Below are 57671 nucleotides of genomic sequence, written 5' to 3'. Positions count from 1 at the left end.
AGCTATGCCGCGGGGCGGTCGCGCGGGCTGCCGTGGTTCCTGATGGCGGCCCGGCTGGTGGCGCAGGCGGGGCATCCGGTGCTGATCCACGGCTGGAATTCTCACCAGGGTGCGGCGGCCTCGGTCCGGGACGCGCTGCCCCGGCTGGGCATCGCAGAGGCGGGCGATATTGCCGGGGCGGCCCGGCTGCTGGTGCGCGACGGGATCGCCTACCTGCCGCTGGATGCCTTCGCGCCGGGTGCCCTGCGGCTTTTGCAACTGCGCGCGGTGCTGGGCCTGCGCTCGCCGGTCAACACTGTGCTTCGAGTGCTGAACCCGGGGGGCGCCAGCGCCAGCGTGCAGGGCGTGTTTCACCCGCCCTACCGCGAATTGCAGGCTGATGCCGCGGCCCTTCTCGGACAACCCGCAATGACCGTGCTCAAGGGCGGCGGTGGCGAATTCGAGCGCCACCCCGGCAAGGAGATCGCGCTTTACGGCCTGCGCGGCGGCGCGCCGTGGCAGGAAAGCCGGCCCGCGCTCTGCGACGAGACCCGGCGCCTCGCGTCGGAGACGCCCGACCCCGAGGAACTGACCCGGCTCTGGTCAGGAGAGGGCGAGGATCCCTTCGCCCGCGACATCGTGCTGGGCACCGCGGCGCTTGCGCTCGAGACGCTGGGCGTGACCGACGCCGCCGCCGTGGCGGAAGCGTTGTGGCATAAGCGTGACGCGCTGGTGTCAATCTAGCAACAGGATCCCGGCAGCCGCCAGACTGGCCCTCCCACGCCGCGTCACCCTTCGGAACGGGTCCTCCGGACGGGGAGAGCACCGCGCCGCCTGGTGCTGCGCCCGCACCGCGACCGTCGGCATCCGCCGCGGCACTTTCCGGCATTTCGCACCCCGGCAAGCGTAGGCCGCCGGTGCACCGTGCCCCCTGTGGTCGCCGCATGGGCAGCCAACCCACTGATCTTCAACCTCAAGCCTAAGGGCGCCGCCTTCCCGGGCAGGCAGTGCCCCGCGCCTGCGGCACCTCCCTGTGCAGAGCGCCCCTCGGTGGCAGGGCCCGTCGCGCGGCGCTTGCCGCAACGCAGAACTACCGCGGTTTTGCAGGCGGACGCGACGGGCGCCCAGGGACCCGTCTTCCACCGGAAATTGCCTTAATAAATCGTCAATGGAACAAATTTTGAACACAAGCCATCGCAACAAAAGACGTATGGACGTTACATAAAACAGGAAACCACATGTCGACCAACATCTCTGCGCTCAAGGAGCTCTCGGGCTTCATTGGCGCCTGCCTCGTCGATTCCGACACTGGCCTGATGCTTGCGGCCGAGACCGGCAACATCAAGTTCGACCTCGAAGCCGCGGGCGCTGCCAACACCGAAGTCGTGCGCGCCAAGAACGCCGCGATGAGGGCGCTGGGACTGGAAGACCAGATCGAGGATATCCTGATCACGCTCGGCAAGCAGATCCACTTGATCCGCCCGCTGGCCGCAAATCCGGCCGTGTTCCTTTACGTCGCGCTCGACCGCAGCGCGTCGAACCTGGGCCTCGCGCGCCTGAAGGCGAAGGGCGTCGAGGGCACGCTCAAGGTCTGACCGACCGCATCGGGCGTGCCGTCCGGATCGTTCCGGGGGGTACGCCAGCCACCTGTCCCGAGACCCTGGATCCGGCGGACCGCCCTCCTCCGCCCCGCCCGCGACCGAAATAGCGAGTAGCCATGTCCGCATCTTCCTCCGCCAGACAGTCGCATCGCGAAGGCTTCGAAGACCTCAACCGGTTCTGGGAAAAGCTCGACCAGATGGAAGAGGCGGTGACCAGCTTCTCCGAAGTGGCGCTGAGCTTCGTCGAGGAGCCGATCGAGCGGGTGTTGGAAAAGATCCGTGCGTTCGAGCCGCAGGTCAGCGTGATCGGCCAGGTCAAGGCAGGCAAGAGCACGCTTCTGAACGCCCTGATCGGCGAGGTGGGCCTGCTGCCGTCGGACGTGAACCCCTGGACCTCGGTGATCACCGCGCTGCACCTCAACAGCCGCGCGCGGCCGCCGCAGACGCGGGCCCTCTTCCGCTTTTTCGACGCCCATGAATGGGACCGGCTCGTCGCCACCGGCGGGCGCCTCGGCGAGATGTCCGAACGCGCGGGCTTTGCCGCGGAGGCAAAGGCCGTCCGCGCCCAGGTCACCGAGATGCGCCAGACGACCGAGGCCCGGCTCGGTGCCGAATTCGACAGGCTGATCGGTTCCAGCCACGCCTTCCCGACGATCCAGAAGGGCGTGATCGACCGCTACATCTGCTACGGCGACCCCGACGACCTGGAGGACGGCGCGACCGAGGGGGTCTATGCCGACCTCACCAAATCGGCCGACCTCTACGTCGATCTGCCTGACCTGCCCAAGGGCCTGTGCCTGCGCGACACGCCGGGCGTCAACGACACCTTCATGATGCGCGAGCAGATCACGCTCAACGCGATCAGCGACAGCCGGGTCTGCGTCGTCGTCCTGTCCGCCCACCAGGCACTGTCGACGATGGACCTGGCGCTTCTGCGGATCATCTGTTCGGTCGAGGCGCGCGAGGTGCTGATCTTCGTCAACCGCATCGACGAATTGCAGGACCCGCCCGCCGAGATCGAGCGCATCACCGCCTCGATCCGCAAGACGCTGTCGCGGATCGGCCTCGACGACTGGATCGAGATCCTGTTCGGCAGCGGCTACTGGGCCAATTGCGCACTTGCGCCCGATAGCTGCGTGATGACCCCCGCCAGCCGGGCGGCGCTGGGACGGATGGCAGAGGCCGGGGCGGGCCAGGCCGCGGTCCGCACGGAAGACTGCCCGGAAGACCGGCCGGACCTCGGAACCGAGGCGGGACTTCGGGCCGCGGCGATGGCCGCCTCTGGCGTGCCGGCGTTGCATCGTGCAATCGCCAAGCGGGTGGTCGAAGGGCCGGGCAGGGCCATCCTGTCGGACATCCGCGCCGAGATCGACGCCATCGTCGAGATGAGCGAAACCGTCGAGACCGTGGCCCAGCAGGGGCCGGGCGGCGCCCGCGAGGGGTTCGGCCTGACCGAGCTGTCGCTCAAGCTCGCTGACCTGCGTGACATGGTGCTTAAGGATTTCGACCTGCGCGCCACCGAGGTCCGGGAAGGCCTGCGCGAACGGCTGGAACGCGGCAAGGAAAGCTTCGTCGCCGCCGCGATCGAGGCGCTTCAATCGCATATCGACCTGTTCGGCGAATTCAGCGCATGGAAACACGATCCGACCTCGCTTCGGATGGCAATGAAGACCGCCTTTTCTTCGGCCACCGCCAAGCTGCGGCGCGAGGGCGAGGTCGCGATGGAGGTCGTGCTCGACGGCATGCAGGCGATCTTGCAGGACGATCTGGGCGTCTGGCGCGAGGGCACGTCCGCCGACTTCCCCGAGCAGCCGGTGCACAAGGCGCCCACGGTCCTTGCGCGAACCCTGTCGCTGGATCTGGAAGGGCCGTGGTGGCGCCGGTTCTGGAAGTTCGGTGGCGGCAGGGCCGCCGAGAAACGCTATCGCGGCCTGATCGAGGCCGAGGTGGCGCCACTGATCGACGACCTGCTGACCGACGTCTTCGATCCGGCGACCCTGCGCACCCGCGAGATCGTAGAGACCTTCGCCATGGATCAGGGCGGTTTCGCCCGCGCGATCCTCGAATGCGCCCTCGACTCGCGCAAGGCGGCCGCCGGGGCTCCATCGGACCGCCCCGATCCCGCAGACAGGAGGCTCTTTGCATGACCCGCCGCCCGCGTTCCGACCGCCTTGGCCCGAGACCCGAGGCAGGCACCGCCCCGCGGGGGCTGCGCAAGCCGCGCCTGCTGATCGCGGGGGAGTTCAGCTCGGGCAAGACCCAGCTTGTGACCGGCCTTCTAGGCGACGCGGTCCTGCCCTCGAACGTCACCTCCACGGCGCTGCCGCCCGTGTGGCTGGTGGGCGGTGCGGGGCCCTGCCTCGCGGTCGGCGCCGATGGCAGCCCGCGCGAGGTTCCCGGCATCGACGCGCTTGACGTCGAGACCACGCGCTACAGCATCCTCGCGCATCGTGCGCCGATCCTCGAGACCGTCGAGATCATCGACACGCCCGGCAATTCCGACCCCAACATTCCGGCCGAGACCTGGCAGCGGATGGTATCCTATGCCGACGCGGTGATCTGGTGCACCAACGCGACCCAGGCGTGGCGCCAGAGCGAAAAGTCGGTCTGGCTGGAGATGCCCGAGGGGCTGCGTCGCTCGGCCACGCTGCTGATCACCCATGCCGACCGCATGCCTGACCAGCGCGCCGCCGACCGTGTGCTGCGTCGCGTGCGCCGCGAGGCGGAACCGTTCTTTTCGCATTTCCTCGTGGCCTCGCTCATCAGCGCGGCCGACGTGGCCCGCATCGGCGCCCACGTGCGCGAGGTCGCCGGCAGCCTGGCCAGGCGCCCGGGCGCCGAGAACAACGTCGTCGCGACCGCCGCAACCAAGGCCGCCACCAGCCTTCCGGCGGGCCCGCAGGAAACCACGGCCCGCCCGAGGCCCCGGCCATTGCGTGCGCAGACCGCGGGCACCAGCACCGGCATCAGCACCGACGGGACTGTGGCGATCGGGCCGGGACGTGCGCGGCACCTGTGGCAGCGCCTCGGCGGCGCCACCGCCTCGGACGATCCCTCCACCATCCTCGACCGGGTCGACCGCCTGCTCGAGATCCTCGACGGGCCCGCCCGCGACATTCCCGCCCGGGAGACGGACGACGCTCCCGGCAACATCTTTGACGACCTTTCCGCCCCCGGGGCGGCCCCTACCGCAGCGGCGCGACCGTCCGCGGGCAGAGCCAGGATACGACCATGAAGATCGCCCCCAACCAGCGACAGGAGCTGGACTTCCTCCGCGACACTCTGGACAGCCTCGACCGCATCTCGGACCGTGCCGGACGCCCGGCCTTCCGCGCCCTGCGCGACCGGCTGGACCAATGGGCCGCGAAGGTCGCCGTGATCGGACAGGTCAAGGCGGGCAAGTCGACCTTCGTCAATGCCCTGCTCTACCAGCACGACTTTCTGCCCTCGGACGTGAACCCCTGGACTTCGGTCGTCACCAACATCCGCATCAACATGCCCGGAGATCCCGCCTCGGGCGCGCGGTTCGCGTTCTTTGACGAAAACGACTGGCAGGAGATCGTCGACGGCGGCTCGAAGATCCGCGAGCTGACGGAACAGCTTCTTCCCGGCTTCGACACCGAGCTGCTGCGCCGGCAATCCGAAGAGATGCGTGGGAGGGCGCAGAAACGCCTGGGAAAGCATTATCACACCCTCCTCGGCAGCCAGCACGAATACGATTTCCTCACCCCCGACCTGCTGAAGCGCTATGTCTGTGCCGGGCCGGGTTCGGACGAGGGGCTGGAGCGCGAGGCGCTGGGGCGCTACGCGGCGCTGACCAAGGTCGCCAATGCCTACATGCGCATGCCCGGCTTTCAGGTGCCGACGATCATCACCGACACCCCCGGCGTGAACGACCCGTTCCTCGTGCGGGACGAATTCACCTGCCGCAGCCTCGACAAGTCGGACACCTTCGTCATGGTCCTGTCGGCGCACCAGCCGCTGACCGATGTCGACATCGCGCTGATCCGGATCCTTGCCCAGCAAGATGACAAGGACGTGGTGATCTTCGTCAACCGCATCGACGAGCTTGACGATTACGCGACCGAGGTGCCGCGCGTGATGGCCGACGTCTCGGCCCGTCTCAGCGCCGCGATCCCCGGCATCGACTTCCGCATCACCGCGGGCAGCGCCTACATGGCCGACCTCGTGCTGCGCGACGACGACGACGCCGGGGCCCTGCGTGCCGCGATCGACACGCCGGAGCTGGCCGCCTATCTCGCCGCGCGCCATGGCCGCGTGCCCGACACGTGCGAGGACAGGCTGATGCTGGCCTCGGGCCTCGACGCGCTGCGCGCCACCCTGTCGGACGTGATCGACGAAGGCACCGGCGGGCGCTACCTCGGCCAGCTGCTCGAGGATATCCGCGCCGAGATCAGCGGCGCGCTTTTCGCCGCCAAGCGCGAGCGCGACTCGCTCCAGCTTCAGGTCGAGAGCGTGACCAGCGATGTCGCCCGCGACGCGGTCGCCGACCTGACGCGCGAAATCGACGGAATAAAACGGATCCACGACGAGCTTCAGACCAACATCGACGCGGCCGAGGCCCAGGTCGAGAAGGTGGTAAGCAAGGCCTGGACCAAGCTGCAGGCGAGGCTGGTGGAGCGTATCGAGGCCTTCGTCGACGACCAGAAGGAAGCCTTCGAGGAACGCCTGTTCAGCGCCACCGTGCGCGGCGACGGGCAGAAGGCACTCGATATCGACATCGGTGTGCTGCAGGCGCAGATCGAGGCCGAGGTGCGGTCGAGCTTTGCCACCTCGCGCGCGGGCACCGACGTGGCGCTCAGCAATTGCCTGCATGCCTGCCGCCAGACGATCCGGGACAAGTTCGACGACCCGGCCGGGAACATCACCCTCGACGAACTGCCCTATGACAGCTTCAGCTCGACTCTGGCCCTGTCGCGCCGCTCGCTGAAGATCGAGCTGATCACCGACCGCAGCTGGGCCTTCTGGCGACGGCCCTCCGTCAGTGTCGAGAAGACGCTGGCCGCCCTGCGCGTGATCGCGGCGGCCGAGATGCGCCCGGCGGTGGAAAAGATCCTGGCCGCGTTCAACGAGGCCCAGGTCGAACGCGCCTCGGCCGGCATCGGCCGGCTGCGGGTGCTTCTGCGGATGATCGAGGTTGGGCTGTCGGAACGCTCGCACCGACTGAAGCAGGACCGGATCGAGATGGAACGCGTCGCCAGCGACACCGAGCTTCAGGCCCGCCTGGTCCGGCGCCTGCAAAGCCAGATGGAGGTGCTGGAACGGAGGGTGCTGAACTTCTCGGCCATCGACAGCGCGCTGTCGCGTTCCGAACTCGCCCACGCCGCCTGAGGAGAGATTCGATGCTCGTCCAGCCCCGCGCCCCCGGCGCGCCGACTCCGCAGCAGGATCGCCCGCCCCTGCGCGTCGCGATCTGCGGCGAGGTGAACGCGGGCAAGTCGACCGTGCTGAATGCACTGCTCAGGCGCCGCCTGCTTCCCGACAACATCGGCGAAAGCGCGCGCCCCCTGATCATCGCGCGCCATCGCGACCGGCCAGGGGCCGAGATCCGCCACCGCGACGGCCGGGTCGAGACGCTGGAGGCCGAGGTCGACCCGCTGACGCTACGCAGCGCGGCGGCGATCGAGCTGTGGTCGGACGCGCCGCAGATCGCCGGGTTCGAATTCATCGAACTGCCGATGACGACCGCCGACGCGGTGACCGAAGACGACATGGCGCTGATGCGCAGCGTCGATGTGATGATCTGGGTCACCATCGCCTCGCAGGCCTGGCGGCTGACCGAGAAGTCGATCATCGGGCGCCTGAACAAGGCCCTTCCCGCGCGCAGCGTGATCGTCGTGTCGCGCGCCGACAAGCTGCGCAGCGACAGGGATCTGCGCAAACTCGAGGAGCGGGTGCGGCGCGAGACGGCGGGGCTGTTCGACGGCTTCGCCTTCCTCAACGGCGCGGCCGGAACGCTGGCAGCCTCGGCCCATTCGGGCCAGGACTGGGCCCTGAGTGGTGCGCCCGCGATCCTCGACCTGCTGCACGGCTTTGTCCCGGCGGGTCCGATGGACGCGCCGTCGCTTCAGGACGCGGCATCGGAGGGGGCCGCCGAGGGGATGGAGCCCGAGAACCTGATCGACCTCGACAGCTTCCGCAGGCTGGCGCCGGTCCAGAGCCGCGTGGCGCAGGCCGGGCCATCGACGCCCGCGCCACCCCCGGCCTCAGCCTCGCCCGCAGCTTCTCCCGCTGCGTCTCCCGATGCCCAGATGGCCGAAGCGCCGGACGCGCCGCCCTCCGGGCCTGCCACGGTCGCGCCGCCCGTTCCCGCCGCCACCGCAAAGCCCCCCGTCCGGGCCACGGAGTCCGCCCCCGCGACGGCCCCCGCGACCGCTCCGCCCTCCGCGGTCGGAGGGACACACAAGCCTGATATCGACCCGGCGCTCATCGACGCGCTGCGCGAGATTGCCGGGCGGCTGCCTGAGGGCGCGGTCGCGGGCCTGATGTTGCCGGGAGAGGGGCAGTGCGAGGTGCTCGGCGGCGACCCGTCCCGCTGCCGCGAGGTGGGCCGCGCCCTCGGCACCGCGCTCGACCGGCTCGGCACGGCCTATGCCGCCCGGGGGTTCGACGCCTGCCCCGAGGCGGTGATCGTCGGTAGCGCCGGTGCGCGCATCGCCTGCGAGGTGTTGCCCGGGCGGGGCGCCGTCTTCATGATGGCGCCGGCAGACCGCCTGAGCGCGGGGATCGCCCGGGCGCTCATGGTGCAGATGCGCAGCGCGGCGGACGGCACGGGCGGCTGACCCCAAACCCCAGGTTCGGCGCCACCCCTCTTCCCATGCCGGCTGCCCAGCGGACCGGGCGACGCACTGTTTCCGTATTTCCGGCGGATTGTTCGCCCCGAACGGGTTGAGCCCCGAGGACGCTGCCCTAGGATGAACTCATGAGCATTGGAAACCGGATGCGCCCCTGGCACGTCCGACGCCTGGGGGGGCATTTCGATGACATGGATCCGGCAGGCCGGCGGCGAGGAATGGGGCCCTTGGGTCATCCACGACGGCAAGGGGTGCCCGCTGCCAAGCGGCACGATCGTCGAAGTGGTGAGCGAAGACGGCTTCGGCTTTGCCCGGCGCGAGATCGCCTGTGTCGCTGGGGGCAGCTACTCGTCGTGGAACTGGCAGCATTATCCCGAGCTCAAGCGCATCATCCGCTACCGTGAGAAGAAGCCGCGCGGCCTCCAGATGCTCGAGGCGCGGATACGCGACCTGGACACCCCAGCGGCCGGTCGGCGCGGCCGAGTTTCCGACCGCATCCCCGGTAACGCCCCCGACCACGTCCGGGGCCGCTGACCGCATGTCAGATGCCGACAGGCGCCGCCCCCGCCGACCCGGCAGGGCAAAGGGCCGCCTGCCCTTTCGCCTTTCGCCACATCTGCGGAACGTGAGCCGCCGCGACCTTTCCCGGCCCGGGCCGTGCGCTACCATCCGTGGGGCGCATGCCGCAGCGCAGCAGGGCCGTTGACTCCGGCGCGCTGGGGCGCGACAAACCGACGCGACAGCCAGCAAAGGGGGGGAACCCATGAAGAAAGTCTATGGCAGCGCCAGCGAGGCGCTCGACGGACTTCTGTTCGACGGAATGCTGATCTCGGCGGGGGGCTTCGGCCTCTGCGGCATCCCTGAACTTCTGATCGCCGCGATCCGCGAGGCCGGCACCAAGAACCTGACCGTCGCCTCGAACAACGCGGGCGTGGACGGGTTTGGCCTCGGCGTCCTCCTCGAAAGCCGGCAGGTCAAGAAGATGATCTCCTCCTACGTCGGCGAGAACGCGGAATTCATGCGCCAGTACCTTTCGGGCGAGCTGGAGCTGGAATTCAACCCGCAGGGCACGCTGGCCGAGCGCATGCGCGCCGGCGGGTCGGGCATCCCCGGTTTCTACACCAAAACCGGCGTCGGCACCCAGATCGCCGAGGGCAAGGAGCACAAGGAGTTCGACGGCGAGACCTACATCCTCGAACGCGGGATCGTCGCCGACCTTGCCATCGTCAAGGCCTGGAAGGCCGACGAGACAGGCAACTGCGTGTTCCGCAAGACCGCGCGCAACTTCAACCCTCCGGCGGCCATGTCGGGCAAGGTCTGCGTCATGGAGGTCGAGGAGATCGTCCCGGCCGGCACGCTCGACCCCGACAACATCCACCTGCCGGGCATCTACGTGCACCGCCTGATCCAGGGCGAGCACGAGAAGCGGATCGAGAAAGTCACCACGCGCGAGAAGGAGAAGGCCTGATGCCCTGGGATCGCAATCAAATGGCCGAACGCGCGGCCCAAGAGCTTGAAGACGGCATGTACGTGAACCTCGGCATCGGGATCCCGACGCTGGTGGCGAACTACGTGGGCGACAAGGACATCACGCTGCAGTCGGAAAACGGCATGCTGGGCATGGGCCCCTTCCCCTACGAGGGCGAGGAAGACCCCGACCTGATCAACGCCGGCAAGCAGACCATCACCGAGCTGCCCAAGACCGCCTATTTCGACAGCTCGATGAGCTTCGGAATGATCCGCGGCGGCAAGATCGCGGCGGCGATCCTGGGCGCGATGGAAGTGGCCGAGAACGGAGATCTGGCGAACTGGATGATTCCCGGCAAGCTCGTGAAGGGCATGGGCGGCGCGATGGATCTGGTCGCGGGCGTCGGCAAGGTGATCGTGGTGATGGACCACCAGAACAAGGCCGGGGAGTCGAAGGTGCTGCAGGCCTGCACCCTGCCGCTCACCGGGACCGGCGTGGTCAATCGCATCATCACCAACCTCGGCGTGCTGGACGTGGTTGAGGGCGGGCTGAAGATCGTCGAATGCGCCGTCGGCGTGACCGAGGACGACCTGCGCGCCGCGACGGAAGCGACGATCGTTGACTGACGCGCCCGAGCCGCGCCCCGAGATCCGGCTCGAGAAGGGCGAGACCAAGGGCCGCTACGTGATGGAGCGCGGCGGGGAGGAGGCGGAACTTACCTTCTCAATCGCCTCGCCACAGCTGGTGATCGCCGATCATACCTCTGTCCCGGATGCCTTTCGCGGCACCGGGGCGGGGCTTGCGCTGGTCGAGCGCCTGGTGGCGGATGCCCGGGCGCAGGGCTTTCGCGTGGTGCCGCTGTGCCCCTTCGTGAACGCCCAGCGGCAGCGCCACCCGGAATGGGAAGACGTGTTCTCCGGCGGGCAAAGGGGCTGACGGCCCCTTCCGCCGGGACCTTCGCCGCCGCGCCCCGGGCCCTCCGGGGTGTGGCGGCATCTACTTCGCGGCCAGCGTTTCCGTTGGGGCGGGCGCAGGGGCGGCAGAAAGCACCTTGAAGACGCAGCCGTCCGAGACGAATTGCGGCGGCGTCACGCACAATCCCCGGGCCACCTTCCATGCCGCCAGCACCTTGGGCACGTAGTCGCGCGTCTCGGCGTAATTCGGCACGCCGCCCGCGTTCTTCACCGCGTTCTCTCCCGCGTTGTAGGCGGCCAGCACCATCAGCGGATCGCCGTGGAAATCGCCCATCAGCCAATCGAGATAGGCGACCGCGCCCTGGATGTTCTGCGCCGGATCTGACGCGTCGACGCCGAAGCGCCCCGCGGTGGCCGGGATCAGCTGCATCAGCCCCTGGGCGCCCTTGGCGCTCAGCGCATCCGCCCTGCCCCCCGATTCCGCTGCCATCACCGCCAGCACCAGCGCGGGCGACACCCGCGTGCCCACCGTCGCCTTGAGGATCGTGGCGCCCCATGTGCGCGCCATCTGCTGCAGGCGCTGAAGCCGGGGGCCGCGCACCTCGGTGCCGCCCGGCCCCATCGTCAGCGCCGCCAGCGCCGCCTGGAACCGCCCCGCGCCATCGGTCAGCGCGGGCGAGATCACCTTCCAGAACCAGTCGTAGGCCGCATCGCGCCTCGGCCCGGGGCGCGCTACGGCCATCTTCGGGTTGGCGCCCACCGGCGGCATCGCGTCGGTGGACCCTGCGGTCTGGGGTGGGTCGGGCGTGGTCACCGGCGTCTTGGCCGGATCGGCGGAGCGGTGGACATCGACTTCGGGCGCATTCTCGATCCAGCGCCGCTGGGCCGCGGGGTCGATCTGCACGTCGATGAACCGCCGGGTGCCGGGCGACGGCGGCTTGACCATGTGAAAGGTAAAGCCACCCTGCCCCGCCGCCGGCGCCTCGGTGCCGGCCTGTGCGGAGATGGGGCCGCAAGGCCCCGCCACGACGCCATAGATCGCGAGGACCGGAATCACGCACCGCTTCATGCGGGTCTGCCCTGCCTTGCTCTGCCTCTTGTTGTTGCGGCGATGATCGCAGGAAATCACGACAAATGCCACCAGTGCGCGGAAACGTGGGGTGAGAATCGCCTCTCAGGGTCTGAATCAGAGTGCCCAGACACCCCAGGTTCCATCAAAAGTTAATTTTCTTTTCATTTGTTATCATAAGCTTACAAGACGACTCTCAAGAAAATTAACCCCGCTCGAAAATGTACGACTCGCGCCAAAATCTGGTCACGATTCGAGGGCCATATGCAGACATACCGAGGCGGGAAGGCCAAGCAGAGGACGGCCACGAAACTTCCGAAACGGTGATCTGTAATCGACATCTCATCGAGGGACTGAACCATGAAACTCTTCAACCTGATCAAGAACTTCCGCAACGACGAAGACGGCGCCGTGACCGTTGACTGGGTCGTGCTGACCGCCGCGATCGTCGGCCTGGGCATCGTCGTGATGAACACCGTGGGCGGTGGCATCAACACCGCGGCCGCCAAGCTGGGCAGCAACCTGAGCACCGCCATGGACAACGCCGGCGACACCAGCACCACGACCTCGTTCACCAGCAAATAAGACTTGCCGATCGTGGCGGCCGCAACCGGCCCCCGTCCAAACGGCTTTGGTGGCCGCGCCTGACCCCGGGCGCGGCCATTCACATAAGCGCCGAACGCTGGTTAACCATTTTGGGGAGGTCCGCGCATGCGTTCCCTTCTTCGATCCCTATGGCAGAACGAAAGCGGCGCGGTCACGATCGACTGGGTCGTCCTGAGCGCGGCGGTCGTGGCGGCGGCCCTGCTCATCGTGTCCGACATAGGCAGCCGGATCAACTCCGCGTCGGGCGAGATCGGGACCCACCTGGAAACCACGGTCAACAACTCGGTCACCGGCACCATCAGCGATTATCAGAACTGACGAAAGTTTCCGGGATCGCGACATTTCCCGCCAAGCGACGAACAATCTCCACGCTTTCGCCGCAATCCCCCACCAGACAAGGGCCAACGTCAGATAGGGCGGGCCCTCCCCCCGCCTCCAGTGAAAAGGAGATAACGCGATGCGCTCCGTATTCGGATTGGTGCTGATCGTCGGCCTCGGCCTTGCCGGGTTCGCGGTCTACATGGCCCAGGGCTACATCAACCGGACCCAGGCCGAGCTGGCGCGCGAGCGGGCCTCGCGCAGGCCGCCGGAGCCGACGGTCACCGTCTTCGTCGCGAAGAAGGCGCTGCCCTACGGCACCAAGGTCACCCAGGACGACGTGGTCGCCATCAACTGGCCCAAACGCGCCCTGCCCCCCACCGCCTTCACCGAGCTGAAGGGCAAGAACGTGAAGCGCGCGCTCTTCGTCGAGGGACAGGCGCAGCCGCGCTATGTCACCCGTCCGATCAGCCAATTCGAGCCGCTGCTCGCGTCCAACATCACCGGACCGGGCCAGGATCCGGGCATCACCTCGCATCTGAGCGCGGGCATGCGCGCCTTCGCGATCAAGGTCGACGTGGCCTCGGGCGTGTCGGGCTTCCTGCGCCCCGAGGACCGCGTCGACGTCTACTGGACCGGCCAGAGCTCTCGCCAGATCGGCGGCTCGGGCGGCGAGGTCACGCGCCTGATCGAGGCCGGGGTCAAGATCATCGCGGTCGACCAGAAGGCTGGCGGCGACATGGGCCCGGGCGCCACCATCGCCCGTACCGTGACGGTCGAGGCGAACCAGGAGCAGGTGGCCGTGCTGGCGCAGGCGCAGGCGACCGGACGGCTTGCGCTGTCGCTGGTCGGCACCCGCGAAGACAGCCAGAACCACACGATCGAGGTCGACCGCCAGGCGCTTCTGGGGATCACCGACAAACCCGCCCCGGTGGTCGCGAAACCGAAGGTCTGCACCATCAAGCAGCGCAGCGGCAGCACCGTGGTCGAGGTTCCGATCCCCTGCACCAACTGACGGCCGACCCGGCGCCGGGCGCACGACTGCCCGTGACGGATCGCCAATCGTGACGACAAAGGGGCACCCGATCTTGGGTGCCCCTTGCAGTTCGGGGCCCAGACCTAGCGCCGTGTTGCGGCTTTTCCACATTCGCTTCGTGCGGCAAAGGTTTGATTCTTGCAAAAAAAGGCACGTTCCCGCATTCTGCGCGAAATATGGGGCGGCAAGACCCCGATTTGGGCGTGGTCGGAGAGGCAGGATCACATGAAGATGAAAACCATCTGGCAGGCCGGTCTTTTCGGGATCGCCCTGACCATCGCGCAGGTGCCGACGGCACAGGCGGAATCGCTGCATGTGATGCGTGGTGCTACGAGCCGGCCCCTGAGCGTACCGATGAACCGCGCGGTCGTGGTGGAAAGCGACCAGCCGTTTTCGGAGCTGTCGATCGCCAACCCCGGCATCGCGGACATCTCGACGCTGAGCGACAAGTCGATCTACATCCTCGGCAAGGCGCCGGGGCGGACGACGCTCACGCTGCTGGGCGCCGACGGCAAGCTTATCACCAACGTCGAGGTGCAGGTCACCCCTGACATCGCCGAGTTCAAGGAACGCCTGCAGCAGATCCTGCCCGGCGAAAAGATCGACGTGCGCACCGCCAACGACGGCATCGTGCTGTCGGGGACCGTGTCATCGACCGCCAAGATGGACCGCGCGCTCGATCTGGCCGAACGCTACGCACCCAAGCGGGTATCGAACCTGATGACCGTGGGCGGCAGCCAGCAGGTCATGCTGAAGGTCCGCTTCGCCGAGATGCAGCGCTCGGTCGCCAAGAACCTGTCGTCGAGCCTTGCCGTCAAGGGGCCGGGCGTCATCGGCGGCACGAACACGATGCTGTCGAACGACAGCCAGACCAGCACGCCGAACTACAGCAGCGTCTTCAACAACAAGTCCGTCACCGCCCCCACCACGGACAACGGCGCCTTCACCCTCGGCTTCACCGCCGGAAGCCTGCAATTCGCGGTGATGCTCGAGGCGCTGGAAAGCAAGGGCATGGTCCGCACCCTGGCCGAACCCAACCTCACCGCCCTTTCGGGGCAGCAGGCAAAGTTCCTCGCGGGTGGCGAATACCCGATCCCCGTGCTCGACAGCAACGGCAACATCTCGGTTCAGTACAAGCCGTTCGGGGTGGAGCTGAACTTCACCCCCACAGTGGTGGACGGCGACATCATCAACCTCAAGATCAACGCCGCCGTCTCGGGCATCGACTCGACCGTCAGCTTCACCAACGGGTCGATCTCGATCTCCGGCTTCAAGCGGCGTGAGACCTCGACCACGGTCGAGATGCGCGACGGGCAGAGCTTTGCCATTGCGGGCCTGTTGCAGGACGACTTCACCGACCTGATCGGCCAGGTGCCGTGGCTGGGCGACATCCCGATCCTGGGCGCGCTGTTCCGGTCCGCGGATTACGAACGCAAGCAGAGCGAGCTGGTGATCATCGTCACCCCGCACCTGGTGACGCCGACCTCGGGCCAGGCGCTGACGCTGCCGACCGACCGGGTCGCCCCGCCGGACGAGAAGAATTTCTTCCTCTACGGCCGCACCGCCAAGTCGGCCAAATCCCTCAAGGGACCGGCCGGAGAGGTCGCGAAACAGGACTTCTCGGGGTCCTATGGCTATGTGATGGAGTGAGGCGATGAGCATCGCACCCCGCCTTCTTCTCTCGGCTCTCGCGCTGTCGGCCCTGGTCGGCTGTCAGAATGCCGAAATGACGCCCCGCAACGACGGGGATTTCGGCCAGTCGACGCTGAACAACACCCAGCTCATGTCGGGCCAGCGCAGCTATGCCGTCGCCCTGGGTGAGCGGTTCGCGCGCGAGGTGCCGAACACGGTGAACTTCGCCTTCAACCGGTCCTATCTCGACGACCGCGCACGGACGATCCTGGCCCGGCAGGCCACCTGGATTCGCCAGTTCCCCGAGGTCCGGTTCCGCGTCTTCGGCTATACCGACAGGGTGGGCACGGAAGGCTACAACAAGGCACTCGGGATGCGCCGGGCGCGGGCGGTGGTGGACTACCTCGTCAGCCAGGGGATCTCGCGCTCGCGGTTGCAGGCGGTCATCTCCTACGGCGAGACACGGCCGCTGGTCGACACCCCGGCGCCCGAGCGGGCAAACCGCCGCGCGGTCACCTCGGTCTCGGGCTTCGTGCAGTCGAACCCGATGGTGTTGAACGGAAAATACGCCGCGGTGATCTTCCGCGAATACGTCAAGAGCGCGACCCCGGCCGACAACCTCACGAGCACCGGCTCCGGCACGTCCAGCGGCAGCTCGGGCGCTTCCAGCGGCGGCTGAGCGCCGCTCACCCTTTCGCGATCCTCCCTGATCCCACAACAATGCCGGCCCCCGGGGCCGGCATTGGCGTGAAAAGACCGAATAATAACGATTTTTTAGCCCCAATGTTGCCAAGATTGTCCACCACTTTCGCAAGCTGAAGGCAGACGAGCGGCAGGAGTCGCGCGGACTGCGGGCAAGGGCTTGCGAGGTCGGGAAACCCCAGAGCGCCAGCCGCCCGCGGGCCGATAACCGAAGGACGTGAGGCAATGACGAAAGTGGCGGCGCTGCAGCCGGATCCGGCCCCGATCGTGGCATGCACGATTTCGCGCGATGTCCAGAATTTCGATCTGCTGATCGAGGACATGGAGGCCGAACTGGGGGAAGGCTGGGGCGATCTGAGCTTCGCCGACGCCGGGCTGTTCCTGACACAACCGGATGCCGCCTCGCTGGAATTCGTGGCGCTGGCCGTCGACGACCAGGACGAGAACGACCTGACCCGCATCTCCGGACTGATCAAGCAGGCCAAGGCGCTCGGCATCAAGGTGATCCTCATCGCCGAGGAGATCAGCCCGATCGCCCTGCATCAGCTACTGCGCCTGGGCGCCGACGACTTCGTCCCCTACCCCCTTCCGGAAGGGGCGCTGCGCGAGGCGATCGAACGGGTGCGCAACCCCAACACGCTGCCCGCGCTTGCCGGTGCGCAGGCCGTCGCGGCGGGGCATGACGGCGCCACCGCGCCTGCCTCGGCCCCCGCCTTCAAGGCCACCGGCGACCGCGACGGCGTGGTCCTGCCGGTGCACGGGCTTGCGGGCGGCGTGGGGGCCACGACCTTCGCCACCAACCTGGCCTGGGAACTTGCCACCATCGACAAGAAGGACGCCCCGCGCGTCTGCCTGATGGATTTCGATTTCCAGTACGGGTCGGTCTCGACCTATCTCGACCTGCCGCGCCGCGACGTCATCTTCGACATCCTGTCGGACACCCCCAACGTCGACAGCGATTCCTTCCTTCAGGCGATGCTGACCTTCAACGACAAGCTGAGCGTGTTCACCGCGCCATCCGAGATGCTGCCGCTGGAGATCGTCAGCGCCGAGGATATCGAACGCCTGCTGCAGATGGCGCGCACGAACTTCGACTTCGTGCTGATCGACATGCCCAAGACCGTGGTGCAATGGACCGAGACGGTCCTGCACCACGCCCATGTCTATTTCGCGCTGATGGAGCTCGACATGCGCTCGGCCCAGAACGCGCTGCGCCTTCTGCGCGCGCTGAAGGCCGAGGAACTGCCGTTCGAGAAGCTGCGCTTCGCGCTCAACCGCGCGCCCAAGTTCACCGACCTGAACGGCAAGAGCCGGGCGAAGCGTCTGGCCGAAAGCCTCGACATCGACATCGAGCTGATGCTGCCCGACGGGGCCAAGCAGGTGACGCAGGCCAACGACCACGGCCTGCCGCTTTCCGACACCGCGGCGAAGAACCCGCTGCGCAAGGAAATCCAGAAGCTGGCCAAGCAGCTGCACGAACACAACAAGGCCGCGGAGGCCGGGCGCTCGTAAGCGCATCACGGATGAGGTAGCCGCACATGGCCATGTTCTCGCGCTTCAAGAAACCCGAAGACGGCGCCGCCCGCCCGTCCGGCATGGCGCCGGTGGGCGACCCCCACAAGGCCCCTGCCCCCCGCACACAGACCAACGCGCCGCCCGCCGTGCCGCGGGCGAAACCCGTTGCCACGCAAAAGCCGGTGGCCCAGGCGGTCGCGCAGGACAAGGACAAGAAGCGCAAAGAACGGCTTGGCGACATCAAGGTCGAGCTGCACAAGCGCCTGCTGGAGAACCTCAACCTCTCGGCGCTGGAATCGGCGCCCGAGGCCAGCCTGCGCGCCGAGATCGCCGCAATCGCCGGCGAGGCGCTGGAAGAGCTGTCGATCGTCCTGAACAAGGAAGACCGCACCACCATCAACCAGGAGCTCTATGACGAGGTGATGGGCCTCGGCCCGCTGGAGCCGCTGCTCAAGGACGACACCGTCAACGACATCCTGGTGAACGGCCCGCGCCAGATCTTCGTCGAGCGCAACGGCAAGCTGGAACTCACCGACATCACCTTCAAGGACGAGCGGCACCTGCTGCGGATCATCGACAAGATCGTGTCCGCCGTGGGCCGCCGGGTCGATGAATCCAACCCCTATGTCGACGCCCGCCTTCAGGACGGGTCGCGCTTCAACGCGATGGTCCCGCCGATCGCGGTCGATGGCTCGCTCGTCTCGATCCGGAAGTTCAAGAAGGACAAGCTGGCGATCGACGATCTGGTGCGGTTCGGCGCCTTCACCGAGGAGATGGCCGCCTATCTTCAGGCCGCGGTGGCCTGCCGGCTGAACGTCATCGTCTCGGGCGGTACCGGCTCGGGGAAAACCACCACCCTGAACGCGCTGTCGTCCTTCATCGACAACTCGGAACGGATCCTGACGATCGAGGACACCGCGGAACTTCAGCTTCAGCAGACCCACGTGGGCCGGATGGAAAGCCGCCCCGCCAACGTCGAGGGCAAGGGCGCGGTGACCCAACGCGACTGTCTGCGCAACGCCCTGCGGATGCGCCCGGACCGGATCATCGTGGGCGAGACCCGCGGCGAGGAAGTCATCGACATGCTGCAGGCCATGAACACCGGCCACGACGGGTCGATGACCACGATCCACGCCAACAGCGCGCGGGACGGTGTTTCGCGTCTGGAGAACATGGTCGCCATGGCCGGGATCGAGATGCCGATCAAGGCGCTGCGCTCGCAGATCGCCTCGGCCGTCAACCTGATCGTGCAGGCAAGCCGCCTTCAGGACGGCTCGCGCCGGATGACCTCGATCACCGAGATCACCGGGATGGAGGGCGACGTGATCTCCATGCAGGAGGTGTTCCGCTACGAACGCCTCGGGCTGGAACCCAACGGCAAGATCATCGGCCGCTTCAACGCGACCGGCGTGCGGTCGCATTATTCCGAACGGTTCCGGCAATGGGGCTACAACCTGCCCGCCGAAATCTACGAACCCATCGTGTGAGGGCCCAGTCATGCAGATCTCTGCCGCGCCGATCATCTACGCGCTGATCTTCTTTGCGGTCCTCTTGCTGGTCGAGGGGCTGTACCTGACGCTGTTCGGCAAATCGATCAGCCTCAACAGCCGCGTCAACCGCCGCCTCGCCCTGATGGAGAAGGGCGGCAGCCGCGAAAAGGTGCTCGAACAGCTCCGCAAGGAGATGGGGCAGCATATGGCGGTCAAGGGCATCCCGCTCTATTCCGTGCTGGCCGAGAAGGCGCAGAAGGCCAATATCGCCTTCTCGCCCCGGCAGCTCGTCATGGTGATGATCGCGCTGTCGGCCTTCGCCTATGTCGGCCTGACCTTCCTCACCGGCGCCTCGACCCCGATCCGCGCCGTTGTGGCGGTCGCGATGGGGTTCGGCGGCGTCTACATGTGGGTCGCACAGAAGGCCAAGAAACGCATCTCCCTGCTCGAGGAGCAGCTGCCCGACGCGGTGGAGCTGATGGTGCGCAGCCTGCGTGTCGGCCACCCGTTCTCGGCTGCCGTCGGCATCGTCGCGCGCGAGATCGCCGACCCGCTGGGCTCGGAGATGGGCATGATCTCGGACGAGGCCGCCTATGGCCGCGACATCTCGGACTCGCTCAAGGAACTGGCCGAACGGGTGGACATGCAGGACCTGCGCTTCCTCGCCGTCGCGGTGACGATCCAGCAGACATCGGGCGGCAACCTGGCCGAGATCCTGGAGGGCCTGGCAAAGGTGATCCGGGCGCGGTTCAAGCTGTTCCGCCGGGTTCGCGCGATCACCGCCGAGGCGAAATGGTCGGGCATGTTCCTGTCGGGCTTCCCGATCGGCGCCATCGTGATGATCAACGTCCTTCAGCCGCACTACTACGACGAAGTGATGAAGACCCCCTATTTCATTCCCGCCTGCCTTGTCGTCGGCGTCTTCCTGGTGCTGAACGTGATCTTCATGCGCATCATGGTCAACATCAAGGTCTGAGGGAGGGCACGACATGGAATTTCTTAGCCAGATCAACGCAATGCTTGTCGACAAGCTGGGCCCCCTCGGGCCGCTGATCGCGATCGGCGGGCTGGGTGTGCTGCTGATCGTGATGGCCTTGCCTACGATGCTGAACAAGCCCGAGGACCCGCTCGACAAGCTCAAGCGCGCGGCCAGCGGGCAGCAATCGCCCGCCGAAAAGACCAAGACCCCGGCCAAGCAGCTGCGCAACAGCGGCGGACCTGCCGACAAGCTTCAGAAATTCGCCAACTTCCTCGAACCGCAGAACGAGGAAGAGATGACCGCGGCGCGGCTGAAGATGCTGCGCGCCGGCTACCGCTCGAAGGCCGCCGTGCGCACCTTTCACGCGGCGCAGTTCGTCTTCGGCATCGGCTTTCTGGTGGTCGGGCTGGTCTACGCGCTGATCCTGTCGCATCAGCAGGACGTGTCGACCCAGACGCTGATCCTCTACACCGTGATCCCCGGTGGTGCCGGCTACATGCTGCCGCAATATTGGGTGACCCGCCGCGCCGCAACGCGCCAGCAGGAAATCATCGACGGCTTTCCCGATGCGCTCGACATGATGCTGGTCTGCGTCGAGGCCGGCCAGTCGCTGGACCAGTCGATCATCCGCGTCGCCAAGGAACTGGGCGCCGGCTACCCGGCGCTGGCCGAGGAATTCGAGATGGTCGCGCACGAGGTCAAGGCCGGCAAGGACCGCGTCAGCGTGCTGCGCGACATGTCCGAACGTGCGGGCGTTCCGGATGTCTCCTCGTTCGTGACGGTGATGATCCAATCGGCCTCGTTCGGGACCTCGATCGCCGAGGCGTTGCGTGTCTTTTCCGCCGAGATGCGTGACAAACGGGTGATGCGCGCGGAAGAGAAGGCAAACAAGTTGCCGACGAAGCTGACGCTGGGCACAATGATGTTCACGGTTCCGCCGCTGATGCTGATCCTCATCGGCCCCTCGATCTACGGGATGGTCAAGGCGCTTGGCGGCGGGCTGGGGAAATTCTGACCGCCGCCTCGCAGGACCTTCATGACCGCCCACCGGCCCGGACGCATATCGCGCCGCCCTTCGCGACGCCCGACCGGGCGGACCTTCGCCCTTCTCCCAGTTCTCGTGCTCATGGCCGCCTGCCAGATGGATGGGGGCGGCCTGCAGCCGCTGAACCAGGGCCCTCCCCCGCCGTCGGTGTCGGACAACGTCCACGAGGCGGTCGACGGGCTGGTCGTCGGTCACCGGCTGATGGCGGCAGGGGAATACGAGCTGGCGCTGCGGGCCTATTACCGCGCCGCCGCCGAACAGGGGATGAATGCCGACGTCCTGTCGGCGATCGGGTCGGCCAACCTCAAGCTGGGGCGTCTGAACCAGGCCGAACTGATCCTGCGCCGGGCGCTGGAGCTTGACCCGACCAACGTGCCCGCGATGAACAACCTCGGCGTCGTTCTGATGGGCCAGGGCAAGTATTCCGAGGCGCGGCTGGTGTTTCGCAACGCCTACGGACTCGACTCCGGACAGTCCGACGAGATCCGCGAAAATCTCAAGCTGGCTATCGCAAAATCCGAAAATTCCGCGTATGATCCTGCCCAACAAAGCAATAACACTTCCCTCGTGAGGCGGGGAAATGGGCGCTATCTGCTCCTCTCAACGCCGAAGTGACCGGGAAGACCGGGTAGTGAGCAGTCAAAAGGACGCAAAATGCGCCACGTGGTTCTTATGGCCCTGTGCCTCGCCGGCGCAGTCCTTGTGTCGGGGTGTGAAAACCAGACGGCCAAGGCCGAAAAGGCCATCGCCGACGTCAAGAAAGTCGACGAACAGAACCTCAACGAGATCATGCTTACCGTGGGCGATCCGAACGAGGCCGTCGCCTATTTCCGCAAGGGCGTGAAGAACAAGCCGGGCGACATGTCCATGCTGCGCGGCCTTGCCAAGTCGCTGGTGCGCGCGAACCAGCCCGACGAGGGCGCGCAGGTCTGGGCCAAGATCGCGAAGATGCCCGACAGCAATCCCGGCGACCGGGTGGCCGAGGCCGACGCCCTGATCCGCGCCAACAAGTGGTCGCAGGCCGAGACCGTGCTGAACGGGATCAACCCGACCTACGAGACCTTCGACCGTTACCGGCTCGAGGCGATGGTGGCCGACAGCAAGAAACAGTGGAAAAAGGCCGATAGCTTCTACGACACCGCGGTCGGCATGACGACGCGGCCGGCGGGCGTTCTGAACAACTGGGGCTTTTCCAAGCTGTCGCGCGGCGATCCGAAAGGTGCGGAAAAGCTGTTCATCAAGGCGCTGAGCTACGATCCGACGATGTTCACCGCAAAGAACAACCTCGTGCTGGCCCGGGCCGCCGAGCGCGAGTACGACCTGCCGATCATGCCAATGACGCAGGAAGAGCGCGCCAAGCTGCTTTACACGATGGCGCTCGGCGCGATCAAGAACGGCGACGTGGCGATCGGCAAGAGCCTGTTGAAGGACGCGATCGACACCAATCCGCGCTACTTCCCCGAGGCGCAGCGCGCGCTTGACGCTCTCAACCAAAACGCGAACGGGAGTTGAGGCCATGCTGCACCTTCCCCATATCGCGGCGCTGTGCCTGCTGATCCCGGCCGTGCCGATCGGCATCTGGGTGGCATGGAACGACATGAAGTTCATGAAGATCCCAAACATCGCCGTCCTGGCGCTGGTGGTGGCCTTCGTAGTGATCGGGCCCTTCGTGCTGCCCCTCGACCAGTACCTGTGGCAGCTTTCACACCTTCCGCTGATCCTGCTCGTGGGCTTCGTGCTGAACGTCGCTGGCCTGATCGGCGCGGGCGACGCCAAGTTCGCGGCGGCGATGGCACCGTTCTTCACCGTGGGCGACCTGCGCCTCGTGATCGCGCTGGCCGCGGCGATCCTGCTTGGCGCTTTCGCCGCGCACCGGCTGCTGGGCCTCGTGCCCTCGTTCCGCCATGCCGCCGGCGACTGGCAAAGCTGGCAGCGGCGCGATTTTCCCATGGGACTCGCGCTTTCCGGGATCCTGATCTTCTATCTCGCCCTTGCCGTGCGTTATGGGGCCTGAAAAGATCGGGGGGCGACCAACCGGACGCCGCGGGGATTTAAGCATTCCTGAACCCGCGCCGAAGATGCTGCCCGCGCCCGGACCTTCGCCGTCAGCCCCGCCCGAGATGCCCGCCACCCGAGGACAAATCCGATGAACGTGCAACCCACCTCGACCGTCATAGCGCCGCCACCGCCGCGCTCCATGGCAGACACCGGGCTGTCTATGGTGATGATGCGCGACATCCTCCTCAAGACGATGTTCCGCATGAACCTCGACGTGGTGAGCGAGATTTCCCGCGTGATCTGCCTGCCGCCGACGGTCACGCAGGAACTGGTCGACCTTGCCCGCGGGCAGAAGCTTCTGGAGGCGACCGGCACGCTGCACGCCACCTCGGGCAACGAGATGGGCTACCAGCTCTCGGACGCGGGCAAGGCGCGGGCGCTCGACGCGCTCAGCCAGTCGGAATATTACGGCGCGATGCCGATCCCGCTCGAGGAATACGGCGAGCAGGTGAAGCGCCAGTCGATCCGCAACATCCGGATCACCCGCGAACAGCTGACCTCTGCCATGGGCCACCTGATCCTGCCGCCCGACCTTCTGGCGAACCTCGGGCCCGCCGTGACCTCGGGCCGGTCGATCCTGATGTACGGGCCGCCGGGTAACGGCAAGTCGTCCATTTCGAACGGGATCCGCGATGCGCTTGGCGACAAGATCTACATCCCCCGGGCGCTGGAATATTCCGGCCAGGTGATCACCGTCTTCGACCCGATCATCCACACCAAGGCCGAGATGGCGGTCGACGACCCCAGCAGCCTGCGCCGCACCTCGAACCGCTTCGACAACCGCTATGTCTACTGCGAACGTCCGACGGTGGTGACGGGGGGCGAGCTGTCGCTCGACATGCTCGACCTCACCTACAACCCCACCGCGCGCACCTACCAGGCGCCGCTGCAACTGAAATCGGCCGGCGGCGTGTTCATCGTCGACGACCTCGGGCGTCAGGCCGAACCGCCGCAGAAGCTGGTGAACCGCTGGATCGTGCCGCTGGAGGAAAGCCGCGACATCCTCGCCCTGCAATCGGGCGAGAAGTTCGAGGTGCCGTTCGACACGCTGGTGATCTTCTCGACCAACTTCCACCCGAACGAGATCTTCGACAAGGCGGCGCTGCGGCGGATCTTCTTCAAGATCAAGATCGACGGCCCGGGGCAGGAGGATTTCCTCAAGATCTTCGCCATGGTCGCCCGCAAGCGCAAGATGCCGCTGGACGAGGCCTCTCTCGTGCATCTGCTGAAGGTGAAGTACCCGACGATCGACAATGTCTACGCGAACTACCAGCCGATCTTCCTGATCGACCAGATGATCGCGATCTGCGAGTTCGAGGGGATCCCGTACCAGATGACGCCCGAGTTGATCGACCGCGCCTGGTCGAACATGTTCGTCCGAGAAGAGGCGATTGAACACTAGGCCAGAAGCCTGGGGCCAGAAGACCGGGGCGGCCCTCTGCCCGCTCCTGCCGCGCCTGCCCACCCCTTTCGGATCAGCGCAGGTACCCGGCCGCGACCGCCGCATCGCGGAAACCGCGGCTGACCGGCACCTCCTGCCCGCCGGGCAACAGCAGGAAATGCTTTCCGTTGCGCTTCAGGCTGCCACCGACCGCCGCCTTCGCCACCCAGTGGGACCGGTGGGTCTGCATCCCCTCGACCTCGGCCACCTCGGCCATCGCGTCCGAGAACCGCATCAGGATGGAGGCGCTGCCGCGGTCGGTCAGGACATCGACGTAGTGATCGCGCACAGACAGATGCCAGACCTCGCCCCGCATCTCCGGCTCCAGCCGGTCGAGGATGCGCGGCCGGGGCGGCTCCGGGTCCGGCGCGGGCGCCGGTGAAGGCGCCGCGCGGGAACCCGTCTCGCCCCCCTGCCCCTGTGCGGGAGAGGCGGCAAAGGGTGCCTCCTCTCCGTCGGCCCACAACCTGCGGATCATGCAGGCCGCGACCGGCACCATCGCGACGATGAGCGCCATATGGCCAAGCGGCATCAGGTCGGCCCCGGCCAAGAGCGTGGCGCCGCGCAGGATCGGCAGGAAGATCCCGGTGAAAACCAGCGTGATCAGGATACCGCGCAGCCATCGCGGCCGCGCCACCTGGGTCCGATCGACGGTCGTGACGGTGGTGATACCGGCTAAGAAGGCAAGCCCGGTGATGCCCGCCCATGCACCGAGACGCTCCAGAAAGTCGAGGTTCTGGTAGGTCCCGAACGGCCCCCCGACAGCCATCACGACGGACGCCAGAAACCACAGGGCAAACAGCCGTGCGGACATGAAGCGGCGAACCAGATCAACTAGCATCGGGCGCGGGATACTCATACGGCAACTATCGCGTGAAAGATGCCGTCTGTTAACTGCTTAGCACCTAAGCTACAAGATCCTGTGATAGCTTGTGCGTGAGGTGCGACACTTATGCAATTTACGGAAATGGACGCCCGCATCCGGGCAAGTTTCCATCGCCAGACCATGATGACCACCCTCGGGGCAGAGCTGGTTTCGGTCGCCCCGGGACGGTGCGAGATCGCGGCGCCGATACTTCCCGGCGTCCGCCAGCAGCACGGCGCGGGTCACGCCGGGCTGAGTTTTGCCCTCGGCGACAGCGCGGCGGGATATGCCGCGCTGACCCTGCTTTCCCCGGGACAGGAGGTGATGACCGCCGAGATCAAGATCAACCTGTTGTCACCCGCGTTGGGCGACCGCCTGATCGCCCGCGGCGAGGCCATCAGAAGCGGGCGACGCCTGAGCGTGGTGCGTGCCGAGGTCTTCGCCGAAACCGGCGGAATCGAAAAGCTGATCGCGCTTCTGCAAGGCACGATGGTACCCGTCGACGCCGACCCCGCGGCGTAGCGACGATGAGGGCCCGCAGGGGGCCACGAAGAGGCCGCCTTGCCCGGTCAGCCCGCCAAGCGGGCGGTCAGGCGGTCAGCCCCTCGGGCTCCTCCAGCCCATGGGTCCGGCAGCAGGCGGTCAGGGTGTTGGCCAGCAGGCAGGCGATGGTCATCGGCCCGACGCCCCCGGGCACCGGGGTGACGGCCCCGGCCACCTCGGCCACGCTGTCGTAATCGACATCGCCCACCAGCCGCGTCTTGCCCTCGCCGCGCTCCGGCGCGTCGATCCGGTTGATGCCGACGTCGATCACCGTCGCGCCCGGCTTGATCCAGTCGCCGGTGATCATCCGCGGCCGCCCCACCGCCGCCACCACGATGTCGGCGCGCTTTACCACTTCGGCGATGTCCTTCGTCCGCGAATGGGCGATCGTCACCGTGCAGCTGTCGCGCAGGAGAAGCTGCGCCATCGGCTTGCCGACAAGGTTCGACCGCCCCACCACGACAGCGTTCAGGCCCGACAGGCTTCCCAGCCGGTCGCGCAGCAGCATGAGGCACCCCAGCGGCGTGCAGGAGACCATCGCCTTCTGCCCGCTGGCCAGCAGACCCGCGTTCACCACGTGCAGCCCGTCCACGTCCTTCGCCGGGTCGATCCGCGCGACGATCTCGGTCTCGCTCAGATGAGCGGGCACCGGGAACTGGCACAGGATCCCGTGCACCGCCGGATCGGCGTTCAGCTTGTCAATCAGGGCGTAAAGCACCTCTGCCGGGGTATCGGCCGGCAGCTTGTGCTCGTAGGAATTCATCCCGACCTCAAGGGTCTGCTCGCCCTTGTTGCGGACATAGACCTGGCTCGCCGGATCCTCGCCCACCAGGATCACCGCAAGACCCGGGGTGATCCCGGCCTCCGCCTTGATCCGGGCCACGTGCGCGGCGATCTGGCCCCGCACCTTGGCTGCAAACGCCTTGCCGTCGATTCTGTCCGCGCTCATTCCCATCTCCCTTGCAGCCCCCGGGGGGGCGCCGTCGCCGAGGCTCAGAAGAGCCCTTCCACATTGCCCCCGGCATCCAGCCGGATGGTTTCCGCCGCCGGATGCCGCGGCAGGCCCGGCATCGTCATGATCTCGCCGCAGATCGCCACGACGAAGCCTGCACCCGCCGACAGCCGCACCTCGCGCACCGGCACCACATGTCCTTCGGGCGCGCCGCGCAGGGCCGGGTCGGTGGAAAAGCTGTATTGCGTCTTGGCCATGCACACCGGCAGGTCGCCATAGCCCGCCTCTTCCCAGGCGGCGAGCTGCGCCCGCACCGCCGGATCGGCCGTGACCTCGCCCGCGTGATAGATCCGCTTCGCGACCGTCTCGATCTTGTCCATCAGACCCATGTCGTCGGGATAGAGCGGCGCGAAATTCGCCTGCCCGCCCTCGGCCAGCGCCACCACCTTGCGCGCCAGTTCCTCGGCCCCGGCCCCGCCATCGGCCCAATGGGTGCACAGGATCGCCTCGGCGCCCTGGTCCGCGACATAGGCGCGGACGGCGTCGACCTCGGCCTCTGTGTCGCCGGCGAAATGGTTGATCGCCACCACCACGGGCACGCCGAACCCCTTCACGTTGGCGATGTGGCGCCCGAGGTTCGGACAGCCCGCCCGGACCGCCGCCACGTTCTCGGCGCCGAGGTCCTCCTTGGCGACGCCGCCGTTCATCTTCATCGCGCGGACGGTCGCCACGACGACCGAGGCCGCGGGCTTCAGCCCCGCCTTGCGGCACTTGATGTCAAAGAACTTCTCGGCCCCCAGATCGGCGCCGAAGCCCGCCTCGGTCACCACGAAATCGGCCAGCTTCAGCGCGGTGCGCGTGGCAATGACCGAATTGCAGCCATGGGCGATGTTGGCGAAGGGCCCGCCATGCACGAAGGCCGGGTTGTTTTCCAGCGTCTGCACCAGGTTCGGCTGCATCGCGTCGCGCAGCAGCACGGTCATCGCCCCGTCCGCCCCAATGTCGGCGCAGGTCACCGGGGTCTTGTCGCGCCGATAGGCCACGACGATACGGCCGAGACGGGCCTGCAGATCGGCCAGGTCGTCAGCGAGGCAGAGGATCGCCATCACCTCGGAGGCCACGGTGATGTCGAACCCGGTCTGGCGCGGAAAGCCGTTCGCCGGCCCGCCGAGCGAGACGACCACGTCGCGCAGCGCCCGGTCGTTCATGTCCATCACGCGCCGCCAGGTGACGCGGCGGGTGTCTATGTCCTGCTCGTTGCCCCAGTGGATGTGGTTGTCGATCATCGCCGACAGCAGGTTGTGGGCCGAGGTGATCGCGTGGAAATCCCCGGTGAAGTGAAGATTCATCTCCTCCATCGGCACGATCTGCGCATATCCGCCGCCCGCCGCGCCGCCCTTCATCCCGAAGTTCGGCCCGAGAGAGGCCTCGCGGATGCAGATCGCCGCGTTCTTGCCGATCCGGTTCAGCGCATCGCCAAGACCCACGGTGGTGGTGGTCTTGCCTTCGCCCGCGGGCGTCGGGTTGATCGCGGTGACGAGGATCAGCTTGCCATCCTCGCGCCCGTCGAGCCCGCGGATGAAGTCCTGCCCCACCTTCGCCTTGTCGTGGCCGTAGGGCAGCAGGTCCGCCGCCGGGATTCCGAGCCGCGCGCCGATGTCCTGGATCGGCAGCTTGGTTGCGGCGCGGGCGATCTCGATGTCGGTCTTTGTCGCCATGGAGTTCCTTCCTTCGCTGGGCCCTTGGTAGCGGGCGGGGCGCCGGGTGTGAATGGGGATTGCGACGGAAAGCGCAACGAAAGCGCCAGTGGAAAGGTCGGCGGCGGGGGCGCTGCCCCCTGCACCCCCCGGGATATTTGCGAGCAGAAAGAGGGGCGGGACAGACGGGGCGGAAAGGGAGAGGCGGCCCCAGGGGCGCGAGGACCGGGTGCGGCGCGGTTTTGCCCAAGGAACAGCCGGAAGGCGGCAACGGCGGGCCGCGTCATGCCTGGCGCGTTGACTTTCGGTCGGGGCGGGGAAATCATTCGCACACAAACAGTCGGCAGCCGGAGGCGGGCATGAGGGCAAGGGGACAGATCGTTGGCGTCGACGTGGGCGGAACCTTCACCGATCTCGTCGCGCTGGATCCCGCAACCGGCCGGGTGCGGCTGGCCAAGGTGCCCTCGACGCTGGACAACCAGGCCTTCGGGGTGATGGCCGCGCTGGCCGAGGCGGAGGTGGACCTTGCTGCTCTCGACCTGATCGTGCACGGCACGACGACGACCACGAACGCGGTTCTGGAACGCAAGCTGTCGCGCACCGGCCTGATCACGACACGCGGGTTTCGCGACGTGCTGGAGCTGGGGCGCAGGACCCGGCCCCAGGCCTATGGCATGAAAGGCAGCTTCACTCCGATGATCCCCCGCGACCTGCGCCTCGAGGTGCCCGAGCGGATGGATGCCTCGGGCAGCGTCGTGATCCCCCTGGACGAGGACGCGCTTCGTTCCGCGGCCGCCCGGCTGATCGACGCGGGCTGCGAGGCGGTCGTCGTGCATTTCCTGCACGCCTATGCCAACCCCGCGCATGAAATGCGGGCCGGCGAGATCCTGGCAGAGGCCTGGCCCAACGATCACGTCACGCTGGGCCACGCCCTTCTGTCAGAAAGCCGCGAGTTCGAGCGCGGGGTGACGGCGGCCGTCAATGCCTCCGTCCAGCCGCTTCTGGAACGCTACATCCGCCGGCTTACGGAGGAGCTGACCAAGGGCGGCTATGGCAGCGAGCTTCTGGTGATGAACGGCAACGGCGGGATGGTCTCGTCGCGGCAGGTCGCGCGCGAGGCGGCGAAGACGGTGATGTCAGGCCCGGCGTCGGGGGTGATGGCCGCGGCCTATACCGGGCGGCGCGCCGGGATCCCGGACCTGATCACCTATGACATGGGCGGCACCTCGACCGATGTTGCGCTGATCCGCGGGGCGGAGCCGTCGGTCTCGAACGAGATCGAGATCGAATACGCCATGCCGATCCATGTGCCGATGGTCGACGTGCGCACTGTGGGCGCGGGCGGCGGGTCGATCGCGCGGGTCAATGCCGCGGGCCTGCTGGAGGTCGGACCGGAAAGCGCGGGCGCCGCGCCAGGGCCGATCTGCTACGGCCGCGGCGGCACCCGGCCGACCATCTCGGATGCCAACCTGCTGCTGGGGCGGCTGAACCCCGCCAAGCTGAAATCCGTCGAAGGCGGCGTGACGCTGGAGCGGGTGGCGCAAATCTTCGACGAAGATCTGGGCGCGCCGCTGGGGCTTTCGGCGGTCGGGGCGGCCGAGGCGGTGATCCGGCTGGCCAACATCAGAATGGCCGGGGCGATCCGCATGGTGTCGGTCTCGCTCGGCGCGGATCCGCGGGATTTCGCGCTGTTCGCCTTCGGTGGCGCGGGGCCGCTTCATGCCGCGGCACTGGCGCGGGAACTGGGCATCCCGCGGGTCCTGGTGCCCGCACGGCCCGGCATCACGAATGCGCTGGGATGCGTCGTGGCCGACCTGCGCCACGACTTCGTCACCACGCTCAACACCCCGCTCGACACGCTCGACATGGACCTTCTCGGCGCCACGCTGACCGCGCAGGCCGAGGAAGGCGCCGCCCTGATCGCCGCCGAGAAGATCGAGGTTCGCGACATCCGCCGGATCTATTCGGTCGACATGCAGTTCATGGGGCAGACGCATCTGCTGCGCGTGCCGCTCGACGGGCCGGAGATCACGCGCGACGCTCTGCGAAAGCGGTTCGAAGAGGTCTACCATGCCCGTTTCCGCGTCGACCTGGCCGAGATCCGGGCCGCCGTGGTGAATGCCAATTGCTCGGTCATTGGCGCGCGGGCCGAGCTCGACCTGTCGACCCTGATCGACCCGGCGGGGCGCAAACCCACGCTGGCCGAGGCGGAAACCGCGCGCCGCCCGGTGCATTTCCAGGGCGCCTGGCACGAGACGCCGGTCTACTGGCGCGATCACCTGCCCCTCGGGTTCACCCTGACCGGCCCCGCGATCATCGAGCAGATGGATACGACCATCCTGATCGAACCCGGCGACCGGGCCGAAGGTGACGAGGAGGGCAACATCCTGATCCATGTGGGGGCCGCGGAATGAGCATCGACCCGATCACCCTGTCGGTCATCCAGGCCGGCCTGCAGCAGGTCTGCGACGAGATGGACCTGAGCTTTTCCCGTGCCGCCTTCTCGCCGGTGATCGCCGAGGCCAATGACCGTTCGGACGGGATCTATGCCGCAGAGGACGGCGCGCTCATCGCCCAGGGCGCCGGGGGGCTGCCGGTCTTCGTGGGCACGATGCAGGCCTCCACCGCCACGCTTATCGCGATGATCGCCGAGGGGCGCGCGGCGGCACCGAAACCGGGCGACATCTACATCGTCAACGATCCCTACCTCGGCGGCACCCATCTGATGGATGTGCGCTTTGCCCGACCCTTCTACCGGGAGGGAAAGATCTTCTGCTGGCTGTCGAACACCGGGCACTGGCCCGATACCGGCGGCGCGGTGCCCGGCGGCTTTTCCGCCTCTGCCACCTCGGTGGAGCAAGAGGGCCTGCGCCTGCCGCCGGTGCGGCTGTTCAAGGAGGGGGGGCTCGACCCCGAGATCTACGCCATCATCTGTTCCAACATCCGGGTGGCCGACCAGCGCATCGGCGACGTCAAGGCGCAGGCCGCGGCGCTGATGGTCGGCGAGGCGCGGCTGACGGAACTGCTGGACCGCTACGGCGACGCCACGGTGACCGAGGCGATCGCGGAACTGCGCACCCGCGCGGCGACCCAGATGCGCGCCTTCGTGGCCGGTGTGCCCGAGGGGCGGCACACTGCCGTGGCGTGGATCGACAGCGACGGCGTGGTGAACGAACCGCTGGAGATCCGCCTTGCCGTCACCCGGCAGGACGAGGATCTGGTGTTCGACTTCACCGGCTCCTCGGCGCCCTGCGCGGGGCCGATGAACTCGGTCCGGGCGACGACGCTGTCCTCGGTCTACCTTGCGATGCGTCACATCTTCCCCGAGGTGCCGATCAGCGCCGGTGCCTTCGAGCCGCTGGTCGTCAAGGGAATCGAGGGCACGTTTCTCGACGCCCACTACCCCCGCCCGGTCTCGGGCTGCGCGGCCGAGGTCAGCCAGCGCATCGCCGAGGCGGTCTTTGCCGCACTGGTCGAGGCCCTGCCGGACCGTGTGACCGCGTCGCCCGCGGGCACGTCGGGGAATTTCGCGCTTGGCGGCCACGACCCGGCCCGGGGGCGCGATTTCGTCATGTACCAGCTGTCGGGCGGCGGCTACGGCGGCAATGCCGATCACGACGGGCTGGCGAACGGCTGTTCGACCATCGGCATCTCGAAGGCGCCACCGGTAGAGATCATGGAGCAGCAGTTTCCCGTTCTTTACCACCATTACGCGCTGCACGAGGGGTCGGGCGGCGCGGGGCGGCACCGGGGGGGCTTCGGCCTCGACTACCTGCTGGAACTGCGGCGCGGCGCGGCCCGGGCGAGTTTCGTGATGGACCACGGGCGGTTCGGGCCACAGGGCGCACTGGGCGGCGGCGACGGGGCGCCGAACGCGGTGACAGTGTGGCGCGGCGAAGAGGCCTATACCCCGGGCCACCTGTCGAAGGAGCAGGACATAGCGCTGGCGCCAGGTGACCGGGTGCACGTGCGCACCCCGGGCGGCGGCGGCTATGGCGACCCGATGACCCGCGACCCGATGGCGGTGGCCGAGGACGTGCGGCTTGGGCGTTACACCACCGAACAGGCGCGCGACCTGTTCGGCGTCGCCCTTGCCGGCACGCCGCCGCTGCCCGATCCGGAGGCCACCGCGCGGTTGCGCGGGGGCTGAGGGAGGCCCTGCCCCCGCCTCCGCCTCCCGGACGCTACATCCTTAGGATGCGTTCGGGTGTGTCGCGGCGCAGCGCCACGTCGATCAGCGCCATCAGGTTGCCCCGCAGCCGGCCACGGCGGTCGACCCAGGGCTCGGGCCGCACCGATTTCACCACGTTCGAGGCCAGGTTGCGGCCCATCTGCGCCAGCGCGCGCTTCGGCGCCATGGTGCCCTTGCGCATCAGGTAGACCGGGTTCGCCATCTGCGAGTAGCCCAGCTTGACGCCCGGGGTGCGGCCTGTCTTGGTGCCCAGGTGCACCCCGCGCATTGCCCCGGAGCGCACGATCCGCCCGTGAGCGGACAGCCGCCGCGACAGGTCCACATCCTCGAGCCAGGCATAGAGCGGCAGCGACTCGTCGAAGCGGATCTCGTGCTCGATCAGCGGCTGGGCACGGACCGCCATGTTGCAGCCGTAGCCGTTGTATGTCTCCTCCATCCGGAGATCCGCCGACGCGGCCCGGCGCGGCACCGCCCGGATCCGGTCCCGCCCCTCTTGGAACTGCATTCCGGGGCCGAGGATGCCGTCGGCGATCACCCGTCCGGTGGCGACCATGATGTCGGGGTTGGCATCGAACAGCGCCAGCGTCTGCTCGACGTAATCCGGGGCCATCAGGAAATCGTCGTCGAGGAACAGAACGATATCGTCGCGCCCCAGGGTCGCGATCGCGCGGTTACGCTGAACCGAGGCCCCCTTGTGACCGGTCACCACCATGCAGGGAAACGGCAATTGATCGAGGCAGGCCTCGTCGAGATCCTCGGGCCCCGAGACCGAAAGGATCACGAAATCCGGCCGCCGGCTTTGACGCGCGATGTCGCGCAGGGTCTCGGCGACGATCGCCGGACGTCCTGCCGTAGCAATGGCCAGAACCAGCCTCATTTCTGCCACCTTTTGGGGTTGGGATCGAAGGTACGAGAGGAACAGGTCACGATGCGGATCCTCGGGGTGAAGCTGGGTAGCCATCCGGACCTCTTGGTTGACTTAAAGGAAAAGAGTGGCACGCTGGTTGTGCCGGAACGAGGCAAAGGGTTGAGACATGGCGATACTCGACGCACAGGACGGCATCGAAACGGGTGCATGCCCGGCCTGGCTCGACCGGGTTTCCCCAGTGACGCTGCGCCTTGCGGTCGTCGGCGGCTGCGCTCTGTTCTGGGCGGCACTTGGTGTCATGCTGTTCACCTGAAGGGGGCTGCGGCGACGCTGCGCCTAGCGTGCGCCCTTGCGAGCGAGAACGACATGCGCCGTGCGCCACAAGATCGCCACATCGCGGCCGAAGCTGATGTTGCGCACGTAGGTCACGTCCATCGCGACACGCCTCTGATAGCTGGTGTCCGACCGCCCCATCACCTGCCACAGCCCCGTCACACCCGGACGCGCGGATTGGTAATCGGCGAAGTAGCGGCCGTAGAAGCGGCTTTCGCCAATCGTCACCGGGCGCGGGCCGACCAGCGACATGTCACCCCTCAAGACATTGAAAAGCTGCGGCAACTCATCAAGGCTGGTGCGTCGCAACAGATGCCCCAGGCACGAGATGCGCGGATCGTCCGTCAGCTTGCGCGTCGCCTCCCACTCACGCCGCGCCACCGGATCGGCATCGAGCAACGCCTGAAGGCGCGCCTCGGCGTCGGGAACCATGGTGCGGAACTTCAGGCACCGGAACCGGCGCCCGTGCAGGCCGACGCGCTCATGCGCGAACAGGATCGGCCCTCCCTCGGTCAGCTTCAGCGCAAGCGCCACCGTGACCAGGAAGGGCAGGAAGAACACGATCAGCACGACGGCCGCGAAGCGGTCGACAACCCGCTTGAGCACCGGGTCGCGCGGATCCCTGATCGCCGGAAACAGAGCCCTGATCGGTGCGGACACACCTTCGAGCCGTGCCCCGACGACGCGAGGTTCGGAAACGTCACTCATGCAGACTTGCAAGCCGGAAAACCGGCCCCCCTCGGTTCACACGACCGAATCACACCCACTTCACTGATAGGCGAAAAGCCGGCCGGCGCCTGAGTGCCGAGTCGTTAAATATATGTTTCCAAAAGAGAAACAGCGGAGAAGCCGACCCCTCCGACCATGCTTAACCTTTTGTTAAGCATGGTGTTTCACCTATGAATTGTGCGCCGCGGGCCCGGCTGGGAGCCACGAGGCGTGCTGCGGCGCGGCATCAACCCCATTGGCGGAATCACGCGCGCCCCCAATACTGCCGGTCGAAATCCGCCGGTGCTGCTCACACCGGCCTGTAACGAGGGCAGCCGTGAACAGCGATCCGGCCCAGACATCCGCCGCCCCCCGCAAGCGGCGACGCGAAGGCGTGATCGGCGGCGGCCTCTGGACTGTGCTGGAACGCGTGCTCTCGCAGGTCGCGCAGCTGGTGATCTTCGTGATCGCCGCGCGGGTGATGAGCCCTGCGGAATTCGGCGTCTTCACCCTGGTATCGACCTGCGCGATCCTGATGCTGAGGTTCTCCGAGGCGTCCTGGCAGCCCTACATCATGACCTGGACCGGCGACGCGACCGTGCCGCGCCAGGTGGTGATGATCTCGATCTGGAGCGGCCTCGCCCTCGGGATCGTCGGCGCGCTGGCAGGCACGGCTCTCGTGGCCTTCGGCGTCAGCGCCGAGATCGGCCACCTGATCATGCTGTTCTCGATCTGGGTGGTGATCGCCACGGTTTCCTCGGCCCAGAAGGGCATGATGATCTGGCAGGGGCGGCTCAGCGCCTCGGCCCTGTCCGAGATCGTCGGCGACACGGTCGGCGTGGTGGTGGCGGTGACGGCGCTGCTGCACGGCTGGGGCATCTTCGCGCTGGCCTTCGGGCGGATCGCCTTCCAGTCGACCCACCTGGTGCTCAGCTTCTGCTTCACCCGTCTGGCGCCGCTGCCCGGCCTGCGCGGGCCGCAGCTGGCCGCGCTGCTGGCCTATACCCGGCAAAGCTTCACCAGTCGGATGATCGCGAACCTGCGGCTCTATATCGCGACCTTCCTGATCGGCGGTTTCCTGGGGCCGGCGGCGGTCGGCTACTACCGCGCGGCGCAACGGCTGGTCAGCGCGATCGGCGAGATCGTCGGCCAGCCCGCGCAGATCCTCGCCTGGAACATGTTCCGCCGCGCCCGCGACCAGCAGCCCGGGCTGAGCGGTTTCCAGGCGCAGGCCCGGCTCTACTTCGCCGGCATGCTGGCCGCCGGGGCGCCGGTGTTCATCTGGCTCGCGCTGATGGGCGAGGATCTGATCCGCGGCCTGATGGGGGAGAAATGGCTGCCCGCGCTTCCGGTGGTGGCGGTGCTGACGCTTTCGCGCGTCTTCGCCACCCCCTCGGTCGCGACCGAGCCGGTGCTGTCGCTGGCCGGAGAGATCCGGCGCCTGCCCCGGTTCAGCGTGATCTTCCTCGTGCTGACGGTCGCGGTGACGCTGGCCGCCGCGCCCTATGGGCTGATGGCGGTGGCCTGGGCGCAGGTGCTGGTTTCGGTCGTGGTGCTGATGCTTATGGCGCGATTGCTGAGCACTTACGGCGGCATCGACTGGGCCGACGTGATGGCCGCCTGCTGGCGCCTTGTCGCGCCGATCCTGCTGGGCACGGCGGCACTTGTGTGGCTGCGCACGGCGCCGGGGATCGTCACGCTGCCGCCGCTCCTCAAGGCCATCGCGGTGATCGTGCCGGCGCTGCCGCTCTATGCGCTGGCCGTGGTTCTGGCCGAGCCCCGGCTGCGCGCCCGCGCCTGGGGCTGGCTGCGCCGCCTGCCGGCCAGTGCCTGAGCCCGCCCTCCACCTCACGTCGGCCCCCTCGCAACGACGCGAGTCGTTGTGCCGCGGCGCGCGACAAGCCCCCCGGCGACCGGTTTCGTCGCGTCCGCCCGAACATCGCATCGCCCATCCCCCGGCAGGCGCCCCGGCGCAGTGTGACCCCACGGCAACCCTGACATCCGGGATCGGGAAACATTGCGTTTCCGCCCCGGCCGTGCGCCGCCCCCCACGCATGGTAAATCGTTTATTAACAGTGACTTCCCTCTGCGCGGAAACGGCACGTTTCTATTGGGGAAACAGACGGGAAATCGGCCGAGTTGACAGATTTTCGGATCGGCAAATACTCGCCGAAGTGCTCCGGTTTTCCTTGCGCGGCAAGGGGTTCGCCGGGGCCCGGGGAATGTGGGTAATGGTTTGACGGATCGGTTGGGAAATGCGTCGCAGGCGGCGCCGGCAGGTCCGGTGTCCGGGGTCCGGACCCTTGGGTCCGGGGCGCCTCTCTCTGCTGCGCCCCAGTCCGCCGACGCGCCGCACCCCGACGACCTGCGCGCAAAGGTTGCCGGGGGCCTCTGGCCGCTCTTCGCGCGGCAGGTGGCCGCCCGCCCCGATGCCCCTGCCCTGCTCGGCGATACCGGAACGGGCACCGGCACGTTGAGCTATGCCGAACTGGCCACCCGCGCCGAGGCGATCGCCGCTGCGCTGGCCGCCCGGGGTGTGGGCCGTGGCGACATGGTGGGGCTTCTCGCCTCGCGCTCGGGCCTTGCCGTTGCGGCGATGCTGGGCTGCATCCGCGCCGGGGCCGCCTATGTGCCGCTCGACCCGACCCACGCGCCCGAACAACTTGCCTTCATCGCGCGCGACCTGCCCCTGAAGGCCGCGCTGGTCGCGCCGCGTCATGCCAACCGCGCGCCGGACGTGTTGCCCGAAGGGCTGCCCGCCCTGCCGCTTAGCGCCCTGCCCCTCGACGCCCTGCCGCACGCGCCGGTGCCACCGCTGCCCGAGGCATCGGGCGAAGACCCGGCCTATGTGATGTATACCTCGGGCACTACCGGCCAGCCCAAGGGCGTCGTCGTCGCGCAGCGCGGCGTCGCGGGGATCGCGCTGGCGCAGGCGCTGCTCGATCCCCGGCCGGACGACCGGATGCTGCACGCGGGCACGATCGCCGCCGACGGCTCCACCTTCGAGATCTGGGGCGCCCTGCTCAACGGCGCCGCGCTTGCCGTGGTCGAGGCGGAGAAACCGGGACTGGACGAGATCGCCCGGGTGATGCGCACGCAGAAGGTCACCTTCGCGCTCTGGTACGCGGGTTTGCACCACCTGATGATCGACCACCAGATCGACGCCTTCGCCAGTTTGCGCAAGTCCGTCTCGGGCGGCGATACGGTCTCGCCCGCCCATGCGAAGAAGCTGCTGCAGGCCTGGCCGGGCCTGAGCTTCGTCAACGTCTTCGGCCCGACCGAGACGACCGTGGTCACGCTTGGCCTCGAGGTCACGCCGGAGATGCTCGGCCCCGCATCTCAGGGCGGCGCCCTTCCCATCGGCCGCCCGCTGGCGGGCGAGGAGGTCTTTGTCGTGGGCGAGGATCTTGCGCCCCTGCCGCCGGGCGAGACCGGCCAGATGGTGTTTGCCGGCCTGGGCGTCGCGCTTGGCTATCACGGGCGGCCGGAGAAGACGGCGGAGGTCTTCGTCGAGGACCCGCGCCCCGGGCGCCACGGCAAGGTCTACCTCACCGGCGATCTGGCCACCCGCCGCCCCGATGGCGCCTTCGACTTCCACGGCCGCGCCGACCGCATGGTCAAGCTGCATGGCCGGCGGATCGAGCTGGACGGGATCGAGCATCTCCTGCGCGCCGACCCCCGGGTCAACGAGGCGGTGGTCGAGGTGGTCACCGTCGCGGGCGACAAGCGGCTGGCCTGCGCGCTGCGCCCCGAGGGTGCGGTCACCGATCCCGCCGCCTTCGCCCGCGACGTGCTGGCCACGGCGGGCGCCGGGCTGAACCCCGCCGAATTGCCGCGCCTGACCCGCGTGCTCGCCGATTTCCCGATGACACCTGCGGGCAAGGTCGACCGCCCGGCCCTGCGCAAGCTGCTCTCCGCGGCCACGTTCCCGGCCGCCGCGCCGGCCGTCACGGCCCGCGACACCCGCGCGACCATCGCCGCGATCTGGGACCGCATCCTCGGCTGTGGTCCGCTTCCCGACAGTGCCACCTTCTTCGACGCCGGCGGCTCGTCCCTGCAACTGATCGACGCCCATGCCGCCATCGAAAAGGCTCTCGGGGTGAAGTTCGACATCACCGAGATGTTCGACACCCCCACCCTCGGCGCGCTTTCGGCCAGGCTGTCGCGCCACACGGCCGAGGAGGCGCGCGCCGAGGAGGCGCCCCGCCCCGCCTCCGGCGCCATCGCCATCGTCGGCCGCGCCGCCCGCCTTCCGGGCGCCGGCAGCCTGCAGGACTTCTGGCAGGCGATCCGCGACGGCCGCAGCCTGATCCGCCATTTCGCCCCCGAGGAGATGGAGGACGCCTTCACCCCCGAGGAGCGCGCGCGCCCGAACTATGTCCGCGCCCGCGGCATCGTCGAGGGCGCGGAGCTGTTCGATGCAAAGTTCTTCGGCATCCTGCCCAGGGACGCGGCCGAGATGGACCCGCAGGCGCGTGTCTTCCTCGAGACCTGCCATGCCGCACTTGAGGATGCGGGGCTCGATCCTGCGCGCCCGCCGGGCCCCGTCGGCATCTTCGGCGGGGCCTCGCCCAGCACCTACCTGTGGCACAACCTGCTCTCCGACCGCGCCACCGCCGACCGGCTGGCGACCGATTACCAGCTGGCGAATTTCCCCGTCGTCACCGGCAACACGCCCGATGCGCTGACCACCCGGATCGCGCACAAGCTCAACCTCACCGGTCCCGCGCTGAACATCTCGACCGCCTGTTCCACCTCGCTCGTGGCCATCGCCCAGGCGGTGACGGCGCTTCGCGCGGGCCAGTGCGACGCCGCGCTGGCAGGGGGCGTCTCGCTCACCTTCCCGCAGAAGCGCGGGTATCTGGCGGTCGAGGGCGGGATGGCCTCGCCCGATGGCCTGTGCCGGCCCTTCGACGCCGAGGCCAGGGGCACCGTCTTCAGCCAGGGCGCGGGCGCCGTGGTGCTGAAACGGCTGGAGGACGCCCAGGCCGCGGGCGACCGCATCCTCGGCGTGATCCGGGGCGTCGGCATCAACAACGACGGCGCGGGAAAGATCGCCTTCACCGCCCCCTCGGTCGGCGGGCAGGCCGCGGCCATCGCCATGGCGCATCGCGATGCGGGCCTCGACCCGGCGACCATTTCCTATGTCGAATGCCACGGCACAGCGACGCCGCTCGGCGACCCGATCGAGGTGGCGGGGCTTGCGCGGGCCTTCGGGCCTGGCGCGGCCGGGAGTTGCGCGCTCGGCTCGGTCAAGGGCACGATCGGCCATCTTGACGCCGCGGCGGGCGTGATGGGCGTGCTTAAGACCACGCTGATGTTCGAGGCGGGAGAGATCCCCCCGGTCGCGAACTTCCGCGCCCCCAACCCGCGGATCGACTTCGCCGCCACCCCGTTCCGCGTGCCCTCGGCCCCCGAGGCATGGTCGAAGGACGCGCCGCGCCGCGCCGGTGTCTCGGCGTTCGGCGTCGGCGGCACCAACGTGCACCTCGTGATCGAGGAACCGCCCGCCATTGCCGCGGCGGTCCTGCCTGGCGCGCCTCAGGTCCTGCCGCTCTCGGCCCGAACGCCCGAGGCGCTCTCCGAGATGGCCGGGGCGCTGGCCACTGCGCTCGAGGGGCCGGATGCCCCCGCCCTGCCCGATGCCGCCTTCACCCTTCAGGAAGGCCGGCAGGCCCATTCCCACCGCCTCGCTGTCGCCGCCCGCACCGGGGCCGAGGCCGCGGCCCTGCTGCGCAAGGCCGCCCCCCGCGCCGTGACCGAACCGCCCGAGATGATCTTTCTCTTCCCCGGCCAGGGCTCGCAATATCCCGGCATGGGCAAGGGTCTTTACGCCACCGAACCCGCCTTCGCCCGGGTCATCGACGAGGGCTGCGAGATCCTCTCCGACCTGATCGACATCGACATGGCGGAGCTTCTGTGTTTCGGCGAGGTCTCGGATGCCGCGCAGGCCCGCGCCCTGCGCGATACCCGGATCACCCAGCCCGCACTCTATCTGACGCAGCTTGCGGCGGCCCGATTGTGGCAAGAACGCGGCGTCGAGCCCTCCGCCCTGATCGGCCATTCGGTCGGAGAATTCGCCGCGGCCACCCTCGCCGGTGTCATGAGCTTCGAGACCGGGCTGAGGATCATCGCCGAACGCGGCCGCCTGATGCAGGACATGGCGCCCGGCGCGATGCTGGGCATCCGCGCACCGGCCGGGCAGGTCATGGGGCTCCTTGGCGACGGGATCGACCTTGCCGCGCTGAACGCGCCCAACCTGCAGGTGGTGGCAGGCCCCGAACCGGCGATCGAGGCGCTGGCGAAACGCCTGGAGGCCAGGGGCACGCCCTGTTCGCGCCTGCACACCTCGCATGCCTTCCACAGCGCGATGATGGACCCGGTCGTTCCGGCGCTGGAGGCGATGATCGCGGGCCGTGCACTCCATGCCCCCGATCGCCCCATCCATTCCGCCGTCACCGGTCAGCGATTGACTGATGCGCAGGCCACCGACCCCGCCTTCTGGGCCGGTCAGGCCCGCGCGACGGTGAAGTTTCAGGCCGCTCTCGAGGCGGCCACCAAGTCAGGGTCACCCGTGCTGATCGAGGTGGGGGCAGGACGCACCCTCTCGGCCTTTGCGGGCCAGATCCTGAAACGCGGCGGTCCTGGCAGGATTTTCCAGTCATTGCCGGATCACACCCAAACCGACCTTGACGATCAGAGCGTCATGGCCGCCGCGTTCTCCAATCTCTGGGCCTCGGGCGTCGCGGTCGATTTCGCCCGCCTACCGCGCGGGGCTCGAAAGGTGGCGCTGCCCACCTACGCGTTCCAGCGCAAGCGCCACTGGATCGACCCACCGGCGACAGATGCCGCGCCCGGCGCCGCAGCGGGCGCTCCGGTGGTGGCGGCCGCTGCGATGTCATCGCCTGCCGCCTCGCCCCCGGCATCGGCGCCCATACCGGCGCCCGTTCCGCCGACTGCCCAGGCCGCCGCCGCTTCCTCCTCTCCCGCGCCATCCGTATCGGAGACCGCCATGACCGCCCGCCTCGACCGCCTCACCTCCGAGCTTCTCGCCCTCTTCGCCGATCTCTCGGGCGAGGATATGGGCCCCGACGAGGCCGGCGTGCCCTTCCTCGAACTCGGGTTCGACTCGCTCTTCATGGGGCAGGTGGCACAGGCGTTGGGGCGCGATTACGGGGTCGAGATGACGTTCCGCTCGCTCCTGTCCGATACGCCCTCGATCGCCGAGCTCGCGACCCATCTCGACGCTGTGCTGCCGCCCGAGGCCGCCGCCCCGCAGGCCCCCGCCACGCCCATGGCGGCGGAGCCTCCTGTCACGGCGGCGCCAGTCAAGGCGGCCCATGCGACGGGGGACAATGCGACGGGGGCCCCTGTCGCCGCACCGGCCCCGGCGGCGATGACCGGCTCCGTGCCGGCCATGCCTGCGGCGGAGGGCCTGACGGGCCTGATGCAGGCGCAGATGCAGACCATGCAGGCGATCTTCGCCGACCAGCTGCGGGCCCTTGGCGCCGCGCCTGCCCCCGCCCATCCGGCCGCCGCGCAACCCGCCCCCGCGCAGGCGCCAGCCCCAGCCCAGCCCTCCCCGGCCCAGCCAGCCCCGTCCGCCCCGGCCGCCCGGGTCTTGGCGCCGAAGGCCGAAGAGGTGGCAGCCGATGAGGCCCCCGCCGAGAAGCAAGGCTTCAAGGTCGGCCGCGGTCCGAACCTCGCCGGGGTCGAGCTGACCGCCGACCAGCACGCCTTCGTCGCCGACCTCGCGCGCCGCTACTCGGAACGTCACGCCAGGTCCAAGGCCTACACCGCGCAGCATCGCCCGCACCTCGCCGACCCCCGCACCGCCGCGGGCTTCCACCCCGACTGGAAGGAGCTGGCCTTTCCCATCGTCTCCGACCGCTCCAGCGGCGCCACGCTGACCGATATCGACGGGCACAGCTTCATCGACGTGGTCAACGGCTTCGGCCAGACCGCCTTCGGCCATTCCCCCGCCTTCGTCTCGGCCGCCGTCGCGGCGCAGCTGGATCGCGGCTATGCCATCGGCCCGCAATCGGAAAAGGCAGGCCCCTTGGCCGACCGCCTGTCGACGATGCTGGGACATGAGCGCGTCACCTTCGCCAATACCGGGTCCGAGGCGGTGATGGCCGCGATGCGCCTTGCCCGTACCGTCACCGGCCGCGACAAGGTGGTGGTCTTCGGCAACGATTACCACGGCCAGTTCGACGAGGTGCTGGTCAAGGGCAAGACGCGTGGCGAACCTGCCGCCCTGCCGATCGCGCCGGGCATCCCGCGCTCGGGCCTTTCCAACATGGTCGTGCTGCCCTACGGCGCCGACGAATCCCTCGACTGGATCCGCGCCAACGCCGGCCAGATCGCCGCCGTGCTGGTCGAGCCGGTGCAGTCGCGCCACCCCGAGTTCCGCCCCGAGGCCTTCGTCAGGGCGCTCCGCGAGATCACGGCGGAAAGCGGCGCTGCCCTGATCATGGACGAGGTCGTCACCGGCTTCCGCACCCACGCCAAGGGGATGCAGGGGATCTGGGGGATCGAGCCCGACATGGCCACCTACGGCAAGGTCGTGGGCGGTGGCATGCCGATCGGCCTTCTGGCGGGGAAAGCACGCTTCATGGATGCGCTCGACGGTGGGCAATGGTCCTTCGGCGACGACAGCACGCCGCAGGTCGGCCCCACCTTCGTCGCCGGCACCTTCGTGCGCCACCCGCTGGTGCTGGCGGCGGTCGAGGCCGTCCTCGACCATCTCGACGCCGAGGGCGACCGGCTCTGGCACGAGACGGCAAGCCTCACCGCCGACATGATCGCCCGGCTGAACGCGGTTCTGGTGCAGCGCGGCCTGCCCGCCCTCGTCACCGGCTTTTCCAGCTGGTTCATGCTGAACGCGACGCAGGCCGACCCGCGCGCCTCGCTCCTCTACCCGCTGATGCGGATGGAGGGGATCCACGTCCTCGACGGGTTCGCGGGCTTCCTGACCACGGCGCATACCGAAGCGGACGTGGCCCGCATCGTCACGGCCTTCGCCTCTGCCGTCGACCAGTTGCAGGCCGTGGGCATCCTCGCGCCCAGCCAACCCGTGACGGCCGCGACCGAGGTCCCCAGCCGCGCGATCCCCCTGACCGAGGGCCAGCGCGAGATCTGGATGACGCACCAGCTGGGCGACATGGCCGCCTGTGCCTTCAACGAGGGCGCGTGCCTGCGCCTGGACGGCCCGCTCGACCGCCGGGCTCTGACGCGGGCACTGGACGGCGTGATCGCCCGCCACGATGCGCTGCGCCTGGTCTTCGACCGTTCGGGCGGCAGCTTCGACGTGGCCGCGCCCGCGCCGCTGGTCCTCGACCTCACCGACCTTTCCGCCGAGGCCGACCCGGAAGCCGCGCTGACCGCGGCCCTGCGCGAGGATGCCGCGACGCCCTTCGACCTGACGGCGGGCCCGGCGTTCCGCGCCCATCTCTATCGTCTGGCCGAGGGCACCCATGTGCTGGCGATGACCGCGCATCACATCCTTTGCGACGGCTGGTCCTACAACCTTATCTTCGCCGATCTCGCCGCGCTCTACGCGGGCGAGACGCTGGCGCCCGCGCCCTCCTTCGCCGCCTATGCGATGAACGCCGCGGGCCGGGCGATGAGCGCACAAACCCTCGACTTCTGGCGCGCGCAATACGCCCGGATCCCGGCCCTGCCCGACCTGCCCACCGATCGGCCTCGCCCGGCGGTCAAGGGCTATGCCGGCGGCACCGTCACCGGTCAGATCCCGGCCGATGCGATGAAGGCCCTTCGCAAGGCGGGCGCGAAAGCGGGTTGCACCCTGTTTGCCACGCTCTTCGCGGGCCTCCAGATGACACTCGGGCGGCTTTCGGGCGCCTCGGACGTGGTGATCGGCGTGCCCACCGCCGGGCAGGCCGACCTGCCCGACCCTGCGCTGGTGGGTCACATGGTCAACTTCCTGCCCATCCGAGCGCCCTTCGATCCGGCGAAACCCGCCGCCGAGCATCTGGCGAATGCCAGCCGCGCGGTGATGGAGGCGTTTTCGCATGGAGACACGACCTATGGCGCGCTGGTGCGCGAGTTGGGGGTGCCGCGCAGCCTCGGCCGCCTGCCGCTGACCGAGGTGCAGTTCAACCTCGAGAAGGTCGACGACGGGCTGACCCTCGGCCCAGTGACGGCCAGGGCCACCCCCGCGCCAAAGGCCGCGTCGAACTTCGACCTGTTCTTCAACGTGATCGAAAGCAAGGCGGGCCTGCGCATCGACGTCGACTACAACGCCGATGTCTATGACGCGGCGACGGTGGAACGCTGGATCGGCCATTACGCCGCGCTGCTGGCCGGGCTGGCCGAGGATGCGACCCGACCGATCCAGACCCTGCCGATGATGGATGCGGCGACCCTGGGCGCGCTGCTGGCGGCGCCGAACGCCACCGCGCTGGACTATGACCGCGGGGCGATGCTGCACGATCTGGTGACCCGGGGCGCGGCGCCCGACCCGCGCGCCATCGCCGTCGAGGCGGCGGATGCCACGCTGACCCATGCCGAGCTGTCGGCGCGCTCCGATGCGCTGGCCGCGCATATCCAGGCCAGCCTCCCCGAGCCCGGCCAGCGCATCGCCATGGCGCTGCCGCGCGGGGCGGCGATGCTGGTGGGGCTGATCGCGATCCTGAAGGCGGGGCACAGCTACATCCCGCTGGACCCGCGCCAGCCGGCCGACCGCCTGCGCACGATCTGCGAGACGGCCGAGGCCGCCGCCGTTCTGGCCGAGGAGGCGCCGTTCACCCGGCTGCCGCTGATCCGGCCCTCGGAGGCGCCGACGCAGGCGACCCCCGCCGCGACCCCCGCGGATCCGGAACGTGCGGCCTACATCATCTTCACCTCCGGCTCGACCGGGACGCCCAAGGGCGTGGCCGTGCCGCACCGCGCGGTGGTGAACTTCCTCACCTCGATGGCGCAGGAACCGGGGCTCAGCCCCTCCGACGCGATGCTCTCGGTCACCACCGTCATGTTCGACATCGCGGTGCTGGAACTGTTCGGCCCGCTCGCCGTCGGCGCAAAGGTGGTGATCGCCAGCCACGAGGACATCCTCGACGGCTTCGCGCTGGCCGATCGCGCGGCCCGCGGTGACATCACCGTGATGCAGGCGACACCCACGCTGTGGGACATGGCGCTCGAGGCCGGGCTGGAACCCCGCGCCGGGCTGAAGATGCTGGCGGGGGGAGAGCCCCTGCCCGCCGACCTTGCCACCCGCCTGCGTGCGGACGGGGGCGGGGAGCTGTGGAACCTCTACGGGCCCACCGAAACCACCATCTGGTCGGCGGTGAAGCGGGTCGGCGACGGGCCGGTCACCATCGGGCACCCGATCGGCAACACCGAGCTGCACATCCTGTCCGAGGCGGACCAGCTGCAGCCCGTGGGCGTGGTGGGCGAGCTCAACATCGGTGGCGACGGGCTGGCGCTGGGGTATTACGGCCGGCCCGAGCTGACCGAAGCCGCCTTCCGCGAGGTCTCGTTGGCCGGCACCCCGCGCCGGCTCTATCGCACGGGCGACCTCGCTTATCGCCGCGCCGATGGCGATGTGGTGGTGCTGGGCCGTCGCGACACACAGGTGAAGCTGCGCGGCTTCCGCATCGAGCTGGGCGAGATCGAGACCCGGCTGCGCACCCTGCCCGGCATCGCCAAGGCGGCGGTCGACTTGGCCACGCGGCCCGGCGGCGACAAGTTCCTCGCCGCCTGGTACGTGGCCGAGGAAGGGGCGCAAGTCGATGCGGCGGCCCTGCACGCGGCGCTGGCGGGCCAGCTGCCCGATTACATGGTGCCCCAGGCATGGCAACGGCTCGACGCGCTGCCGCAGACGGCGAACGGCAAGCTCGACCGCAAGGCGCTGCCCCAGCCCACTGCCACGCAGCCTGCCACCGCTCAACCCACCGCCGCCCAGCCGGGCCACCCAGAGGCCGGGGCGGCGCCCGCCACCCTCACCCCCGCTTCCGATCTCGCTCCGGTCCCCGCCCCGGCCGATACGCCCACAGGCGCGACCGAGACGAAGATCGCAGCGATCTGGTGCGACGTGCTGGGGCGCGAGACGGTCGGCGCCACCATCACGCTGCATGCGCTGGGGGTCGACTCCCTTGCCGTCTTCCGGATCGCGGCGCGTATGCTCGACGCCGGGCTGAACCTCGAGGCACGCGACCTGCTGGCCCACCCGACGATCCGCACGCTGGCGGCCGAGGCCGACCGGCGAGCGGCGGAGGCGCAGTCCCGTACGGGCACGGATGCACCCGCCCGGCCCTCTCTCAAGTCCTTCCGCGGCGGGGCGCGCCGCGGTGAACTGAAGGTGTCCTGACCATGGATGGCGCGGCCAATCCCACCCCGCAACCGGCGATCGCCCGCTTCCCCGTCTCGACGGCGCAGCGGCAGATGTGGTTCATCGACCAGCTGATGCCGGACGACCCCACGCTGAACGTCGCGATCCGGTGGAACGTCACCGGGCCGGTCCGGTCGGACAGCATCGAGGCCGCCTACCAGGCGGTGATCGCGCGGCACGAGATCCTGCGCAGCCGTTTCGTCCTCGAGGGCGGCGAGCCGGTGCAGGAGGTCGTCGATCAGGTTCCCTTCCGCCTTGGCGTCGTCGACCTGCGCGGCGTGCCCGAGGCGCAGCATGCCGCCCGGGTCGACGAGATCGCCGCGAACGATGCCGGGCGGCCCTTCGACCTGACCCGCCCCGGGCTGATCCGCGCCACGCTGGTCCGCCTCGGGCCCGAGCGGGCGGTGCTTTTGACCGGGGTGCATCACATCGTCTTCGACGGCTCTTCCATCGGTGTCCTGGGCCACGAGATCGGCACCTTCGCCGCCGCCTTCGAGGCCGGGCGCCCGCCGGAAATGGAGGAATTGCCGCTGCAATATGGCGATTACGCGCTGTGGCAGCGCGACTACCTCGCCTCAGGCGTCGAGGCCGAGGATGCCGCCTACTGGGCCGGCCAGATGAAGGACGCGCCCTATTTCGAGATCCGGCCCGACAAGCCGCGCCCGATGCCGCGCTCCACCGCGATCGCGCGGGTCGGCTGCGACCTCCCGGCGGGCACGGTGGAAAAGCTCGGCGCGCTGGCACGGGACCAGGGCGTGTCGCTCTTCACCCTTGGCGCGGCGGTCGCGGCCGGGGTGCTGGCGCGCGTGGCGGGGACCGACGAAGTCCTGATGTCGACGCCGATCTCGGGCCGGATCGACACAGATCTCGAGGGGCTGATCGGCCCCTTCATCAACCATCACGTGCTGCGCCTGCCCACCCGTCCCGAGACCACGCTGGCCGATCACCTGGCCACCGCCCGCACCGTGGTCGAAGAGGCGCTGGCCCATCAGGCGCTGCCCTTCGCCAAGCTCGTCGAGGTGCTGAACCCGCCGCGCGATGCGTCGCGGGCGCCCTTCAGCGGGGTCGGGTTCAACCTGATGCACGTCTTCTATCGCGGCGCGCGCTACGGCAGTTTCGAGATGGCCTCGGCCCCGGCCTTCGCCTCGGGGTCGGCACAGGACCTCAGCCTGCTGCTGGTCGGTCGGCCCGGGGCGCCCTGGCGGCTATCGGTCGAATATTGCCCCGACCTCTACGAGGCCGCCAGCGCCGAGGCGCTGCGCGACACGCTGGCCCGCGCGCTGGTCGAGATCGCCGAGGGCGCCCGCCCCGCGCTCGCCGACCTGCCGCTGGCGCCCGCGCTGGCCGAACGGCCCGACGGCACGCCACGCCCCGGCGCCCGGATCGAGGAGGTGCTGTCGTCGCACCCCGAAGTCAGTGCCGCCGCGGCGGTGCCCGCGGGCGAGGGCAACGCCTGCTTCGCCTTCGTCAGCCCCCGGGCCGACAGCCTGGTCCCGCTCGAGACGCTGCCGCAGGAACTGATGGGCTTTGCCGCGCGGCGGCTGGTCCCGGCGGAACGGCCGATCGGGATCTCGGTGCTGGCGGCGCTGCCACGGCGGTCCTCGGGCGATCTCGACCGCGCCCGCCTGCCCCGCCCGCTGATCGCGGCCGCCACCGCCCAGCCCTTCGTGCCTGCCCCCGGGGCGAGCCCGGCGCCCGCCGCAGCCGCCATCCCGCCTGCCGCCACTCAGACAGCCGCCGCCCACCAACCGGACGGAGCGGTGGAACCGGCGCTTTCGGCGCTCTGGTCCGAGCTGCTGGAACGGACCGACATCCCGCGCGATGTCAGCTTCTTCGACCTCGGCGGTCATTCTCTGCTGGCGGTGCGGCTGATGGCGCGGATCCGCGAACGCTGGGCCCTGCGCCTCGGAGTCGCCACGCTCTACCAGAGCCCGACACTGGCCGGCCTGGCCGCGCGCGTCGCCACCGACCTCGGCCTCACCCCGGTCGGCCCGCCCGCGACGGACGAGGACGTCCCCTCCCGGGGGACGGCGGAGGCCGCACCGGCCCCCGCCACCGGGACGCTTCCCGATGACACGCTTCCCGACAACATGCTTCCCGATGGCGAGGATTGGCGGATTGAGCCGATCCTGACCGAGGGCTCCGCCCAGCAGATCATCGCGGTGAACGACGTAGGCCTTATCCTCGACACCGCGCAGTACCTCTCCGACCGCCACCCCGCGCTCTGCGTGCGCCTGTTCGACGGCACGCGCGGCATCGATCGGTCGCCGCGCAGCTTCGAACAGATCGCCGCGGAATATGCCGCGACCATCCGCGCGGCCCAGCCCTCGGGGCCCTATCTCCTGTTCGGCGTCTGCGTGCACGGCAACATCGCGTTGGAGGCCGCCCGCATCCTGAAGGCCGAGGGCGAAGAGGTCGCCGTGGTGATCAAGGACGTGTGGGAGCCGGGCTATGCACAGTCGCTCAAGCGCCGCCGCCTGACCCGCTGGGCCGAGCGCTTCTACGCATTGGGCAACAAGATCCGCATGGTACGCATGGGCACCATGTCGCTCGAGGCGATGCTGGGCAGCTACCGAATCCTGCGCCGCTCGGGCGTGCTGGCACTGGCCCGACGGCTGGGCCTGATCGGCGCGGTGCGCGCCACCGACCTCGCCCCCGAGCAGGAGCGGTTCGTCTCCTACATCTCGGCCGCGAGGAACCGCTACCGCCCCGCAGAGGTGGATTTTCCGGTGCTGCACGTGGTCACCAGGATCACCGCGCAGGGCCGGCTCTTCCTGCCCTCCGTCGGTTGGGAAAAGGTGGTGCGGCCGGACCTGCTGACCACGGTCGCGCTCGAGGAGGTGGTGGTGACCCGCGGCCTGCGCGTCGGCACGCGCGACCTTGCCCGGGCGATCGACGCGTGGAGCGCGGCGCGGCACCGCATCGGCTAAGCCGCGCCACGGCGGGCGCGCGGCTACCAGGCGTGGTCGTGGGCCCCAGCGTCGGGCCGGCGGGGGCGCTGCCCCCTGCACCCCCCGGGATATTTTCGCTCAGAAGAAGAGCGGAAGGTGGTCGTGAGCGGATTGGGGGCGGGCCCTTTCCAAGCCGGGCGCGATCCCGGATAAGGGCGGCATGGCCGAGACCCTGCCCATCGACGATGCCCTGCCTGCGTTGATCGCCGCGCTTCAAAGCGAGGGGCGCGCGGTGCTGCAGGCGCCGCCGGGGGCGGGCAAGACCACGCGGGTACCCCTCGCGCTGCTTGACGCCGGGGTCTTCGCGGGGCGGCTGATGATGCTGGAGCCGCGCAGGCTTGCCGCCCGGGCGGCGGCGGAGCGCATGGCCGAGACGCTGGGCGAGCCGGTGGGGCGGACCGTGGGCTACCGCATCCGGGGCGAGGCGAAGGTTTCGAAGGAAACCCGGATCGAGGTGGTGACCGAGGGGATCCTGACCCGGATGATCCAGGCCGATCCGGAGTTGCGGGGCATCGGCTGCCTGGTCTTCGACGAATTCCACGAACGCTCGCTGAACGCCGACCTCGGCCTGGCGCTGGCTTGGGAGATCCGGGGCGCGCTGCGCGAGGATCTGGCCCTCATCGTGATGTCCGCGACGCTTGATGCCGGGCCGGTGGCCGAGATGATGGACGGGGCGCCGGTCGTGACCTCCGAGGGCAGGGCCTACCCGGTGGAGACGCGCTGGCTGGAACGTCCCCTGCCGCCCAAGGCGCGCCTGCCCGAGGCGACGGCGGATCTGGTCGCCGAGGCGCTGGGGCAGACCGAGGGCGGCGTGCTGGTCTTTCTGCCGGGCGAGGGCGAGATCCGGCGTTGCGCGGCGGCCCTGGGGCCGCGGCTGCCGGCGGGGGCGAGCCTGCATCCGCTTTACGGTGCCCTCGATTTCGCGGCGCAGAGGGCCGCGATCGCGCCGGCCGTGTCGGGGCGGAAGGTGGTGCTGGCCACCTCGATCGCCGAGACCTCGCTGACGATCCAGGACATCCGGGTGGTCGTGGATGCGGGCCGGGCGCGGCGCGCGCGGTTCGATCCGAATTCGGGCATGTCGCGGCTGGTGACGGAGCGGGTGAGCCGTGCGGAGGCCGAGCAGCGCCGGGGCCGCGCGGGGCGGGTCGCGCCCGGGGTCTGCTACCGGCTCTGGACCAAGGGGGAGGAGGGCGGCCTGCCCGCCTATCCCCCGGCCGAAATCGAGGCGGCGGACCTGACCGGCCTTGTGCTGGAGCTTGCGCTCTGGGGCGCGCGAGGGCCGGAGGATCTGGCGTTCCTGACCGCGCCGAACCCCGGGGCCTTTGCCGGGGCGCGGGCGCTGCTGGAGGATCTGGGCGCGCTCGATGCGGGCGGCGCGATCACCGCGCATGGCCGGGCGGTGGCGGCGCTGCCGGTGCACCCGCGGCTGGCGCACATGCTGTTGCGGGCGGGGCCGTCGGCGGCGCCGCTGGCGGCCCTTCTGGAAGAGCGCGACCCGCTGCCGCGGTCGGCGCCGGTGGACCTGTCGCTGCGGCTTCGGGCGCTGGCCGATCCCCGAGCCTACGCCGAGCGTCACCCGTGGCAGGCCGACCGGGGCGCGGTGGAGCGGATCCGCAAGGAAGTGCAGCGGCTGGCCCGGTTGACCCGGGCGCAGGATGCCGGGCTGGCGCCGGGCGAGATGGCGGCGCTGGCCTATCCCGACCGGGTGGGCCTGCGACGCAAGGGCGATCAGCCGCGCTGGGTGCTATCGGGCGGCAAGGGCGCGGATCTGGGGCCGGAGGATCCGCTGGCGGGCGCCCGGCTGATCGTGGCCACCGACCTGGACGGCGACACGCGCGAGGCGCGGATCCGGCAGGCGGCGGTGATTTCCGAGGCCGGGTTGAGGGCGCTCTACCCCGACCGCATCCGCTGGCGCGATGTCTGCGAATGGTCGCGCCGCGAACGGAGGGTGGTGGCGCGGCGGCAGGAGGTGTTCGGTGCCCTCGTCCTCGACGACCGGCTATGGCCCGACGCGCCGGCCGAGGCGGTAGCGCTGGCGGCGCTGGAGGGGGTTCGCGACCTCGGGTTGCAGGCGTTGAACTTCTCGGCCGCAGCACGGCGGTTCCGGGCACGGGTGGAATTGCTCCGCGACCAGGGGGCGGATCTGCCGGACATGTCGGACGAGGGGTTGCTGGCCCGGGCCGAGGACTGGCTTTTGCCGCACCTGTCCGGGCGGAAGACGGCCGGGGACCTCGGGTCGCTCGACCTGCTGGAGCCGCTGAGGCAGAGCCTGACGTGGGATCAGATGCAGCTGGTCGACCGGCTGGCACCCGCGCACTTCACGACGCCGCTGGGGCGGAAGGTGCCGATCGACTACGGCGGCGAGGCGCCGGGGATCGAGGTCAGGTTGCAGGAATTGTTCGGGGTGACGGCGCATCCCACGGTGGGGCCGGAGCGCCTGCCCCTGCGGATCACGCTGTTGTCGCCAGGGCAGAAGCCGGTGCAGGTGACGATGGATCTGCCGGGGTTCTGGGCCTCGTCCTACGCGGATGTGCGCAAGGACATGCGCGGGCGTTATCCCCGCCATCCCTGGCCCGAGGATCCGACCGAGGCGGACCCGACCACCCGGGCCAAGCCGCGGGGGACGTGACCCCGTAGGGTGCGTTTCAACGCACCCTGAGACGCCTTGCCCTACTCGCGATGCCGCATTCGCGGCGCCGGGGGGGCGTTGAAGCGAACCCTACGGTCAGTCCCACCAGGGGCCATGGTGGAAATCCTGCCCGTCGAGACGGTCGAAACCGTGGCGGCCGAAGAAATCCCTGAGGGCCTGAATCAGGTTCGCCGTGCCATGCCCCTGGCGCAGGCTGTCCCAGAAGGTCAGCGCGCCCGACAGGACCGGCACCGGGAAGCCCGCGGCCACCGCCTGCCCCACCACCTCGCGCAGCGCGGGGATGCCCTGCTCCAGCACCTCGGCGAAGGCGGGGGAGAGCAGCAGTTCGCCCTGCGGCGGACCAGCGCGGAAGGCGGCCGAGATATCGTCGAGCAGCCTGGCCCGGATGATGCAGCCGGCGCGCCAGATCTCGGCGATGCGGGCCGCGTCCAGATCCCAGCCGAATTCGGCCGAGGCGGCCATCAGAATGCGGAAGCCCTGCGCGTATTCCAGCACCCGCGCCGCCAGAACCGCCTGTTCCAGCCGGTCCGACATCAGCGGCACGGTGCCCCGCTCGTTGCCGTAGCTCTTTTCGACCGCGGCGCGCAGGTCGCGCTCGGCCGACCAGGCGCGGCCGGCGACGGCGCCTTCGATCATCGTGGCGGACTGGCCGAGGCGCACCGCCTCGATCACCGTCCAGCGGCCGGTGCCCTTCTGCCCCGCCGCATCGACGATGGCGTCGACGATGGGTCCGTCGGCGCGGCTGTCGGGCGCGCGCAGCACCTTGGCGGTGATCTCCATGAGGTAGGAGGCCAGCGGCCCCTCGTTCCAGCCGTCGAAGACCTGCGCCACCTCGGCAAGGTCACGGCCGGTGCCGTGGCGCAGGAGGTCGTAGCATTCGGCGATCATCTGCATGTCGGCGTATTCGATGCCGTTGTGCACGGTCTTGACGAAATGGCCCGCGCCATCGGGGCCAAGCCGCGCAACGCAGGGATCGCCCTCGAACCGGGCCGCGATCGCCTCAAGGATCGGCTTCAGACCGTCCCAGCTGTCGGCGCTGCCGCCAAACATCATGGAGGGGCCGTGGCGCGCGCCCTCTTCGCCGCCCGAGACGCCGAGGCCGACGAAGTGGAACCCCGCGGCCTCCATCTTCTCGTTGCGGCGCCGGGTGTCATTGAAATCGGCATTGCCCGCGTCGATCAGCGTGTCGCCCTTGTCGAGCAGCGGCATCAGCTGGTCGATCAGCGCATCGATCGGCCCGGTCGAGGGGATCATGGCGAGGATCAGCCGCGGCGTGGGCAGCGCCTGCACCAGCGCCGCGAGATCCTCACACCGCGTGACCTTGTCCGAGACATCTCCGGACCGGGTCATGAAGGCGTCGATCATCTCGGGCTCGAGGTTCGACACCGCGATGTCGATGCCCTTGGTCGCCATGTTCATGGCGAGCGCCGAGCCCATCGTGCCCAGCCCGTAGATCCCGATCCGTGCCGTCATGCAAACCTCCGCGTCTCTTGCCCGGCAGAACCTAGCGGCCCTGCCGGCAAGGGCAATGCTTCCGGGGCGCCCCTCTTACAACCCCAGGCACCAGCGCACCACCGCCTTTTGCGCATGCAGGCGGTTCTCGGCCTCGTCGAAGATCACCGAATGCGGGCCGTCCATCACCGCGCTGGTCGCCTCGTCGTCGCGGTGCGCGGGCAGGCAGTGCATGAAAAGCGCGTCCGGCTTGGCCAATCCCATCAGGTGTTCGTTCACCTGGTAGGGGCGGAGCTGGTTGTGCCGCCGCTCCCGCGCCGATTGCGGGTCGTGCATCGAGACCCAGGTGTCGGTGACGACGAGGTCGGCGCCTTCCACCGCGCGCTCGGGATTGCGGTCGATGGTGACCGGGTGACCCTTGGCCGCGCAGAAGTCGAGCCATTCCCTTTCCGGATCCAGCGTCGGCGGGCCGGTGAAGGTGAGGTCGAAGCCGAACTGCCCCGCAGCATGGGCGAAGGAGGCGAAGACGTTGTTGCCGTCGCCCGACCAGACCACCTTCTTGCCGGCGATCGGGCCGCGGTGTTCCTCGTAGGTCATGACGTCGGCCATGATCTGGCAGGGATGGGTGCGGTTCGTCAGCCCGTTGATCACCGGCACGTCGGCATATTCGGCCATCTCGTGCAGGGTCTGTTCCTCGAAGGTCCGGATCATGATCAGGTCGACATAGCGCGAGAGCACGCGGGCGGTGTCGGCGATGGTCTCGCCATGGCCCAGCTGCATATCGGCGCCGGAGAGGACCATGGTCTGCCCCCCCATCTGGCGAATGCCCACGTCGAAGGAGATGCGGGTCCGGGTCGAGGGTTTCTCGAAGATCAGGGCGACCATGCGGTTGGCGAGCGGCTGCTCGGCATCGGGGGCGCCCTTGGGCAGGCCGTGGCGCGCGTCCTTCATGGCGCGGCCCTGGTCGATCATGGCCCGCAGGTCGGCGGGGTCGGTGGTGTGGATGTCGAGGAAGGAACTCATGGCGTTGTCTTTCTTGGCCGGGGTCCGGCGGCGGGGGTTTCGCACCCCCGCACCCGCCGCATCCGCGGGGGTTTCACACCCCCGCACCCCCGTGGGATATTTTCACTCAGAAGAAGATCAGGGGTTTTCCACCTTGGTTGCAGCACGGTCGAGGCGGTCGATGGCCTCGGCAATCTCTTCCTCGGTGATGTTGAGGGGGGGCAGCAGGCGGATCACGTTCTCGGCCGCGGGAACGGTGAGGACATGGGTGGCGTACCCCGCCTTGACCACGTCGAGGTTCGAGGCCTTCGAGCATTCGAGGCCGAGCATCAGGCCCTGGCCGCGGATGCCCTTGAAGACGTCGGGGTGGGTCGCGACGAGCCCCTCGAGGCGCTGGCGCAGGAGGGCGGCCTTGCGGTTCACCTCGGCCAGGAAATCGGGGTCGGAGATGATCTCCATCACCTTGATGCCCACGGCGCAGGCCAGCGGGTTGCCGCCATAGGTGGAGCCATGGGTGCCCGCGACCATGCCGGAGGCGGCGTCTTCGGTGGCCAGCACGGCGCCGAGGGGGAAGCCGCCGCCGATGCCCTTGGCGACCATCATGATGTCGGGCGTGACGCCCGCCCATTCATGCGCGAAGAGGCGGCCGGTGCGGCCCATGCCACATTGCACCTCGTCGAAGATCAGCAGCGTGCCGGTCTCGTCGCAGAGCTTGCGGATCGCCTTGAGGTCGGCGTCGGACCAGGCCTTGATGCCGCCCTCGCCGATGATCGGCTCCAGCAGGATCGCGGCGGTGTTGGGGCCGACGGCCCCCTTGACGAGGTCGAGGTCGCCCCAGGGCAGGTGGATGAACCCGGGCATCAGCGGGCCGAAGCCCTTGACCATCTTGTCGCCGCCCGCGGCCGCGATGGCGCCGGTGGAGCGGCCGTGGAAGCTGCCCTCGAAGGTGATGATCTCGATCCGCTCGGGGGCGCCCTTCTCGTACCAGTACTTGCGGGCCATCTTGATCGCCAGTTCCGCCGCCTCGGTGCCGGAGTTGGTGAAGAAGACGGTGTCGGCGAAGGTGTTGGCCACCAGCATGTCGGCCAGCTTCTGCTGGTTCGGGATCTGGTAGAGGTTCGACGTATGCCAGAGCTTGCCCGCCTGCTCGGTCAGTGCCGCGACGAGATCGGGGTTGGCATGGCCGAGCGCGTTCACCGCGATGCCGGCGCCGAGGTCGAGGTATCGCGTCCCGTCCTCCGTGACCAGCCAGGCGCCTTCGCCCTTGTCGAACGACAGGGGGGCGCGGTTGTAGGTGGGCAGAACGGTGGGGGTCATGGGAAAGTCCTCGGAAGAAGGCCTAGGGGTGCCAAAGGCAGGGGGCCAAGTCAACGTGAGAAGTGCTTTTCAGGGGGTGTGCGGAGCCCGGGGAACAAGGTCGCGCAGGGCGGCGCACAGGGGAATGATCGGGGGGAGCGGACGCGCAGGCGTCCGCAACGTCAGGCGCGGGTGCGTCGGCGTCGGGGAAGCGAGAGAGGGGCGTTCCGGTCGATCATACGCAAGCGGATAGCGCGGGACGCGACGCTTGTCCATCGCTATTGTGGATCAGCCCTGCCAGAGCCTGCGCTCCGCCACCTCGACCGAGTTGCCGGCGGGGTCGCGGAGGTAGAGAGAGCGGGCGCCGTTCGGCCAGCGGTGGTCGGCCTCGACGGTGATGCCGCGGTCGGCGAAGAGGTCGGCCCAGCGTGTCATCTCCGCAGCGTCGGCGGCGGCAAAGCACAGGTGGCCCGCCCCGGCGGCACCATGGCGCGGGATCGGGTTTGCCGGATCAGGGGCCGCGGATTGCGCCGGGTCGAAGATCAGCAGCATGCCTTCGCCGCAGCGCAGGAAGACGAACTTGCCCTCCAGACGGCTGACCACCTCGAGACCGAAGACATCGGCATAGAACGCCTCGGCCGCGGCCAGGTCGCCTGCGTAGAGCACGGTTTCGAGGATGGCGCGGGCTTGCATGGCAGGAAACCTGTGTCTTCCGGCAGGGTTTCGCAAGGGAGGACGCTTGCATCGCGGGCCCGCGGCTTGTATCTCGGCCCGTCGCGATTAGAATAGGGCGCAAGCCCCGCCGCCCGTGTCGCGGGCCGGGCGGGACAGCAATCCAGACCGGAGGTCAGCCATGTCCTGGACGGACGAGCGTGTCGAGACGCTCAAGAAGATGTGGGCCGAGGGGCAATCGGCCAGCCAGATCGCCAAGGAACTGGGCGGCGTCACCCGCAACGCGGTGATCGGCAAGGTGCACCGCCTGGGCCTGTCGAACCGCACGGCCGGCGGCGGCGAAGGCGAGGCCGAGGCCGAGGCCGCCCCCGAGGCGCCGAAACCTGCAGCCCCGCAACCGCGCCCGGCCGCCAGCGCCGCCCCAGCCCCGCCACCGCGCGCCGAGGCGCCGCGCCCGGCCGCCAGCCCCC

General features: G+C 68.9%; 42 protein-coding genes (1 of these 42 running past the window's edge). 32 read left to right on the top strand and 10 right to left on the bottom strand.

From position 1 onward, the window contains the following. From CVV76_RS00205 to CVV76_RS00160, 10 genes are all read left to right on the top strand, one after another. A protein-coding gene (locus CVV76_RS00205) for a glycosyl transferase family protein (RefSeq protein ID WP_102222608.1) crosses the window boundary here: on the top strand, positions 1-723 show its 3' portion. It extends 249 nt beyond the left edge of the window; only the last 723 of its 972 coding nucleotides appear in the window; the start codon falls outside the window, past its left edge; the stop codon is at positions 721-723. Between the two features lie 494 nt (positions 724-1217). Then, entirely contained in the window at positions 1218-1574 is a 357-nt protein-coding gene (locus tag CVV76_RS00200; protein WP_102222607.1) for a roadblock/LC7 domain-containing protein, read from the top strand. Between the two features lie 122 nt (positions 1575-1696). Next, positions 1697-3727, top strand: a complete 2031-nt coding sequence (locus CVV76_RS00195; protein WP_102222606.1) for a dynamin family protein — start codon at positions 1697-1699, stop codon at positions 3725-3727. After that, positions 3724-4815, top strand: a complete 1092-nt coding sequence (locus CVV76_RS00190; protein ID WP_102222605.1) for a P-loop NTPase family protein — start codon at positions 3724-3726, stop codon at positions 4813-4815. Before CVV76_RS00195 ends, CVV76_RS00190 begins: the two co-directional genes overlap by 4 nt. Beyond that, on the top strand, positions 4812-6932 hold the full coding sequence (locus CVV76_RS00185; protein WP_102222604.1) for a dynamin family protein: 2121 nt from the start codon (positions 4812-4814) through the stop codon (positions 6930-6932). Before CVV76_RS00190 ends, CVV76_RS00185 begins: the two co-directional genes overlap by 4 nt. Positions 6933-6943: 11 nt before the next feature. Further along, entirely contained in the window at positions 6944-8383 is a 1440-nt protein-coding gene (locus CVV76_RS00180; protein WP_102222603.1) for a dynamin family protein, read from the top strand. A 198-nt stretch (positions 8384-8581) separates the two neighbouring features. Further along, the gene (locus CVV76_RS00175) at positions 8582-8929 is read left to right on the top strand and encodes a hypothetical protein (protein ID WP_102222602.1); all 348 of its coding nucleotides are present in this window, start codon (positions 8582-8584) and stop codon (positions 8927-8929) included. A gap of 229 nt (positions 8930-9158) precedes the next feature. Next, positions 9159-9863, top strand: coding sequence for a CoA transferase subunit A (locus CVV76_RS00170; protein WP_102222601.1), 705 nt, complete (start codon positions 9159-9161; stop codon positions 9861-9863). Next, on the top strand, positions 9863-10489 hold the full coding sequence (locus CVV76_RS00165; RefSeq protein WP_102222600.1) for a 3-oxoacid CoA-transferase subunit B: 627 nt from the start codon (positions 9863-9865) through the stop codon (positions 10487-10489). Before CVV76_RS00170 ends, CVV76_RS00165 begins: the two co-directional genes overlap by 1 nt. Positions 10490-10550: 61 nt before the next feature. Further along, positions 10551-10799, top strand: a complete 249-nt coding sequence (locus CVV76_RS00160; RefSeq protein WP_102222913.1) for a GNAT family N-acetyltransferase — start codon at positions 10551-10553, stop codon at positions 10797-10799. 60 nt (positions 10800-10859) lie between these two features. Here CVV76_RS00160 and CVV76_RS00155 read toward each other — a convergent pair whose 3' ends face one another. Then, the gene (locus CVV76_RS00155; RefSeq protein ID WP_233192665.1) at positions 10860-11723 is read right to left on the bottom strand and encodes a lytic transglycosylase domain-containing protein; all 864 of its coding nucleotides are present in this window, start codon (positions 11721-11723) and stop codon (positions 10860-10862) included. 483 nt (positions 11724-12206) lie between these two features. On the opposite strand from CVV76_RS00155, the gene CVV76_RS00150 reads away from it, so the two are divergent. The 13 genes from CVV76_RS00150 (at position 12207) to CVV76_RS00090 (ending at position 24629) form a co-directional block, all read left to right on the top strand. Further along, positions 12207-12431: a Flp family type IVb pilin gene (locus CVV76_RS00150; protein WP_102222598.1), complete on the top strand. Its 225-nt coding sequence runs from the start codon at positions 12207-12209 to the stop codon at positions 12429-12431. 126 nt (positions 12432-12557) lie between these two features. Then, positions 12558-12770, top strand: coding sequence for a hypothetical protein (locus CVV76_RS00145; RefSeq protein WP_102222597.1), 213 nt, complete (start codon positions 12558-12560; stop codon positions 12768-12770). Positions 12771-12909: 139 nt separating this feature from the next. Continuing rightward, on the top strand, positions 12910-13785 hold the full coding sequence (cpaB, locus tag CVV76_RS00140) for a Flp pilus assembly protein CpaB (RefSeq protein WP_102222596.1): 876 nt from the start codon (positions 12910-12912) through the stop codon (positions 13783-13785). A gap of 246 nt (positions 13786-14031) precedes the next feature. Further along, positions 14032-15456, top strand: a complete 1425-nt coding sequence (locus tag CVV76_RS00135) for a type II and III secretion system protein family protein (protein ID WP_102222595.1) — start codon at positions 14032-14034, stop codon at positions 15454-15456. 4 nt (positions 15457-15460) lie between these two features. Then, positions 15461-16117 (top strand): OmpA family protein, encoded by a 657-nt coding sequence (locus tag CVV76_RS00130; protein ID WP_102222594.1) that lies wholly within the window; start codon positions 15461-15463, stop codon positions 16115-16117. A gap of 248 nt (positions 16118-16365) precedes the next feature. Next, positions 16366-17652 carry an AAA family ATPase gene (locus CVV76_RS00125; RefSeq protein ID WP_102222593.1) on the top strand — a complete coding sequence of 429 codons (1287 nt, stop codon included), beginning with the start codon at positions 16366-16368 and terminating at the stop codon, positions 17650-17652. 32 nt (positions 17653-17684) lie between these two features. Beyond that, positions 17685-19142: a CpaF family protein gene (locus CVV76_RS00120; protein WP_102222912.1), complete on the top strand. Its 1458-nt coding sequence runs from the start codon at positions 17685-17687 to the stop codon at positions 19140-19142. Between the two features lie 10 nt (positions 19143-19152). Beyond that, entirely contained in the window at positions 19153-20121 is a 969-nt protein-coding gene (locus CVV76_RS00115; protein WP_102222592.1) for a type II secretion system F family protein, read from the top strand. 13 nt (positions 20122-20134) lie between these two features. Continuing rightward, positions 20135-21139 carry a type II secretion system F family protein gene (locus CVV76_RS00110; protein ID WP_102222591.1) on the top strand — a complete coding sequence of 335 codons (1005 nt, stop codon included), beginning with the start codon at positions 20135-20137 and terminating at the stop codon, positions 21137-21139. Positions 21140-21250: 111 nt separating this feature from the next. Next, positions 21251-21784, top strand: a complete 534-nt coding sequence (locus CVV76_RS00105) for a tetratricopeptide repeat protein (protein WP_102222590.1) — start codon at positions 21251-21253, stop codon at positions 21782-21784. 39 nt (positions 21785-21823) lie between these two features. Beyond that, a complete protein-coding gene (locus CVV76_RS00100; RefSeq protein WP_102222589.1) occupies positions 21824-22681 on the top strand; it encodes a tetratricopeptide repeat protein in 858 nt (285 codons plus the stop codon). A 4-nt stretch (positions 22682-22685) separates the two neighbouring features. Then, a complete protein-coding gene (locus CVV76_RS00095) occupies positions 22686-23183 on the top strand; it encodes a prepilin peptidase (RefSeq protein ID WP_102222588.1) in 498 nt (165 codons plus the stop codon). A 132-nt stretch (positions 23184-23315) separates the two neighbouring features. Then, the gene (locus CVV76_RS00090) at positions 23316-24629 is read left to right on the top strand and encodes a P-loop NTPase family protein (protein WP_102222587.1); all 1314 of its coding nucleotides are present in this window, start codon (positions 23316-23318) and stop codon (positions 24627-24629) included. A gap of 73 nt (positions 24630-24702) precedes the next feature. Here the strand turns inward: CVV76_RS00090 and CVV76_RS00085 are convergent, their stop codons facing one another. Further along, positions 24703-25482 (bottom strand): LytTR family DNA-binding domain-containing protein, encoded by a 780-nt coding sequence (locus CVV76_RS00085; protein ID WP_158243077.1) that lies wholly within the window; start codon positions 25480-25482, stop codon positions 24703-24705. Positions 25483-25620: 138 nt separating this feature from the next. Between CVV76_RS00085 and CVV76_RS00080 the strand changes: the two genes are divergently transcribed. Beyond that, on the top strand, positions 25621-26055 hold the full coding sequence (locus CVV76_RS00080) for a PaaI family thioesterase (RefSeq protein WP_233192647.1): 435 nt from the start codon (positions 25621-25623) through the stop codon (positions 26053-26055). A gap of 67 nt (positions 26056-26122) precedes the next feature. On the opposite strand, the gene folD is transcribed toward CVV76_RS00080, so the two are convergent. Beyond that, entirely contained in the window at positions 26123-27025 is a 903-nt protein-coding gene (gene folD / locus CVV76_RS00075; protein ID WP_102222584.1) for a bifunctional methylenetetrahydrofolate dehydrogenase/methenyltetrahydrofolate cyclohydrolase FolD, read from the bottom strand. A gap of 44 nt (positions 27026-27069) precedes the next feature. Next, positions 27070-28746, bottom strand: a complete 1677-nt coding sequence (locus tag CVV76_RS00070) for a formate--tetrahydrofolate ligase (protein ID WP_102222583.1) — start codon at positions 28744-28746, stop codon at positions 27070-27072. Between the two features lie 338 nt (positions 28747-29084). Here CVV76_RS00070 and CVV76_RS00065 point away from each other — a divergent pair, with 338 nt between their 5' ends. Next, a complete protein-coding gene (locus CVV76_RS00065) occupies positions 29085-31139 on the top strand; it encodes a hydantoinase/oxoprolinase family protein (RefSeq protein ID WP_102222582.1) in 2055 nt (684 codons plus the stop codon). Further along, the gene (locus CVV76_RS00060; RefSeq protein ID WP_102222581.1) at positions 31136-32875 is read left to right on the top strand and encodes a hydantoinase B/oxoprolinase family protein; all 1740 of its coding nucleotides are present in this window, start codon (positions 31136-31138) and stop codon (positions 32873-32875) included. The genes CVV76_RS00065 and CVV76_RS00060 overlap by 4 nt, the downstream gene beginning before the upstream one ends. A gap of 34 nt (positions 32876-32909) precedes the next feature. Here CVV76_RS00060 and CVV76_RS00055 read toward each other — a convergent pair whose 3' ends face one another. Further along, positions 32910-33878 carry a glycosyltransferase family 2 protein gene (locus CVV76_RS00055; protein WP_102222580.1) on the bottom strand — a complete coding sequence of 323 codons (969 nt, stop codon included), beginning with the start codon at positions 33876-33878 and terminating at the stop codon, positions 32910-32912. Between the two features lie 73 nt (positions 33879-33951). On the opposite strand from CVV76_RS00055, the gene CVV76_RS24870 reads away from it, so the two are divergent. After that, positions 33952-34098, top strand: a complete 147-nt coding sequence (locus CVV76_RS24870; RefSeq protein ID WP_158243076.1) for a hypothetical protein — start codon at positions 33952-33954, stop codon at positions 34096-34098. 23 nt (positions 34099-34121) lie between these two features. On the opposite strand, the gene CVV76_RS00050 is transcribed toward CVV76_RS24870, so the two are convergent. Next, positions 34122-34826: a sugar transferase gene (locus tag CVV76_RS00050; RefSeq protein ID WP_102222579.1), complete on the bottom strand. Its 705-nt coding sequence runs from the start codon at positions 34824-34826 to the stop codon at positions 34122-34124. Positions 34827-35163: 337 nt separating this feature from the next. Here CVV76_RS00050 and CVV76_RS00045 point away from each other — a divergent pair, with 337 nt between their 5' ends. The 4 genes from CVV76_RS00045 (at position 35164) to hrpB (ending at position 52758) form a co-directional block, all read left to right on the top strand. After that, positions 35164-36660 (top strand): oligosaccharide flippase family protein, encoded by a 1497-nt coding sequence (locus tag CVV76_RS00045; RefSeq protein ID WP_158243075.1) that lies wholly within the window; start codon positions 35164-35166, stop codon positions 36658-36660. A 450-nt stretch (positions 36661-37110) separates the two neighbouring features. Further along, complete coding sequence (locus CVV76_RS00040) at positions 37111-47157, top strand: non-ribosomal peptide synthetase/type I polyketide synthase (RefSeq protein ID WP_146010217.1); 10047 nt, start codon at positions 37111-37113, stop codon at positions 47155-47157. A 2-nt stretch (positions 47158-47159) separates the two neighbouring features. Beyond that, positions 47160-50108 carry a condensation domain-containing protein gene (locus CVV76_RS00035; protein ID WP_102222576.1) on the top strand — a complete coding sequence of 983 codons (2949 nt, stop codon included), beginning with the start codon at positions 47160-47162 and terminating at the stop codon, positions 50106-50108. 181 nt (positions 50109-50289) lie between these two features. Then, positions 50290-52758, top strand: coding sequence for an ATP-dependent helicase HrpB (gene hrpB / locus CVV76_RS00030; protein WP_102222575.1), 2469 nt, complete (start codon positions 50290-50292; stop codon positions 52756-52758). 96 nt (positions 52759-52854) lie between these two features. Here hrpB and gndA read toward each other — a convergent pair whose 3' ends face one another. The 4 genes from gndA to CVV76_RS00010 all read right to left on the bottom strand — a co-directional run bounded on the left by gndA (position 52855) and on the right by CVV76_RS00010 (position 57222). Further along, positions 52855-54252 (bottom strand): NADP-dependent phosphogluconate dehydrogenase, encoded by a 1398-nt coding sequence (gene gndA, locus CVV76_RS00025; RefSeq protein ID WP_102222574.1) that lies wholly within the window; start codon positions 54250-54252, stop codon positions 52855-52857. Between the two features lie 75 nt (positions 54253-54327). Then, positions 54328-55254, bottom strand: a complete 927-nt coding sequence (argF, locus tag CVV76_RS00020) for an ornithine carbamoyltransferase (protein WP_102222573.1) — start codon at positions 55252-55254, stop codon at positions 54328-54330. Positions 55255-55371: 117 nt separating this feature from the next. Then, positions 55372-56550, bottom strand: coding sequence for an aspartate aminotransferase family protein (locus CVV76_RS00015; protein WP_102222572.1), 1179 nt, complete (start codon positions 56548-56550; stop codon positions 55372-55374). A 267-nt stretch (positions 56551-56817) separates the two neighbouring features. Then, on the bottom strand, positions 56818-57222 hold the full coding sequence (locus CVV76_RS00010; RefSeq protein ID WP_102222571.1) for a VOC family protein: 405 nt from the start codon (positions 57220-57222) through the stop codon (positions 56818-56820). Between the two features lie 160 nt (positions 57223-57382). On the opposite strand from CVV76_RS00010, the gene CVV76_RS00005 reads away from it, so the two are divergent. Then, positions 57383-57671 (top strand): GcrA family cell cycle regulator (locus tag CVV76_RS00005; protein ID WP_332888523.1); only part of this gene is annotated, 289 nt, incomplete at its 3' end.

This window comes from Acidimangrovimonas sediminis, assembly GCF_002871005.1.
Taxonomy (GTDB): domain Bacteria; phylum Pseudomonadota; class Alphaproteobacteria; order Rhodobacterales; family Rhodobacteraceae; genus Acidimangrovimonas; species Acidimangrovimonas sediminis.
Note: the sequence above shows the minus strand (reverse complement) of the source record. Positions and strands in the feature narration are given on the sequence as shown.

Excerpts from the sequence above, each read along its gene's own strand:
- CVV76_RS00105 (WP_102222590.1), top strand. The coding sequence starts at position 21,251 with ATGGCCGCCTGCCAGATGGATGGGGGCGGCCTGCAGCCGCTGAACCAG.
- CVV76_RS00200 (WP_102222607.1), top strand. The coding sequence starts at position 1,218 with ATGTCGACCAACATCTCTGCGCTCAAGGAGCTCTCGGGCTTCATTGGC.
- CVV76_RS00175 (WP_102222602.1), top strand. The coding sequence starts at position 8,582 with ATGACATGGATCCGGCAGGCCGGCGGCGAGGAATGGGGCCCTTGGGTC.
- CVV76_RS00195 (WP_102222606.1), top strand. The coding sequence starts at position 1,697 with ATGTCCGCATCTTCCTCCGCCAGACAGTCGCATCGCGAAGGCTTCGAA.
- CVV76_RS00145 (WP_102222597.1), top strand. The coding sequence starts at position 12,558 with ATGCGTTCCCTTCTTCGATCCCTATGGCAGAACGAAAGCGGCGCGGTC.
- CVV76_RS00070 (WP_102222583.1), bottom strand. The coding sequence starts at position 28,746 with ATGGCGACAAAGACCGACATCGAGATCGCCCGCGCCGCAACCAAGCTG.
- CVV76_RS00155 (WP_233192665.1), bottom strand. The coding sequence starts at position 11,723 with ATGGTCAAGCCGCCGTCGCCCGGCACCCGGCGGTTCATCGACGTGCAG.
- CVV76_RS00160 (WP_102222913.1), top strand. The coding sequence starts at position 10,551 with ATGGAGCGCGGCGGGGAGGAGGCGGAACTTACCTTCTCAATCGCCTCG.
- CVV76_RS00180 (WP_102222603.1), top strand. The coding sequence starts at position 6,944 with ATGCTCGTCCAGCCCCGCGCCCCCGGCGCGCCGACTCCGCAGCAGGAT.
- hrpB (WP_102222575.1), top strand. The coding sequence starts at position 50,290 with ATGGCCGAGACCCTGCCCATCGACGATGCCCTGCCTGCGTTGATCGCC.
- CVV76_RS00015 (WP_102222572.1), bottom strand. The coding sequence starts at position 56,550 with ATGACCCCCACCGTTCTGCCCACCTACAACCGCGCCCCCCTGTCGTTC.
- CVV76_RS00090 (WP_102222587.1), top strand. The coding sequence starts at position 23,316 with ATGAACGTGCAACCCACCTCGACCGTCATAGCGCCGCCACCGCCGCGC.
- CVV76_RS00065 (WP_102222582.1), top strand. The coding sequence starts at position 29,085 with ATGAGGGCAAGGGGACAGATCGTTGGCGTCGACGTGGGCGGAACCTTC.
- CVV76_RS24870 (WP_158243076.1), top strand. The coding sequence starts at position 33,952 with ATGGCGATACTCGACGCACAGGACGGCATCGAAACGGGTGCATGCCCG.
- CVV76_RS00100 (WP_102222589.1), top strand. The coding sequence starts at position 21,824 with ATGCGCCACGTGGTTCTTATGGCCCTGTGCCTCGCCGGCGCAGTCCTT.
- CVV76_RS00080 (WP_233192647.1), top strand. The coding sequence starts at position 25,621 with ATGCAATTTACGGAAATGGACGCCCGCATCCGGGCAAGTTTCCATCGC.
- CVV76_RS00095 (WP_102222588.1), top strand. The coding sequence starts at position 22,686 with ATGCTGCACCTTCCCCATATCGCGGCGCTGTGCCTGCTGATCCCGGCC.
- CVV76_RS00050 (WP_102222579.1), bottom strand. The coding sequence starts at position 34,826 with ATGAGTGACGTTTCCGAACCTCGCGTCGTCGGGGCACGGCTCGAAGGT.
- folD (WP_102222584.1), bottom strand. The coding sequence starts at position 27,025 with ATGAGCGCGGACAGAATCGACGGCAAGGCGTTTGCAGCCAAGGTGCGG.
- CVV76_RS00110 (WP_102222591.1), top strand. The coding sequence starts at position 20,135 with ATGGAATTTCTTAGCCAGATCAACGCAATGCTTGTCGACAAGCTGGGC.
- gndA (WP_102222574.1), bottom strand. The coding sequence starts at position 54,252 with ATGACGGCACGGATCGGGATCTACGGGCTGGGCACGATGGGCTCGGCG.
- argF (WP_102222573.1), bottom strand. The coding sequence starts at position 55,254 with ATGAGTTCCTTCCTCGACATCCACACCACCGACCCCGCCGACCTGCGG.
- CVV76_RS00115 (WP_102222592.1), top strand. The coding sequence starts at position 19,153 with ATGCAGATCTCTGCCGCGCCGATCATCTACGCGCTGATCTTCTTTGCG.
- CVV76_RS00035 (WP_102222576.1), top strand. The coding sequence starts at position 47,160 with ATGGATGGCGCGGCCAATCCCACCCCGCAACCGGCGATCGCCCGCTTC.
- CVV76_RS00170 (WP_102222601.1), top strand. The coding sequence starts at position 9,159 with ATGAAGAAAGTCTATGGCAGCGCCAGCGAGGCGCTCGACGGACTTCTG.
- CVV76_RS00125 (WP_102222593.1), top strand. The coding sequence starts at position 16,366 with ATGACGAAAGTGGCGGCGCTGCAGCCGGATCCGGCCCCGATCGTGGCA.
- CVV76_RS00130 (WP_102222594.1), top strand. The coding sequence starts at position 15,461 with ATGAGCATCGCACCCCGCCTTCTTCTCTCGGCTCTCGCGCTGTCGGCC.
- CVV76_RS00060 (WP_102222581.1), top strand. The coding sequence starts at position 31,136 with ATGAGCATCGACCCGATCACCCTGTCGGTCATCCAGGCCGGCCTGCAG.
- CVV76_RS00165 (WP_102222600.1), top strand. The coding sequence starts at position 9,863 with ATGCCCTGGGATCGCAATCAAATGGCCGAACGCGCGGCCCAAGAGCTT.
- CVV76_RS00010 (WP_102222571.1), bottom strand. The coding sequence starts at position 57,222 with ATGCAAGCCCGCGCCATCCTCGAAACCGTGCTCTACGCAGGCGACCTG.
- CVV76_RS00190 (WP_102222605.1), top strand. The coding sequence starts at position 3,724 with ATGACCCGCCGCCCGCGTTCCGACCGCCTTGGCCCGAGACCCGAGGCA.
- cpaB (WP_102222596.1), top strand. The coding sequence starts at position 12,910 with ATGCGCTCCGTATTCGGATTGGTGCTGATCGTCGGCCTCGGCCTTGCC.
- CVV76_RS00085 (WP_158243077.1), bottom strand. The coding sequence starts at position 25,482 with ATGTCCGCACGGCTGTTTGCCCTGTGGTTTCTGGCGTCCGTCGTGATG.
- CVV76_RS00135 (WP_102222595.1), top strand. The coding sequence starts at position 14,032 with ATGAAGATGAAAACCATCTGGCAGGCCGGTCTTTTCGGGATCGCCCTG.
- CVV76_RS00150 (WP_102222598.1), top strand. The coding sequence starts at position 12,207 with ATGAAACTCTTCAACCTGATCAAGAACTTCCGCAACGACGAAGACGGC.
- CVV76_RS00055 (WP_102222580.1), bottom strand. The coding sequence starts at position 33,878 with ATGGCTACCCAGCTTCACCCCGAGGATCCGCATCGTGACCTGTTCCTC.
- CVV76_RS00185 (WP_102222604.1), top strand. The coding sequence starts at position 4,812 with ATGAAGATCGCCCCCAACCAGCGACAGGAGCTGGACTTCCTCCGCGAC.
- CVV76_RS00120 (WP_102222912.1), top strand. The coding sequence starts at position 17,685 with ATGTTCTCGCGCTTCAAGAAACCCGAAGACGGCGCCGCCCGCCCGTCC.